At 59.8% G+C, this 56,610-nt stretch carries 55 protein-coding genes (2 of these 55 only partly in view); 15 read left to right on the top strand and 40 right to left on the bottom strand.

The window, feature by feature from the left end:
- The 3 genes from araH to Q666_RS45885 form a co-directional block, all read right to left on the bottom strand.
- On the bottom strand, positions 1–320 hold the 5' portion of the coding sequence (gene araH, locus Q666_RS45895) for an L-arabinose ABC transporter permease AraH (protein ID WP_022999782.1). 622 nt of this gene lie to the left of the window's left edge; only the first 320 of its 942 coding nucleotides appear in the window; the start codon lies at positions 318–320; its stop codon lies beyond the left edge, outside the window.
- Positions 321–335: 15 nt separating this feature from the next.
- Positions 336–1,841 (bottom strand): L-arabinose ABC transporter ATP-binding protein AraG, encoded by a 1,506-nt coding sequence (gene araG, locus Q666_RS45890; protein ID WP_022999781.1) that lies wholly within the window; start codon positions 1,839–1,841, stop codon positions 336–338.
- A gap of 68 nt (positions 1,842–1,909) precedes the next feature.
- Complete coding sequence (locus Q666_RS45885) at positions 1,910–2,893, bottom strand: arabinose ABC transporter substrate-binding protein (protein WP_022999780.1); 984 nt, start codon at positions 2,891–2,893, stop codon at positions 1,910–1,912.
- A 224-nt stretch (positions 2,894–3,117) separates the two neighbouring features.
- On the opposite strand from Q666_RS45885, the gene Q666_RS45880 reads away from it, so the two are divergent.
- Both Q666_RS45880 and dgoD read left to right on the top strand, forming a co-directional pair.
- The gene (locus Q666_RS45880; RefSeq protein WP_152533327.1) at positions 3,118–3,867 is read left to right on the top strand and encodes a FadR/GntR family transcriptional regulator; all 750 of its coding nucleotides are present in this window, start codon (positions 3,118–3,120) and stop codon (positions 3,865–3,867) included.
- Between the two features lie 52 nt (positions 3,868–3,919).
- Entirely contained in the window at positions 3,920–5,068 is a 1,149-nt protein-coding gene (dgoD, locus tag Q666_RS45875; protein ID WP_022999778.1) for a galactonate dehydratase, read from the top strand.
- Positions 5,069–5,102: 34 nt separating this feature from the next.
- On the opposite strand, the gene Q666_RS45870 is transcribed toward dgoD, so the two are convergent.
- Positions 5,103–7,778, bottom strand: a complete 2,676-nt coding sequence (locus Q666_RS45870; protein WP_022999777.1) for an EAL domain-containing protein — start codon at positions 7,776–7,778, stop codon at positions 5,103–5,105.
- 163 nt (positions 7,779–7,941) lie between these two features.
- On the bottom strand, positions 7,942–8,847 hold the full coding sequence (locus Q666_RS45865; RefSeq protein WP_022999776.1) for an EamA family transporter: 906 nt from the start codon (positions 8,845–8,847) through the stop codon (positions 7,942–7,944).
- Positions 8,848–9,109: 262 nt separating this feature from the next.
- Between Q666_RS45865 and dapD the strand changes: the two genes are divergently transcribed.
- A complete protein-coding gene (gene dapD, locus Q666_RS45860; RefSeq protein WP_088665171.1) occupies positions 9,110–9,964 on the top strand; it encodes a 2,3,4,5-tetrahydropyridine-2,6-dicarboxylate N-succinyltransferase in 855 nt (284 codons plus the stop codon).
- Between the two features lie 75 nt (positions 9,965–10,039).
- On the opposite strand, the gene Q666_RS45855 is transcribed toward dapD, so the two are convergent.
- Genes Q666_RS45855 through Q666_RS45845 form a run of 3 tightly spaced genes read right to left on the bottom strand, consistent with a single transcriptional unit; the run spans position 10,040 to position 12,271 of the window.
- Complete coding sequence (locus Q666_RS45855) at positions 10,040–10,633, bottom strand: hypothetical protein (protein WP_022999774.1); 594 nt, start codon at positions 10,631–10,633, stop codon at positions 10,040–10,042.
- Positions 10,630–11,802, bottom strand: a complete 1,173-nt coding sequence (gene dapE / locus Q666_RS45850) for a succinyl-diaminopimelate desuccinylase (RefSeq protein ID WP_022999773.1) — start codon at positions 11,800–11,802, stop codon at positions 10,630–10,632. The genes Q666_RS45855 and dapE overlap by 4 nt, the downstream gene beginning before the upstream one ends.
- A gap of 43 nt (positions 11,803–11,845) precedes the next feature.
- A complete protein-coding gene (locus tag Q666_RS45845) occupies positions 11,846–12,271 on the bottom strand; it encodes a DUF805 domain-containing protein (protein ID WP_031268909.1) in 426 nt (141 codons plus the stop codon).
- A 295-nt stretch (positions 12,272–12,566) separates the two neighbouring features.
- Between Q666_RS45845 and Q666_RS45840 the strand changes: the two genes are divergently transcribed.
- Both Q666_RS45840 and Q666_RS45835 read left to right on the top strand, forming a co-directional pair.
- Positions 12,567–14,750, top strand: a complete 2,184-nt coding sequence (locus tag Q666_RS45840; RefSeq protein ID WP_022999771.1) for a mechanosensitive ion channel family protein — start codon at positions 12,567–12,569, stop codon at positions 14,748–14,750.
- A gap of 376 nt (positions 14,751–15,126) precedes the next feature.
- Positions 15,127–15,954, top strand: coding sequence for a DUF2189 domain-containing protein (locus Q666_RS45835; protein ID WP_031268907.1), 828 nt, complete (start codon positions 15,127–15,129; stop codon positions 15,952–15,954).
- A gap of 19 nt (positions 15,955–15,973) precedes the next feature.
- On the opposite strand, the gene truA is transcribed toward Q666_RS45835, so the two are convergent.
- The 5 genes from truA to def all read right to left on the bottom strand — a co-directional run bounded on the left by truA (position 15,974) and on the right by def (position 19,650).
- The gene (gene truA / locus Q666_RS45830) at positions 15,974–16,804 is read right to left on the bottom strand and encodes a tRNA pseudouridine(38-40) synthase TruA (RefSeq protein ID WP_022999769.1); all 831 of its coding nucleotides are present in this window, start codon (positions 16,802–16,804) and stop codon (positions 15,974–15,976) included.
- Complete coding sequence (locus tag Q666_RS45825) at positions 16,804–17,343, bottom strand: N-acetyltransferase (RefSeq protein ID WP_022999768.1); 540 nt, start codon at positions 17,341–17,343, stop codon at positions 16,804–16,806. The genes truA and Q666_RS45825 overlap by 1 nt, the downstream gene beginning before the upstream one ends.
- A gap of 22 nt (positions 17,344–17,365) precedes the next feature.
- Complete coding sequence (fmt, locus tag Q666_RS45820; protein WP_022999767.1) at positions 17,366–18,304, bottom strand: methionyl-tRNA formyltransferase; 939 nt, start codon at positions 18,302–18,304, stop codon at positions 17,366–17,368.
- Between the two features lie 157 nt (positions 18,305–18,461).
- Positions 18,462–19,094, bottom strand: coding sequence for an NAAT family transporter (locus tag Q666_RS45815; RefSeq protein WP_022999766.1), 633 nt, complete (start codon positions 19,092–19,094; stop codon positions 18,462–18,464).
- A gap of 37 nt (positions 19,095–19,131) precedes the next feature.
- The gene (gene def / locus Q666_RS45810; protein WP_031268905.1) at positions 19,132–19,650 is read right to left on the bottom strand and encodes a peptide deformylase; all 519 of its coding nucleotides are present in this window, start codon (positions 19,648–19,650) and stop codon (positions 19,132–19,134) included.
- Positions 19,651–19,811: 161 nt separating this feature from the next.
- Between def and rmuC the strand changes: the two genes are divergently transcribed.
- Positions 19,812–20,999, top strand: coding sequence for a DNA recombination protein RmuC (rmuC, locus tag Q666_RS45805; protein ID WP_035908085.1), 1,188 nt, complete (start codon positions 19,812–19,814; stop codon positions 20,997–20,999).
- Between the two features lie 78 nt (positions 21,000–21,077).
- Positions 21,078–21,644 (top strand): hypothetical protein, encoded by a 567-nt coding sequence (locus tag Q666_RS45800; protein ID WP_022999763.1) that lies wholly within the window; start codon positions 21,078–21,080, stop codon positions 21,642–21,644.
- Between the two features lie 93 nt (positions 21,645–21,737).
- On the opposite strand, the gene Q666_RS45795 is transcribed toward Q666_RS45800, so the two are convergent.
- From Q666_RS45795 to Q666_RS45785, 3 genes are all read right to left on the bottom strand, one after another.
- Positions 21,738–22,610, bottom strand: a complete 873-nt coding sequence (locus Q666_RS45795; protein ID WP_022999762.1) for an NlpC/P60 family protein — start codon at positions 22,608–22,610, stop codon at positions 21,738–21,740.
- A gap of 33 nt (positions 22,611–22,643) precedes the next feature.
- Positions 22,644–22,994, bottom strand: coding sequence for a MarR family transcriptional regulator (locus tag Q666_RS45790; RefSeq protein ID WP_006934185.1), 351 nt, complete (start codon positions 22,992–22,994; stop codon positions 22,644–22,646).
- A 72-nt stretch (positions 22,995–23,066) separates the two neighbouring features.
- Positions 23,067–24,455 (bottom strand): leucyl aminopeptidase family protein, encoded by a 1,389-nt coding sequence (locus Q666_RS45785; protein ID WP_022999761.1) that lies wholly within the window; start codon positions 24,453–24,455, stop codon positions 23,067–23,069.
- A gap of 188 nt (positions 24,456–24,643) precedes the next feature.
- Between Q666_RS45785 and Q666_RS45780 the strand changes: the two genes are divergently transcribed.
- Positions 24,644–25,420 carry a tetratricopeptide repeat protein gene (locus Q666_RS45780; protein WP_051990112.1) on the top strand — a complete coding sequence of 259 codons (777 nt, stop codon included), beginning with the start codon at positions 24,644–24,646 and terminating at the stop codon, positions 25,418–25,420.
- Between the two features lie 221 nt (positions 25,421–25,641).
- On the opposite strand, the gene Q666_RS45775 is transcribed toward Q666_RS45780, so the two are convergent.
- From Q666_RS45775 to Q666_RS45735, 9 genes are all read right to left on the bottom strand, one after another.
- A complete protein-coding gene (locus tag Q666_RS45775) occupies positions 25,642–26,619 on the bottom strand; it encodes a type II secretion system F family protein (RefSeq protein WP_022999759.1) in 978 nt (325 codons plus the stop codon).
- An 8-nt stretch (positions 26,620–26,627) separates the two neighbouring features.
- A complete protein-coding gene (locus tag Q666_RS45770) occupies positions 26,628–27,647 on the bottom strand; it encodes a type II secretion system F family protein (RefSeq protein ID WP_022999758.1) in 1,020 nt (339 codons plus the stop codon).
- A gap of 7 nt (positions 27,648–27,654) precedes the next feature.
- Positions 27,655–29,175 (bottom strand): CpaF family protein, encoded by a 1,521-nt coding sequence (locus Q666_RS45765; protein ID WP_031268904.1) that lies wholly within the window; start codon positions 29,173–29,175, stop codon positions 27,655–27,657.
- Between the two features lie 31 nt (positions 29,176–29,206).
- On the bottom strand, positions 29,207–30,514 hold the full coding sequence (locus Q666_RS45760; RefSeq protein WP_022999756.1) for a CpaE family protein: 1,308 nt from the start codon (positions 30,512–30,514) through the stop codon (positions 29,207–29,209).
- Positions 30,515–30,523: 9 nt separating this feature from the next.
- Positions 30,524–31,228, bottom strand: coding sequence for a CpaD family pilus assembly protein (locus tag Q666_RS45755; protein ID WP_208984400.1), 705 nt, complete (start codon positions 31,226–31,228; stop codon positions 30,524–30,526).
- Positions 31,229–31,244: 16 nt separating this feature from the next.
- The gene (locus tag Q666_RS45750) at positions 31,245–32,654 is read right to left on the bottom strand and encodes a type II and III secretion system protein family protein (RefSeq protein ID WP_035908084.1); all 1,410 of its coding nucleotides are present in this window, start codon (positions 32,652–32,654) and stop codon (positions 31,245–31,247) included.
- Between the two features lie 38 nt (positions 32,655–32,692).
- Positions 32,693–33,463: a Flp pilus assembly protein CpaB gene (cpaB, locus tag Q666_RS45745; RefSeq protein WP_031268903.1), complete on the bottom strand. Its 771-nt coding sequence runs from the start codon at positions 33,461–33,463 to the stop codon at positions 32,693–32,695.
- Between the two features lie 393 nt (positions 33,464–33,856).
- The gene (locus Q666_RS45740) at positions 33,857–34,363 is read right to left on the bottom strand and encodes a prepilin peptidase (protein WP_022999752.1); all 507 of its coding nucleotides are present in this window, start codon (positions 34,361–34,363) and stop codon (positions 33,857–33,859) included.
- A gap of 152 nt (positions 34,364–34,515) precedes the next feature.
- Positions 34,516–34,704, bottom strand: a complete 189-nt coding sequence (locus Q666_RS45735; RefSeq protein ID WP_022999751.1) for a Flp family type IVb pilin — start codon at positions 34,702–34,704, stop codon at positions 34,516–34,518.
- A gap of 527 nt (positions 34,705–35,231) precedes the next feature.
- Between Q666_RS45735 and Q666_RS45730 the strand changes: the two genes are divergently transcribed.
- From Q666_RS45730 to Q666_RS45710, 5 genes are all read left to right on the top strand, one after another.
- Positions 35,232–35,696 carry a pilus assembly protein N-terminal domain-containing protein gene (locus Q666_RS45730; protein WP_022999750.1) on the top strand — a complete coding sequence of 155 codons (465 nt, stop codon included), beginning with the start codon at positions 35,232–35,234 and terminating at the stop codon, positions 35,694–35,696.
- A 26-nt stretch (positions 35,697–35,722) separates the two neighbouring features.
- On the top strand, positions 35,723–36,277 hold the full coding sequence (locus Q666_RS45725) for a TadE/TadG family type IV pilus assembly protein (RefSeq protein WP_031268901.1): 555 nt from the start codon (positions 35,723–35,725) through the stop codon (positions 36,275–36,277).
- 1 nt (position 36,278) lies between these two features.
- Positions 36,279–36,869, top strand: a complete 591-nt coding sequence (locus tag Q666_RS45720) for a hypothetical protein (protein WP_022999748.1) — start codon at positions 36,279–36,281, stop codon at positions 36,867–36,869.
- A 195-nt stretch (positions 36,870–37,064) separates the two neighbouring features.
- Positions 37,065–38,477 carry a bifunctional enoyl-CoA hydratase/phosphate acetyltransferase gene (locus tag Q666_RS45715; protein WP_022999747.1) on the top strand — a complete coding sequence of 471 codons (1,413 nt, stop codon included), beginning with the start codon at positions 37,065–37,067 and terminating at the stop codon, positions 38,475–38,477.
- Between the two features lie 2 nt (positions 38,478–38,479).
- On the top strand, positions 38,480–39,664 hold the full coding sequence (locus tag Q666_RS45710; RefSeq protein ID WP_022999746.1) for an acetate/propionate family kinase: 1,185 nt from the start codon (positions 38,480–38,482) through the stop codon (positions 39,662–39,664).
- A 27-nt stretch (positions 39,665–39,691) separates the two neighbouring features.
- On the opposite strand, the gene phnD is transcribed toward Q666_RS45710, so the two are convergent.
- Positions 39,692–40,636 carry a phosphate/phosphite/phosphonate ABC transporter substrate-binding protein gene (gene phnD, locus Q666_RS45705; protein ID WP_022999745.1) on the bottom strand — a complete coding sequence of 315 codons (945 nt, stop codon included), beginning with the start codon at positions 40,634–40,636 and terminating at the stop codon, positions 39,692–39,694.
- Between the two features lie 84 nt (positions 40,637–40,720).
- On the opposite strand from phnD, the gene Q666_RS45700 reads away from it, so the two are divergent.
- Positions 40,721–41,341, top strand: a complete 621-nt coding sequence (locus Q666_RS45700; protein WP_022999744.1) for an HAD family phosphatase — start codon at positions 40,721–40,723, stop codon at positions 41,339–41,341.
- 84 nt (positions 41,342–41,425) lie between these two features.
- On the opposite strand, the gene Q666_RS45695 is transcribed toward Q666_RS45700, so the two are convergent.
- The 7 genes from Q666_RS45695 to Q666_RS45665 all read right to left on the bottom strand — a co-directional run bounded on the left by Q666_RS45695 (position 41,426) and on the right by Q666_RS45665 (position 48,668).
- Positions 41,426–42,454: a histone deacetylase family protein gene (locus Q666_RS45695; protein ID WP_022999743.1), complete on the bottom strand. Its 1,029-nt coding sequence runs from the start codon at positions 42,452–42,454 to the stop codon at positions 41,426–41,428.
- Positions 42,455–42,508: 54 nt separating this feature from the next.
- Positions 42,509–43,507: an aldose epimerase family protein gene (locus Q666_RS45690; RefSeq protein WP_022999742.1), complete on the bottom strand. Its 999-nt coding sequence runs from the start codon at positions 43,505–43,507 to the stop codon at positions 42,509–42,511.
- Between the two features lie 80 nt (positions 43,508–43,587).
- Positions 43,588–45,087 (bottom strand): phosphomannomutase/phosphoglucomutase, encoded by a 1,500-nt coding sequence (locus Q666_RS45685; RefSeq protein WP_031268898.1) that lies wholly within the window; start codon positions 45,085–45,087, stop codon positions 43,588–43,590.
- A gap of 64 nt (positions 45,088–45,151) precedes the next feature.
- The gene (locus Q666_RS45680) at positions 45,152–45,658 is read right to left on the bottom strand and encodes a TIGR02281 family clan AA aspartic protease (RefSeq protein WP_022999739.1); all 507 of its coding nucleotides are present in this window, start codon (positions 45,656–45,658) and stop codon (positions 45,152–45,154) included.
- Between the two features lie 66 nt (positions 45,659–45,724).
- Positions 45,725–46,624 carry a ribokinase gene (locus tag Q666_RS45675; protein ID WP_022999738.1) on the bottom strand — a complete coding sequence of 300 codons (900 nt, stop codon included), beginning with the start codon at positions 46,622–46,624 and terminating at the stop codon, positions 45,725–45,727.
- A gap of 107 nt (positions 46,625–46,731) precedes the next feature.
- The gene (upp, locus tag Q666_RS45670) at positions 46,732–47,361 is read right to left on the bottom strand and encodes a uracil phosphoribosyltransferase (protein WP_022999737.1); all 630 of its coding nucleotides are present in this window, start codon (positions 47,359–47,361) and stop codon (positions 46,732–46,734) included.
- Positions 47,362–47,426: 65 nt separating this feature from the next.
- The gene (locus tag Q666_RS45665; RefSeq protein ID WP_022999736.1) at positions 47,427–48,668 is read right to left on the bottom strand and encodes a DUF1688 family protein; all 1,242 of its coding nucleotides are present in this window, start codon (positions 48,666–48,668) and stop codon (positions 47,427–47,429) included.
- Positions 48,669–48,815: 147 nt separating this feature from the next.
- Here Q666_RS45665 and Q666_RS45660 point away from each other — a divergent pair, with 147 nt between their 5' ends.
- Positions 48,816–50,072 carry an MFS transporter gene (locus Q666_RS45660; protein ID WP_022999735.1) on the top strand — a complete coding sequence of 419 codons (1,257 nt, stop codon included), beginning with the start codon at positions 48,816–48,818 and terminating at the stop codon, positions 50,070–50,072.
- 311 nt (positions 50,073–50,383) lie between these two features.
- Here Q666_RS45660 and Q666_RS45655 read toward each other — a convergent pair whose 3' ends face one another.
- The 7 genes from Q666_RS45655 to Q666_RS45625 form a co-directional block, all read right to left on the bottom strand.
- Positions 50,384–51,388, bottom strand: a complete 1,005-nt coding sequence (locus Q666_RS45655; RefSeq protein WP_022999734.1) for an adenosine deaminase — start codon at positions 51,386–51,388, stop codon at positions 50,384–50,386.
- Between the two features lie 121 nt (positions 51,389–51,509).
- Positions 51,510–52,730: a phosphopentomutase gene (locus tag Q666_RS45650; RefSeq protein ID WP_031268897.1), complete on the bottom strand. Its 1,221-nt coding sequence runs from the start codon at positions 52,728–52,730 to the stop codon at positions 51,510–51,512.
- A gap of 84 nt (positions 52,731–52,814) precedes the next feature.
- A complete protein-coding gene (gene deoA / locus Q666_RS45645; protein ID WP_022999732.1) occupies positions 52,815–54,131 on the bottom strand; it encodes a thymidine phosphorylase in 1,317 nt (438 codons plus the stop codon).
- 23 nt (positions 54,132–54,154) lie between these two features.
- The gene (deoC, locus tag Q666_RS45640; RefSeq protein WP_022999731.1) at positions 54,155–54,937 is read right to left on the bottom strand and encodes a deoxyribose-phosphate aldolase; all 783 of its coding nucleotides are present in this window, start codon (positions 54,935–54,937) and stop codon (positions 54,155–54,157) included.
- Positions 54,934–55,743, bottom strand: a complete 810-nt coding sequence (locus Q666_RS45635) for a purine-nucleoside phosphorylase (protein ID WP_022999730.1) — start codon at positions 55,741–55,743, stop codon at positions 54,934–54,936. Before Q666_RS45635 ends, deoC begins: the two co-directional genes overlap by 4 nt.
- A 16-nt stretch (positions 55,744–55,759) precedes the next feature.
- Positions 55,760–56,158 (bottom strand): cytidine deaminase, encoded by a 399-nt coding sequence (gene cdd, locus Q666_RS45630; protein WP_022999729.1) that lies wholly within the window; start codon positions 56,156–56,158, stop codon positions 55,760–55,762.
- Positions 56,155–56,610, bottom strand: partial view of an ABC transporter permease gene (locus Q666_RS45625; protein ID WP_031268896.1) — the final stretch only. The gene runs 513 nt beyond the window's last position; the window shows 456 of its 969 coding nt (coding positions 514–969); its start codon lies beyond the right edge, outside the window; the stop codon is at positions 56,155–56,157. Before Q666_RS45625 ends, cdd begins: the two co-directional genes overlap by 4 nt.

Genomic DNA, 56,610 nt, shown 5'->3' with positions numbered 1-56,610 from the left:
TTGACCGCACCCACCAATGCGCCGCTAAGCAAAGCTATGATGAGCCCCATAACGATGGAGCCGGTCATGTTGGAAGCAATGACGGCGATCATGCCGGTGAATGCGACCGTCGATCCGACCGAAAGGTCGAAATCGCGCGAAGCGAGGCAGAACATCATCGTGCAGGCGACAATGCCGATTGTCACCACCGACTGCAGCAGGCCGAGGATGTTGCGCTCGGTGAGAAAGTTGGGAACGGTCAGGGAAACGATTGCGAAGGCCACCGCGAAGATGACGACCAGGCCCTGGTCTCCGAGCAAAATTTTCTTGAGAGAATTCATCTGAAACGGCCCCGTTCACACCGTGTGGGCAGCATTTCTGTCCGGCAAGGCCAGGGTCAGAATGTTGCGCTCTTCAAAGGTTTCCCGCGCGAATTGGCCGACCATGCGGCCTTCGCACATGACGATGATGCGGTCGGAAATACCCATCACTTCGGGCAGCTCGCTGGAAACGACCACGATGGCCATACCGCCTTCCGCAAGCTCGTAGAGGATGTCGTAGATCTCCGACTTGGCACCGACGTCGATGCCGCGTGTCGGCTCGTCGACAATCAGCACCTTCACACCCTGTTCCGACAGCCAGCGACCCAGAATGACCTTCTGCTGATTGCCGCCCGAGAGATTGACGATGTCCTGCTTCCGCGATGGCGTGCGCACCTTGAGCCGGGCGATGAAGCGATCCGCAAGAGCTGCTTCCTTGCCAAGCTGGAGAATGCCGAAGGAGGACATGTGCCTGCGTGAGGAAATGGCTATGTTTTCCTCGATGGACCGCCCCTGGATGATGCCGTCGTGTTTCCGGTCTTCCGGACACAAAACGAGCCCTGCATTGATGGCACCGCGTGGATTGTCCGCAGGCACTTCCTTGCCGTCGATGGAGACCGTGCCACCGCGCCGCGTGTCCGCACCATAAACAAGGCGCATCAACTCGCTGCGTCCGGCGCCAATCAGGCCGAAAAAGCCCAGGATTTCGCCCTGCCGAACCGAGAATTCGGCCGGTCCGGGAAGCTTTTCGCCGCACATTCCGGACACTTCCAGCCGCACCGGCCCGAACGACCGCTCACGCCAGCCCCAGATGTTGCCGATTTCACGCCCGACCATCTCGGCGATGATCTGGTCGCGGGTCACATTGGCAATGTCGGGGTGATGGGCTGCAAGACGGCCATCCCGCAAAACCGTCAGGCTGTCGCAGAGGTGGAAGATTTCCTCCAGCCGGTGAGACACATAGAGGATCACCGTGCCCTTGGCCTTCAACCGGGCGATCAGCTTGAACAGGATCTCGCTTTCCCTGGAGGACAGGGATGACGTCGGCTCGTCCAGTGCGATGACCCGGGCCTCCATCATCACGGCCTTGGCGATTTCCACCATCTGGCGCGCACCGATGGACAGCGAAGCGACCTTGGCATTGGGATCGACATCGACGCCGATCTCCTCAAGCCGGTCGCGCACGGTCTCGACCAATCGCCGGCCTTCGAGGACGCCACCCCGGTTGGGAAACCGGCCCAGCCAGAGATTTTCTGCCACCGTCAGCTCCGGCACCAGCTGGAGTTCCTGGTGGATCACGATCACTCCGGCCTCGAAGGCATCGCGCACAGACCCGTAGTTCTGCTCGATCCCGTCGATGGAAATGGATCCGCTGTCCGCGGACTGGTCGCCGGAAAGCACCCGGATCAGGGTGGACTTGCCGGCACCGTTCTCGCCCATCAACCCATGTACGGCTCCCTTCTGCACCGAGAAGGAGATGTCCGACAGGGCCTGAACGCCCGGGTAACTCTTGGATATGTTTTGTACTGACAGATAAGACATGACGCTCGCGCAACAGTTCCCCGGCGACCGCAAGACCGGTCGCCGGATCGGGTGTCAGTCGGGACGGATCACTCGATGCCCAGGTCCTTGCGCACGTCCACATAAGTGTCGCGCAGGGCCAGCGAGCCGGACGTCAGGATGAGCGGCTCCGGTGCCTTGTTGTTGGCAATCCACTCGTACATGTTGAGTGCGGTTTCATAACCGTGGCGCTTCGGCGAGATAATGACCGTACCGTAGAAACCGGTCGCGCTCGGTTTCTTGAACTCGTTGATGGCCGATTCAGCACCGCCGATGCCAACGCCAATGACGTTCTCAGCCGGAATGCCGACCGATTCCGTGGCCCGGACTGCGCCGAGAACGGCTTCGTCGTTCAGGCCGAAGGCAATCCACTTCTTCACGTCCGCGTGCTGGTTGAGCACGGTGGTGGCAGCGTTCAGGGCCGCTTCGGTATCGGTCTTGGCCTGGGGCGCGTCATAGATGTTTTCGGCGGGGAAGCCGGCAGCCGTCAGAGCTGCGATAGCACCTTCGACCCGATCGACGGCCGTCGGAAGCTGGTCGTAGGAAACGCGGATCGCGCCCACTTCGGACATGTCCCAGCCGCGCGCCTCGATCTCGGCCGCAATGGACTGGCCGACGGTCTCGCCGATCTTTATCGCGGAAATGCCCATGTGCGGCACGCTTTCGATGGGTTCGCCATCAGCGCCGACAAGTCGGTCATCCACGGTCATCAGCTTCAGGTCGTTGGCGGCTGCCTTGGCCACGATCCCCGGTCCGAGCTTCACATCCGGCACGCAGATGATGAAGCCCTGCGCGCCCTGCGCACCCAGGTTATCGATCGCTGCCTGAACCTTCTCTCCATCCGGTGCGCCGATTTCAACAAGGGTGAACCCTTTTTCCTCGGCAGCCTTCTGGGCAAACTTCCACTCGTCCTGGAACCAGGGCTCCTCCGGCTGCTTGACGACGAAACCGATTTTCACGTCAGCGGCATGGGCAGAACCGACGAGGGCAAGGGCCATCACTCCGGTCAGAACGGCTTTCTTCAACACACGCATTGCAGAACCTCCCAATTCATTTCGAGGCGCCCAGCCTCCCGGGGCGCTTCAACAGACCTACTGTGAATCATCATACCAGTCAATTGCCTTTGTATGATGTATCAGATAAGGTTGCCCGACATTCGAAGACGGACGGTGAAACGCGCAGTTCGCGCAGAGCAAAAAATCCGCTAAAAATGCGGGATCTCATTCCGCCACAAACAGGGAGCAGGCCATTGGAAACGTTGAGGGAGGAGACAGCGACCGCTGATCAGAACAGTGGCAAGCGCCCTCGCGTGCGAAAGAATGTGACGGCTGCTCTGGCGGAAGACATCTGCTCTGAAAAATATCCGGTCGGCGCTCAGCTCCCGCGAGAAAACGACCTGTGCGAAATCTATGGCGTCAGCCGCACGGTCATTCGCGAATCCATCAAGGTTCTGGAATCCAAAGGCATGCTGCGGGTGAAGCCTCGCGTGGGAACCGTGGTGACCGACCGGGAGGACTGGAACATACTGGATGGGGAAGTGCTCGATTGGATCGGCCCCTTCATCCATGAGTTCGACCTGCTTGGATGCATCCTGGAAGCCCGGCGCACGATTGAGCCGGCAGCAGCGGAATTTGCGGCCAAACGTGCCACCTTGCAGGAAATTGCGGCGCTGGAAGCGGCCTGGTTGCGGATGCGCGACTCAAATTCCGACCCTGAGGCCTTCACCGAGGCCGACGTCGATTTCCATAGCGTGCTTATGGCCGCCAGCCACAATCAGGTGTTTCGGCGTCTTTCCAGTGCCATTCATACGGCCCTGCATTATACGCTGCATGCGTCCAACACCGCGGTGGAGAGCCGGGACCTTGCCATCGAACTGCATGGCGAACTTGTGGATGCCCTGCGTCTGCGCGATGCGCCGCGAGCCCGGGAAGCCTCGAACCGGATGCTTGACCTGGCCGAGCATGACCTGACTGCGGCCCAGGCTGCTGCAGGGCGTGTCGATCTCTGACCACCCCTTCGCCTGCCGCCCGATGACGTCGCTTTTGCCGGAAACTTAAAGAATGAAGATCACCAAACTCACGACCTATATCGTGCCGCCGCGCTGGCTTTTCCTGAAGATCGAAACCGATGAAGGCGTCACCGGCTGGGGCGAACCCGTGGTGGAAGGCCGTGCCCTGACTACGGAAGCGGCTGTCCATGAACTTTCCGACTATCTCATCGGCAAGGATCCCTTCTTGATCGAGGACCATTGGACGGTGCTTTATCGAGGCGGATTTTACCGAGGCGGCGCAATACACATGAGCGCCCTTGCGGGCATCGACCAGGCCTTGTGGGACATCAAGGGGAAGGCTCTCGGCCAGCCGGTTCACTCGCTGCTTGGCGGCCAGGTGCGGGACAGGATCAAGGTCTATTCCTGGATCGGTGGCGACAGGCCTTCGGAGCTGGCGGACAACGCCAGGCAGGTGGTCGAGCGCGGCTTCAAGGCGCTGAAAATGAACGGCTGCGCCGAGCTCCAGATCGTCGACAGCAACTCACGGCTGGACAAGGCTGTGGAGGCGATCGCGAGTGTGCGCGAGGCCGTTGGTCCGGACATCGGCATTGCTGTGGACTTCCACGGGCGGGTGCACAAGCCCATGGCCAAGGTCCTGGCGCGGGAACTTGATCCCTACAAGCTGATGTTCATTGAAGAACCGGTGCTTTCCGAAAACAAGGAAGCCCTGCGCGATATCGTCAATCACACCTCGACGCCGATTGCCCTTGGCGAAAGACTTTATTCCCGCTGGGACTTCAAGTCTGTTTTGTCCGACGGCTATGTGGACATCATACAGCCGGATCTGTCACACGCGGGCGGGATCACGGAATGCCGGAAGATCGCTGCGATGGCCGAGGCTTACGATGTTGCGCTCGCGCCTCATTGCCCGCTTGGCCCCATCGCCCTTGCCGCCTGCCTCCAGGTCGATGCGGTGTCCTACAATGCTTTCATTCAGGAACAGAGCCTCGGCATCCATTACAACAAGTCCAACGACCTGCTGGACTACATCACCAATGCCGATGTCTTCGCCTATGCGGACGGCTTTGCTGCCATCCCGCAGGGACCAGGCCTCGGCATCGAGGTGAACGAGGATTATGTCGTCGAGCGCGCCAAGGAAGGTCACCGCTGGCGCAATCCCATTTGGCGTCATGAAGACGGAAGTCTCGCCGAGTGGTGACTTGAACGGATGTGAATAAACCTGACGGGGCGTCTCAGGACGCCTCGCGCCAGCGCTCCTCGCGAACGAACTCGATCAGCCTGTCCGAGGGCATCGCCGGTGCAAAGGCATAGCCCTGCAGGGCATCGCAGCCGAGATCACGCAGGATCCTGGCATGCTCCATGGTTTCCACGCCTTCGGCGACAACCTTGATGCCGAGCGACTGCCCGATTTCGATGATCGATGCCACCAGGCGGCGCTGGCCTTCCGAATGGGTGATCGGGATGACCAGCTGACGATCGATCTTCAGCCGTTTCGGACGCAGGTGAATCAGGCTGACGATGGAGGCATAGCCCGTGCCGAAATCATCGATCTCGATGTCGATGCCCATGTCCCGCAGGTGTTCGAAATTGGCGGCGATAAGATCGTTCTTGTCGTCCAGGAAGATGGATTCCAGAAGTTCGAACGACAGTGAACCGGGTTCGAAGGCAAGACCGTCGAGGCTCTGCATCAGGTTGGCGTCGTTGAGCCTGCCAGCCGACACGTTGACCGACATTTTCGGAATGTGGATCCCGGCTGCTTTCCAGCGCGCGGACTGCCACAGGGTCTGTTCCAGAATAATCCGGTCGATCAGGGGCACCACATTAAGCTCGTCGGCCGTTTTCAGGAACACGTCCGGTGTCAGGATGCCTTCGGTGGGATGGTTCCAGCGCGCCAGTGCCTCGACACCGGTGATCGCCAGCGTTCTCGCATCGAACTGCGGCTGGAAGTACGGCAGGAATTCCTGACGCTCCAATGCACACAGGATGTCGTCGGCAACCTGCTTGTTGCGGACGATTTCCGACTTCAGCGTATCGGAGAAGAATTCGAACCGGTTGCGGCCGTTGCTCTTGGCCCGGTAGAGGGCGATGTCGGCATCGACCAGCAGGTGCCGGCCGTAGTCGCTCAAGGTCGTGTCGGCCATGGCAATGCCGATGGACACGCCGAAGCGGCACTGATGATTTTCGAAAGTCACCGGCTGACGCATCTGCTCGATGATCTTTTCAGCAAGGGCGGCCAGGCTTTTCTCGTCGGTCGGCTCGGTGATGGCAATGACGAACTCGTCACCGCCGATGCGGGCGACGAACTCGCTGGAACTGACGTTTTCCATCAGCACCGACGCGGCATGGGTAAGCATCGAGTCGCCGGCAGCGTGGCCAAGTGTGTCGTTGATATGCTTGAAGCGATCGAGATCGATATGCAGCAGCGCCGTCGGCTTGTGCGGGGCCTGCTCGTCCAATAGCTGCCGGTCCAGGAAACGGCGGTTCGGGAGACCGGTCAGACTGTCATGCAGCGAATGGTGCTCCATCAGCGCACGGGCATCCTCCAGTTCGCGGTTCCGGTCTTCGGCGTTCTGCTTGGCGTTGAGCAAACGGGTCTTGAGCTGGAAGTCCCGGGAAACGTCCCAGTTGACGCCCAGAATGTAACGTTGGCCGCGAGTGTTGGTGTGAACAGCACCGATGGCCCGGATCCAGCGGGTGGAGCCGTCCTGAAGGATCACACGGAAGTCGGAATGATAAGTTCCGCCGGTGTCGATCGCATCCCAATATTCCTTTTCGGCACGCTTCAGATCCTCCGGGTGCAGGCACTCGGACCAGACATCGTATTGCGACGTGTCGCGCCACTCCGGGATATCGTAAAGTTCCCGCATCCGGCTATCCCAGGTCAGCACGCCGGTATCCAGGTTCAGTTCCCAGATGCCTATCTTGGAGGTATCGAGGGCCAGCTTCAGGCGCTGAGACAGACCTTCCATCTGCACCTGGCGGCGCCTCAGTTCGCGGATATGCCCGCGCCGCTGATCGTACAGCTGTCCGGCGATGAAGATCGGCAACAGGACCAGCAGTCCCCCGGCCAGCATCAGCAAGCGGACTTTCCAGGCGTTGTCCGGCATTGCCGACCAACCGCCACGCGGGATCGCCGCAATCCGCCAACGCCCGGTCGGCAGAACCACCTCGGACAACACCGGGTTCTGGGCTAGAATGTTCTCGTCCCCGAAGAAAACCGACTTGTCCGCCATGGTCGCATCTCGGCCCATGATCGCGATTTCCACCGGAAGCGCGGCGTCCAGCAAGCCGCTGTCGGCATAAAGCCTGTCGGCGTCAACGACAGCAGCAACCAGCCCCCAAAGGCGCCTTGTGCCATCATCATTTTCGGTAAAGACAGGGAAGCGTCCGACGAACCCCTTGCCCCCCTGCAAGAGATCGACGGGCCCGGCGAGCACCATCTCGCCTGAATTCACCGCCCGAAGGGCCGCATCACGCTGCTGCTCGTTTTTCCGGTAATCGAGCCCGATGGCCTTTTCGTTGCCGGTCATGGGATACATCAGCCTGACGACAAGGTCCGGTGCGCCGGCGACATTGCGAAGCTGCGAGTGATTGCCGATGAGACCGCTGGAAATCCGGCCGAACTGTTCCTGATCAATATCCGGCTGTGTCGCAATCAGCGCAACAAGCCCCCGGACAAGCTGCAGGTTGCTGTTGATGTTGCCTTCCAGCCGGGCACGGACAATGCCGAGTTGCTCGGCGACATTCGCGCGCGCACTTTGCAGATGCACGGACCGGTTCTGAACTTCCGCGAATATTCCGGCAGCAATTGTCACGGCAAGGGCAATGCCGATCGCCGCAACGCTGGCCAGGCTGGGCCGTGTCAGAATATGACTGGCTCCAATTCGGGAAAAAAATGTCTTCGGCATCTCATCTCGTTAGGTCGAGAAATCTCCAATGGCCAACGATCAGGACACCGCAGTCTTGGAGCTTATCTCAGAATAACCTTAAAAACGAAACAAATGCCTAAAGGTCACTTTACAGTTTGACTGAAGGGATTGAGCGATATTGCTTCAGAGCTTATGTGCTGTTCTAACGCAGCAGGATAACCCCCACGACTGCCGCAACGATGAGCATGCAGCCGAAAATCTCGGACCGGGCGATCGCTTCCTTGAACACCAGCCATGACACCAGAAAGGTGAATACCAGTTCGACCTGGGCAAGTGCGCGCACATAGGCAACGTTTTGCAGTGTCATTGCCGTGAACCAGCCCACAGACCCGGCCACGCCGGAAGCGCCAACCCAGACGGCTGCTCGCCAGGCGCGAAGGCTGGCACGCAACTGGTCGGGTTCACGCAGCACCATCCAGCTTGCCATGACGATTGTCTGGAAAGCCGTTGCATAAACCAGCGCGTAGGCGGCCTGCATCGGTACCCCGGTGCCTTCCAGCGACAGTGAAGCCGTGCGATAGGCGACGGCGGACGCACCGAAAAAGGCAGCCGAGGCAAGGCCGATCAATGCAGGACGTCCGACTAGCGACGTGCGGATGGCAGCCAGTGTCAACGGAACCCGTGCCAAGGAGATGACGACCACACCGATGACGCCGACCAGAATGCACAGTCCAGCCGCCAGGGAAATGTGTTCGCCGAGAACGACGAAGCCGAAGAGCGCCGCCTGGATCGGTTCTGTCTTGGAATAGGCGGTCCCGACGGCAAAGTTGCGGAAGGAGAACAGGTGGATCAGCAGAAACGTGCCGAGGATCTGCGCCAGACCGCCCAGCGCCCCGGCAATCAAAAGCGTTGGTGTCGGTTCCGGCAGCGGGAACTTGAACACGACGTGCAGCACGGCGGCATAGGCGATCGCGAAAGGCACGCCGTAGCCAAACCGCACAAATGTCGCCCCGGTGGTGCCAAGCTGACCTTTCAGGTGTTTCTGGAGGGCCGTGCGCAGGTTCTGGCAGAACGCTGCTGCAATGGTGATCGGGATCCATAATTCCACGGAACGTACTCTTGCCGATTTTGTTGAATTGATTTCACCCTAGCGATTTGGTCACCGCTTTAAACTGCCGTGATCGCAATCAACATTTTATTTTTTCTCAACTCATCGACCTGGACGACAGGTGTAATCCAGCCAGCATTCCCCCGAGAATGGCGGCTTGTTTGACGGCTACAGGACATCTGCCGACCCTCCCGTGCTTGACAGCACCTTGCCGGGCGGCTTAGGTCCGCGCCAGAAATGTTAACGCCCGGAGACCATCTGCCTGATGACCCACGATCTCGCTTCCCTGTCCAAGATCATCGACGCCGCCTTCGAAGACCGTGCCGCCATCGACACCACGACCACCGGTGAAGTCCGGGACGCGGTCGAGGAAACTTTGAACCTGCTCGACCGTGGCAAGCTGCGCGTTGCGGAGAAGAAGGATGGCGACTGGGCGGTCAACCAGTGGGCCAAGAAGGCTGTTCTGCTGTCGTTCCGCCTGAACCCGATGGACATCATCAAGGGCGGCCCCGGCGACGCCACCTGGTGGGACAAGGTGCCGTCCAAGTTCGACGGCTGGCGCGGCATGGATTTTGAAAACGCCGGTTTCCGCGCCGTGCCGAACTGCATCGTTCGCCGCTCCGCCTTTATCGGCAAGGGCGTGGTCCTGATGCCGTCCTTCGTCAATCTCGGTGCTTTTGTTGACGAAGGCACAATGGTCGACACATGGGCGACCGTCGGCTCCTGCGCCCAGATCGGCAAGAACGTCCACCTGTCCGGCGGCGTCGGCATCGGCGGCGTTCTGGAACCGCTCCAGGCCGGTCCGGTGATCATCGAAGACAATTGCTTTATCGGCGCACGCTCCGAAGTGGTCGAAGGCTGCATCGTGCGTGAAGGTTCCGTGCTCGGCATGGGTGTCTTCATTGGCCAGTCCACCCGCATCGTCAACCGCATGACCGGCGAGATCACCTACGGCGAAGTACCGCCCTACTCCGTGGTTGTCGCAGGTTCCATGCCGACGTCCAGCGTGATGGGCAACGGCGAAGCCGCTCCGAACCTTTACTGCGCCGTAATCGTGAAGACGGTTGACGAAAAGACCCGCTCCAAGACCGGCATCAACGAACTTCTGCGCGACTGACGCAGACCAGGGAGCGCAACGAGCGCCTTGATATCTGGAAATCCGGAAAGCCCCGCCCTAACCCGGCGGGGTTTTTCATGCGCCCCACAAAAGCCCGACCACCTGGGAAATCACGAGCGTGAGCAACACATCCAGGACGACGACGCCGATGGTCAGGCTCACGGTTGTCTGAAGCGCGATGCGGGCGACCTGGTAGCGATACCAGATCACGACAAAGAGGCAGGTCAGCGACAACAAGACAACGATGCCAGGCGAGATAACGTCCAGAAGAAACAGGATGTAGGTAAAGAGATACGGCACCGACGCGAGCAGGCTTGTCCAGTTGCGTACGACAATGAAAGACACGTAGCGGTTTGAAATGCCTATCGGCGCTGCCAGCAACGCCAGCAACAACGGTAGTGCCAGCCAGTCGACGCCCATTCCCAGGAACTGGGCAAACCAGTAGCTACCGTTCGGAAAGGCATCGGGATGGTAGAGGTTCTCGGCGAAAAAGAGCCGCTTTTCCGCAAGGCAACTGACCACGTAAACCGGCACCAGCAGAAAGATGACGGAGAACGAACGCCAGAACCCCTGAATGGACTGGTCGAAAAACGCCATTCCTTCCGGACGGTTGCGCAGAAGCAACCAGGACCCGTCCAATGCCGCGCGAATTTCGACCTTGCTGATCAATTCCCGTCTGCTCCGGAAAAATAGCTGAAGAGGAATTTTTTGTAGATTGCTGCCAACCGGTCAAGGTCCTCAACCGCGACACATTCGTCCACCTTGTGCATCGTCTGGCCGACAAGGCCAAATTCCACGACAGGGCAGTAGTTCTTTATGAAGCGGGCGTCTGATGTTCCTCCGCCCGTTGAAAGCTCCGGAACCCGGCCGGTTTCCGCTTCCACAGCCTTGCTCAGGGCTTCGATCAGGACTTCGTCCCGCGTCAGGAAGGATTCGCTGGCATCGCGCTTGAACTCCAGCCCAAGCTCTAGATTTCCAAGGTCTACCGCTTCAAGCGTCTCGGTGATGTGGGCCTTGAGGCTCTCCAGCGTCCATTCGTCATTGTAGCGAATGTTGAAACGGGCTTCTGCCCGCGCCGGAATGACGTTGAAGGCCGGATTACCGACATCGGCGGAGACAATCTCCAGATTGGACGGCTGAAAGCGTTCGTTGCCCTTGTCCAGTTCCAGCGCATCAAGTGCGGCCAGAAGGCGAACCAGGCCCGGGATCGGGTTGTCAGCCAGATGCGGATAGGCGGCATGGCCCTGGACACCCCGGACCGTGATGGTGCCGGACAGCGATCCGCGCCGCCCGACCTTGATGGCATCGCCGAGCACATCCGGATTGGTCGGCTCGCCGACGATGCAGGCATCGAACACATGCCCTTGTTCCCTGGCCCACTGAAGCAGCTTGACGGTGCCGTTGACTGCCGGGCCTTCCTCGTCGCCGGTGATGAGAAAGGAAATCGTGCCGCCAAAATCCGGGCCTTTTTCGGCAACGTAATCAAGCGCTGCTGCTGCAAAGGCCGCGATGCCGCCTTTCATGTCGACTGCGCCCCGGCCAAACAGCATGCCGTTGTCAATGGTCCCCTCAAACGGGCCGTGCCGCCAGTCGCTCTCGGCACCGGCCGGAACCACATCCGTGTGGCCTGCAAAGACGAAATGCGGTGCACCGCTGCCGATGGAGGCAAACAGGTTCTCCACGTCCGGCGTGTCCTCGTCCTGGAACGTGACACGCGACACGACAAACCCGGCCTTGCCGAGCAACGCTTCCAGCGATGCCAGCGCGCCGCCTTCGGCAGGGGTCACGGACGGGCAACGGATCAGGTCCTGTGCGATTGCGACGGCGGAAGTGGGCATGAAACAGTCTCTTTGGTTAGTCGTATGCAAGGCTCACGCGCGTTCAGCGCTTGCGCCAGTAGCTATTTGGCATCGGGCCATGGCGGTTCGGCTGGCCCTGGCTCGGCACAACGCCAAGAAAGATCAGCATGATCACATTCAGAATCGGAACGAAGATCAAAAGTGCGAGGAACCCGCTCTGGCCGATGTCCTGCAGCCGCTTGACGACCAGTGCCAGTTCCACCCACTGCAGAACGAAGAACAGAACCGGAAACAGCGGATTCGTGCCGATGTAGTCGCCGGAAATCATGGATTCAGGCGTCGGCGTTTCAGCGGAGGAAAGCCACCATATCCGCAGCGCAATGCCGAATATGATCCAGCTGACAAGGAAACACAGCCAATAGGGTTCCCGGCCCATACGACCGATAGGGCTCAAAAGGGCCCAGATCGGCCCCGGGGCAGTATTCGCGCTCTGTGGGGGCGTTGTCATTCCATCCAGCTCAGGTTCGATTGATCTGGCAAGGAGGTAGACGCATACGCGGGCCGGATCAAGGTCTGTTACACAGTCGCACCGGCCTTAGCCAGTGCGTAATCATGCGAATTGTGCCAGTCGTATAGTTTGCACCCCTATTACCTTGGGTAATTTTAATGGATTTTGCACGTTCGGCGTGCCAATCCTAATTTTGAAGGTTCACTGCCGACGAGGGGGCTCGCTGATGACCGGTGCCTGGAAGACTAGACTAACTGCCTGTGCATTCTCAGTATTTCTGGCGTTCTTGTCCACTATGGCACTGCCGGCCAACGCACAGGACACCGGAAAAAACCTTCCGTCGCAACTTCAGCCCGAAGCCATGGAAAAGCTTGTCTCCGATCTCGATCCGGAACAGGTGAAGGCGCTGACCGACCTGATGACCCTGCTGCAGCAAGGTGCCGCAGCCAAGGGCGCGCAGACCCCGCCTCCGTCAGAAGAAGTCGAACTGATCGAGAAGGTACAGACCGCTGCCGATCAGTTCGGCGCGCTGATTGCGAACAATTTCAGAACCTTGCCGGAGCTCTTCAGCAGCCTTTTCTCCAGTATCGGCGCACTGTTTGCGGGAACGGTCGCAGGACCGGTGCATATCTTCATTGGTGCGATCGCCCTCATTCTGGCAGCCGGGTTTGCCGCCGAATTCCTGGTCAACCGGCTTTTCGCTTCCCGCCGGGAAAAGATCCAGAGCCATGCGCCCCACAGCCTCTTTGAAACTGTCAAACTGGTCTCCACACGTGCCGCGCTTGATCTTGGCGGGCTGATTGTTTTTGCAATCGTCGCCTTCGCTGTCGGCAAGATCGCGATTTTCGATCCTGTCGCCAGAGCCTTTGCCTTTCAGGCGGTATACTGGATCGTTTTCCTGCCACGCATCGTCGCAGCCCTGCTGCGTTTTGCCCTGGCGCCGCATCGTAGCGAGCTGCGCCTCGTCACCGCGGACGACACCACCGCCAAGTCGCTTTACCGCAGCTTCACGAGCCTCTTCGCCTTTGTTGGCGTCACGTTCTTCCTGCGTAACATCATGATCGAGGCCGGCGACGGGGATGTTGCCGAAACCTTCCGCTTCTTCATCGGCTTTGGCGTCAATCTCTGGATCGCCATGGTCATCTGGAACGCCCGTCATGGCCTGACGAGCATCATTCTGGGTGATGAGCACCAGCCAACCAGCGGCCTGGAACGCATGGCCCGGTTCTGGCCCTATTTCTCGATTGCCTTCATCGCCTTCAACTGGCTGCTGGTTCAGATAACAACCAGCATGGGCATCGAAGCGCTGACCGCGGGACGCTCTCTCGCCGTGATTGCGTTGGTCGTGTTCGCGCCGTTTCTCGACACGATGGTACGCGGCATCGTCTCCCACATCGTTCCGCCCATGCGCGGGGAAGGTCCGGTTGCGGAAGCTGCCCATATGCAGACCCGGCACAGCTACGTGCGCATTGCCCGCGTGGCCCTGCTTGCCTTCCTGGTGCTGATGGTCGGCAGGATCTATGGCCTCAATCTGCTCGCACTCGGCGCGGAAGACGGGTCTTCGGTCGCCCGGCATACGGTTATCTTCCTGCTTATTCTGGCCGCCGGTTACCTTGCCTGGGAAATCACCAATCTCTGGGTTGCCCACCAGCTCGCCAAGGATTCGCCGCCGCCTTCCAACGAAGATGAAGACGCGGAGATGGGCGGGGCCGGCAAGTCGCGCCTGGCAACGATCCTGCCGTTGATCCGCGTCGTCGTGCAGATCACGATCCTGACCCTGACCACACTGCTCGCCCTCAGCCAGCTGGGCATCAACATCACGCCGCTTCTGGCCGGTGCCGGTGTCGTTGGCCTGGCAGTCGGCTTCGGGGCGCAGACCCTGGTGCGCGACGTGGTCTCAGGCATCTTCTTCCTGATGGACGATGCCTTCCGTCTGGGTGAATTCATCGATGCGGGCGGTACACAGGGCACTATCGAGAAAATCTCGATCCGGTCCCTGCAGCTGCGCGGCACGCGTGGTGCCGTTCATATCGTCCCCTATGGCGAAATTCCGAAGCTCACCAACCTGTCCCGTGACTGGGTGATCATGAAGCTGAAGTTCACCGTTCCTTTCGACACGGATGTCGAGAAGGTTCGCAAGCTCTTCAAGCGGATCGGCCAGGAAATCATGGAGATGGAAGAGTTCAAGGACGACATTCTGGCCCCGTTCAAGGGACAGGGCGTTGCCGATGTCGACGACGTCGGCATCGTGGTGCGCGGCAAGTACACCACCAAACCCGGCAAGCAGTTCGGCATCCGCAAGGAAATCTACAAGCGCGTTCAACAAGCGTTCGAGGAGAACGGCATCCAGTTCGCGCGCAAGGAGGTGCGGGTCAACATTCCCGACACCGCGAAGCTGGACGACAAGCAAAAGGAAGCCGTCACAGCAGCTGCGGCTGCCGCAGCCGCCGACATGGACAAGAAGCCGGCGACCGAGTGAGGCCCTGCCTTGCATCGCCTGCAACAGACCGGCCTGCCGCTTTGCCTGTGAGAGCGGTGGGCACAGCGTTTTTTGCCCATCCTTCGAGACGCCGCTACCGCGGCTCCTCAAGATGAGGCGATACGGGGAAGAAAGGCTTCAGCAAACCGCAGCAGCATCCTGAAGAGGCCGCCAGGCCGTCTCGAAGGATGGGCCCAAAGCCCTGCTCCCCATTTTCACGACTGGATAACATGGCACGCAGGTCTGCCCGCGCTTCACGTCGGATTTAACCGGCGCATAAGCCCTTCTCCCGATTGAGCCGGACACCGTTCCGTGCCTAAGATTGCCTGTCCGCGGGAGGCGGGCGGGCAATATGCTTTTGGGAGGAAGCCGCCTGATGAGTGACAACACGTCAACCCCGCACGGTAGCGGGGCATCCGCAACAACTGGATTGCGGCCCATGCCAAAGGTCAACAAGATTACCGTCAACGACGTGATCGACGCGTTCGCTGCGGGTCTGGCCGATTTCCGCAGGGCACCGGTCTACGGCCTGGCGATCGGCGCGTTTTTCGCTCTTGGGGGCCTGTTTGTCGTCTTGAGTGCGGCCGCCCTCAACATGAGTTACCTGTCCTATCCGGCAGCGGCCGGTTTCGTCTTGATCGGGCCATTCGCTGCGGTTGGTCTCTACGAGGTCAGCCGGCGTCTTCAAAATGGTGAGGAGCTTTCCTGGTCACGCATCTTCGGCACCATGTGGGCCCAAAAGGGGCGGGAACTTTCCTGGATGGCCTTCGTGGTTCTGTTCATCCAGATCATGTGGATGTATCAGGTGCGCCTGCTGCTCGCGCTGTTCCTCGGCTTCCGGTCGTTTGCCTCGTTCGACGAGTTTCTGACCCAGGTCATCTCCACCCCGGAAGGTCTGATGTTCCTGGCTGTCGGTCACGTGGTGGGTGCAATCCTGTCACTGATCCTGTTCTCGCTGACCGTGGTGTCCTTCCCGTTGCTGATGGAGGAGGACCGGGACTTCATCACAGCCATGATCACCAGCGTGCGGGCCGTGTTCACATCGCCCGTCCCGATGATCGGCTGGGCCTTTGTCGTGACCGCGGTTCTGATCGTCTCGATGGCACCGGCGTTCCTGGGTCTGGTCGTGTCCCTGCCGATACTCGGTCATACGACCTGGCATCTCTACAAGAAATGCGTGGAGATACCTGAGGAGACGTTGTGACGGGCTAAAGAGTATCCTCTCACGCGTCGCCGTCTTCTTCGCCTTCTCCGGCAGCCAACACGGCTTTGCGGGACTGCCAGTCCTTCTTGAGTTCGATGTCCATTTCCGCCGAGCGGTAGTCGACACGGGTCAGGTAAAGCCCGTCTGCCGGCGCCACCGGGCCGCAGGCGTTCCGGTCGCGGGCTTGCAGGGCCCTGGTGACATCACCCGGCCCCCATTTGCCCTCACCGACCAGGCGCAGGGAGCCGACCATCGAGCGCACCTGATTGTGGAGGAAGGACCGTGACGCGCATTCGGCAATGAGAAACTCGCCCTCGCGGTAGACCCGGAATTCCTCCAGCGTCTTTTCCGGGCTTTTTGCCTGGCAGCGCGTGTGACGGAAGGTGGTGAAGTCATGATGACCGACGAATTCCTGCGCAGCCGCGTGCATGGCGTCCGCGTCGAGATGCACCTTCACATGCCAGGCAAGCCCAAGCTGGTGGGTGAGCGGCGGCAGGCGATTTTGAATGCGATAGCGGTAGGAGCGGCGGATCGCGGAAAAGCGCGCGTCGAAGCCTTCATGCATTTCCGCAGCATCCAGGATCACCACCGGATGGGGCTGGCAATGGAAATTCAGCGCCCCCATGACCGTTCTTGCGTCCCAGTCCTTCGAAAGATCCACATGGCAGACCTGCCCGGTGGCGTGGACACCGGTGTCTGTGCGACCGGCGCCGCCGATGGTCACCTCCTCACCGGAGAATGCCTTTACTGCACGTTCGATCACCGCCTGGACGGACGGCGCGTTCGCCTGGCGCTGCCAGCCGCTGAACGGCCTGCCGTCATATTCCACCGTCAGTTTGTAGCGGGGCATTACTCGAATTCTTCAAAGGGTGTGGCGAAGGCCACCTCGATTGGCAGGTCTCGCGATCCGGCTTCCGTCAGCGCAAGCGCCATGAAGGCATCGCCCGCATAAGGTCCCTGCACCTTGCGTGCCAGCACGGGATCGAAACCGAAGCGCGGATAATAGGACGGCGGGCCGAGTACCAGAACAAGGTCCTCTCCCAGATCCTTCAGGCTTTCCAGAGAGGCCTTGATCAGCGCCGAACCGATGCCCGTCTTCTGCAGGTCCGGCCAGACGGAAACAGGCGCAAGGCAGACAACCTGCATGCCCTGCCCCGGACCAATGGCAGCCGGGGTGACACGGCTGTAGGCGATATGTCCGACGATCCGGCCGCCGGCATCGACCGCGACCTGTTCCAGCACCAGAGCGCCGCAATGACGCAGCGTGTGCACGAGGCGGGCTTCCATGTCGGACGGAAAGGCAGCGGTGACCAGCTCCCTGACGGAAGCTTCATCGTCAGGTGTCACGTTTCTGATGGCAAGGCCGGCAGCTTCGGCAGCTTGGGTCATGTCGGTCTCCTCGAACCTCAGATTAGTCCAGAACCGTGCCGTCAGAAAGCGATGCTCCGCGCAGGAATTCCGCGCCGCTCATCGGCTTCTTGCCGGCCCGCTGAACCTGTTCCAGACGTACGGCACCCGCACCGCAGGAAATCACCGGCACATCCCCACCGGTCTGGACGGATCCCGGCGTGCCGGAGCCTTCGCCAAGCGTGCTGCGCAGAACCTTGACCCGTTCCATCTTGCCGCCGAGCGGCATTTCGCACCAGGCACCGGGAAAGGGTGACAGGCCGCGAATGTGATTGTGAACCTCCGCAGCCGGTTTCGACCAGTCGATCCGGGTTTCCTGCTTGGAGAGCTTGGCCGCGTAGGTGACACCGTCCTCGGCCTGGGTCTGGTCGCCAAGCGCCCCGCGCGACAAGGCCGCCAGCGCCCGAACCATCAGATCCCCGCCGAGCGAAGACAGCTTGTCGTGAAGGTCACCGGCCGTCATGTTCTCGCCGATGGCAACGGTTTCCGACATGCAGACGGGGCCGGTATCGAGCCCCTCTTCCATGCGCATCACCTGAACGGCTGTTTCTTTGTCACCGGCCATGATCGCCCTGTTGATGGGCGCCGCGCCGCGCCAGCGCGGCAACATGGAAGCATGAAGGTTGAGACAACCGTATTCCGGCGCTTCCAGGATCGGTTTCGGCAGGAGAAGGCCGTAGGCAACCACCACCGCGACATCTGCATTCAGGGCCGCAAAGGCCTCCTGCTCTTCTGCCCCTTTAAGGCTCTGCGGCGTGAACACCGGAATACCGAAAGATTCAGCGGCCTCGTGAACCGGCGATTTCTTCAGGTCCATGCCCCGTCCCGCAGGACGCGGCGGCTGCGAATAGCAGGCGACCACGTCGTGGCCCTGGCCGACGATTTCCATGAGGGTCGGCACCGAGAAATCCGGGGTGCCCATGAAGATGACGCGTAAGGACATAAGGCTCCTGAGGGGTTTTGAAGATCTGCGCCCTTATTGCGTCTCACGGCGGGTGTTGCAAGGGGGCAGCGTGCGTTGTTTGGCGCCCCTGCACCCAGTGCCACTCCTTCCCGGAAGTGCGAAATCGATCAGGCCAGCCGCGTGGTGTCAGCTCGCTTCAAGCCAGGCCCGGCAGCAGGACCTTTAGGCTTCCGACCATCATTTCCATCGCAATGGCTGCCAGGATCATCCCCATCAGGCGGCTCATGACGCTGGTTGCGGTCTGGCCGAGGAACTTCGACAGGAACGGGGCGGCGAAGAACGTGCCTACGAGAACGGCGATAGAGGCGGCGATGGCAGCGATATACGCAATTTCGTGGGAAAGATCCGTGACCTGGCCACGGTAGATAATCATGGTCGAGATCGTTCCCGGTCCGAGCAGGATCGGTACGGTCAGCGGATAGATTGCAGGATTGTCCTGTTCGGAATGATGTTCCTGTTCCTCGTCCGTCCCATGATGCGCCTTGCTCTTCTCACCTGAGATGAGGTTGAGCGCGATCAGGAGAATGAGGAAACCACCAGCAAGCCGAAACGCATCCAGGCTGATGCCGAATACCTTGAGAATGGTGTCGCCCGTGAGGCCGATGAATGCGGAGCCAAGGGCAAGGCCGACCAGCACCGTCAGGGCAACCTTGCGCTCAAACCCCGGCCCTTTGTCGGCGGTGAGCGACAAGAACACCGGCAGGTTTGCAATCGGGTTCATGATTGCAAAGAGCGCAGCGAAGAGTTTCAGGAACAGGACCTGATCCATTTATGCCGCCCCCCGGTTTCAGCCAGGCAGCAGCGGATCAGAGTTTTCCGGCCAGCTTTGCCTGCTTGGTGAATTTCTTGACAACGCGTTCGCGCTTCAGCTTCGACAGGTAGTCAATGAACAGCTTCCCGTTGAGATGGTCAAGCTCGTGCTGAATACAGGTTGCCAGAAGCCCGTCGGCCTTGATCTCCTGCTCGGCGCCTTCCCGGTTGAGAAACTGGACCGTTACTTCGGCAGGCCGCTCGACCTCCTCGTAGTAATCGGGGATCGACAGGCAACCTTCCTGATAGACGGACAGGTCCTCGCTCGACCAGACGATCTTCGGATTGATGAACACCATCGGCTCTTTCGGCGCGTCTTCCTTGGCGACGTCCAGCACGAAGATGCGTTGCAGCAGCCCGATCTGGCTGGCGGCAAGTCCGATACCGGGGGCATCGTACATGGTTTCCAGCATATCGTCGGCCAGTTTGCGGACGTCGTCGTCGACGGTCACGATAGGTGCACACACCTCGCGCAGGACCGGATCGGGAATGGTGATGATCGGGCGTATTGTCATGCGCCTGACATAAGAAATCGGAGCGCTCCGGTCAACGCGGAAATAGCGCGGCAGCCTCCCGTTTTCAACGCCTTCGACCGGACCGGCTACCTGGTAGAAGACCACAGCTCTCTCCTGCCGCGCGGATGGGCCTTCGCCCCGAATCGTTCTATGTTTGTTTCATGAATGAGATCCTGTTCGATTTGAGTGGCCGTCCGGTGACGGTTCTGGAAGCTGCCATCGCCGGCGGCCTGTTTCTTCTGGCGCTGATTGTCTGGCTGGTCCTGAAGACCATGCGGGAGATCCGTTTGCGTGCCGAATCGGACGCGGTGGCCGGCGAGCGTATTCACGAGCTGGAAAGCCATCTCTCGCAACTTCTGAAATCTCAGGGGGAAATGACCGGCCGCATGCAGACGATGGCGGAAGTGTTCGGCTCGCGGCAGTCCGACATGATGCGCGCCGTCAACGAGCGCCTGGACGGCATGGGCCACAAACTGAACCTTTCGATGGCCGATACCAGCAAGCGCACGCAGGACGGCCTCAGGCACCTGCACGAGCGGCTGGCGGTGATCGACCGGGCACAGCGCACGATTACCGATCTCTCCGGCCAGGTTGGCCAGTTGCAGGCTATCCTGTCCAACAAGCAGACCCGCGGCGCCTTCGGTCAGGGCCGGATGGAAGCGATTGTCCAGGACCAGATGGCGCCCAGCACCTATTCCTTCCAGGCAACGCTGTCGAACAACAGCCGCCCGGACTGCCTGATCCACATGCCGAACGGTGCGCCGCCACTGGCCATCGACGCCAAGTTTCCGCTGGAAGCCTTCAACCTGCTGCGCAATGCGGAAACCGACGACCAGCTGAAATATGCCCAGGCCCAGTTTCGCCGCGACTTCACCAAACACATTCAGGACATCGGCGAGAAATACCTTCTGCCCGGCGAGACGCAGGATACCGCGTTCCTGTTCGTCCCATCGGAAAGCGTGTTTGCAGAACTCAACGAGAGCTTCGAGGATCTGATCCAGAAGGCGCACCGCACCCGGGTGGTGATCGTCTCACCGTCGCTGCTGATGTTGTCGATCCAGGTAATCCAGTCTGTACTGCGCGATGCCAAGATGCGCGAGCAGGCCCATCTGATCCAGGCGGAAGTCGGCCACCTGGTTGCCGATGTCAGCCGGTTGAACGACCGCGTCGGCAAACTTCAGGCCCATTTCGCCCAGGCGAACAAGGATATCGACCAGATCCTGATTTCCTCCGACAAGATCTCCAAGCGCAGCCGCCGGATCGAGGATCTCGAGCTGGGAGAACTCGAAAGCGTGGCAAAGGACACTTCCAGTGCCGAACCCCAGCTGGCGATGACACCCAAGGGGTAACGCAGCAAATCTGTTGCTGCTGTTCTACCTCGGGTCTACAGTCCGGCCGGCTCGATCCGAGTCGATTTGGAGGCAGGTATGTCGTTCCGGAATTTCCTTTTTTCCAAGACACTTAACATCGCGATCACCGGCGTGGTGGTTGGGTGGCTCGCGTTCCCGCTGAGCCAGAATGCAGCGGCGGAAGAGTGCTCACAGTCCGTCGAAGCGGTCTGGCTGGACACCTATTCGGTTGAAGCCGATGCACAGGGCGAATGCGGGTCTGCGGAAGTCTCGCTCGCGGTCTTCAATCAGTCCGGTGGCATTGAATATCAGGCTACCTTTGATCAGAACGACCTGTTCGGTTTTTACGGCATCGAAACCCTCACCGACATGCAGGCAGCCCTGCTGGACTGGATCAGCGGCTATACCGATGTCGCGACATCCGCCAAGCTGCCGGTCTGGCCTGAAGGCGCCGAAGGCCCGCAGGCTGGCGAATTTCCGTTTTATGCAGAAGAAGGCGTGACACGGGAGATCTATGAGCGGGCCCGCCAGGAAGAGCGTCCCATGGTCTGCTTCATTCAGGGAACTGAAAGCCAGCTTTGCCTAGTCAAGAACCCGAAGTCCGGCGCACTCGAATCCATTGGCGTCCAGACGTTCCCCGGCTGAGAAATTCGCGTAGATTAGACAAACACAAGACCACAGCCGACAAGACCCCGGGCGAGCACTTGAATGCCCGGGGCACTGCTACCTCTTGTCCACTTACAACTCCGGCAGGCGCCGCGCCTTCGTGATCGCGCCCCATTCCGTTGCCGCGATGCGATCAATTGCCTTGTCCAGTGGCTCATAGGCGACGGTCATCGTGAAGCCGTTGGCGTGCAAAAGTCGGTTCTCCCCCGCGACGATGCCGACATGACCCTTCCAGAACAGCAGATCACCACGTTTCAATGCGGCCGGATCATCATGCGGAACGGCTTCGCCGGCTTCCGCTTCCTGCATGTCGCTGTCGCGCGGCAGGTCGTGTCCGCCTGTCTGCGCCGCAAGTTGCACCAACGCTGAGCAATCGAGACCCAGGCTCGAGCGTCCACCCCAGCGGTAGGGCGTGCCGATCAACTCTTCGGCGACAGCCACCCAGTCATCCTCAACGGCGTCCAGCGGCACAAGATGTTTGGCAACAACCGCCGAACCATCGCTGAGGAGCGCATAGGCCAGCCCACGCGTTTCAGTTTCACCGATGACCGTGACCAGCGAGCCAATGGACAGAAGCCCGAGTGGCGGAAACTTGAGGTCGGCAACCGGGTAACGGTAGGTCCGAAGGGCACGCACCCGGTGGGTTGCCGGCTTCACCGGCCCAAGGTCGTCGGAGGAGAACCAGCCGACGTAACCGTCCGTGTCGAGCTGTCCCCAGGCCCAGCCTTCCGGTGTCTGTTCGTAAACGGTCACCCACTCGCCGCTGAGGGCTTCGGTGTCGATCGGCCGGTCCGGGCGCGGTTCAGGCCGGATCGGCAGCTGGTCGGCAATGACCTGAAACACCTCGCCCTCGGCGAAACGGCTAGCGGCTGCCCGGCCTTCATAGTCGATGGCGGCAAGGTCGGCACGGACCGGATGGCGGCGGCGGTCGAAGGTCTCGGTCATGGTCGATAGTCGATCCCGAAATGGATTGGACTGTCAGCGCGGCAGTTCCCGGGCCTTTTCCACCACGAGATCGCCAAGCTGCTCCAGATAAAGCGCGCCTTCCACCGTGCGAGTGATGATCACATTGCGTTTGTCGGCTTCGTCGCGCTTGCGCGACAAAAGCCGCATACCGCCCAGAGTGTCAAGCGCCCGGGTGATGGCAGGTTTGGTGACATTCAACTTGGCAGCCAACCCGCGCACCGTATGCGGCGGTGGCTCCAGATAGACTGTCATCAGGATCGTCAACTGGCGCGCGGAAAGATCCTGTTCGCTATCGCGAACAAGCGCCAGATTGACCTCGTGCATCAGTTTCAGCGCCTGCGAGGCGCGCAATTCGACGGCCATGAGTTACAGGGTCCCATCCTTTTCCCCCATCCATCTCCATGACCATCGAAGCACGAAAACGTTTCGGAGCCGTTATTGTGCGCCCGCAAAACGCTCCGAGAGGACATCGAAAAGACCACGAATGCCCTGGGCTTCCCCACCCATCGGTTTTCCGGGCTTTTCCATCGGGGTCCAGCCGAAAATATCGAAGTGAACCCAGCTGCCGGTGTTCTCGACAAAGCGGGACAGGAACAGCGCCGCCGTGATCGACCCAGCGAATCCGGCACCGGATGTATTGATGTGATTGATATCGGCAACCTTGCTGTCGAGATATTTCAGATAGGGCTGCCACAGCGGCATGCGCCACAGCGGGTCGGCGGCAGCCTCGGCCATGACCGCGATGTCCTCGGCAAGTTCCTCGTCGTCCGTGTAGTAAGGCGGCAGATCCGGTCCCAGAGCAACGCGGGCAGCACCGGTGAGCGTTGCCATATCGATCAGGATTTCCGGGCTCTCCTCGTCTGCAAGCGCCAGGGCATCGGCTAGGATCAACCGGCCTTCGGCATCTGTGTTGCCGATTTCGACGGTCAGCCCCTTGCGGCTCGGCAGGATGTCTCCCGGCCGGAAGGCGTTTCCGGCAACAGCGTTTTCGACACAGGGAACGATGACCCGCAGGCGAACAGGAAGCTTTGACGCCATGATCATGGATGCAAGGCCCAGCACATTGGCCGCCCCACCCATGTCCTTTTTCATCAGCGCCATGGAGGAGCCCGGTTTCAGGTTGAGACCGCCGGTATCGAAGATGACGCCCTTGCCCACCAAAGTGACCTTGGGCGCGGCTTCGTCACCCCAGGTGAAGTCTGCCAGGCGCGGCGCCCGGCTGCTGGCCTTGCCGACTGCGTGCACCATCGGGAAGTTTTCTTCCAGAAGGTCTTCCCCGATGACGATACGCCCGGTGCCGCCATGCTGCTTGAACAGGGCGACAACGGCCTGGGACAGTTCCCCCGGTCCAAGATCGTTTGCGGGCGTATTGATGAGATCACGCGCCAGCTGAACCCCGTCGAGAATCGTTCCGAGTCGATCCAGGTCGACGGTCTCGTCAACGGCAAGACGGCGGGTCTTGCCTGCGTTTTTCAGGTAGCGGGTAAAGGAATAGGTGGAGAGGGCAAAGCCGAGCGCTGCCTGTTCGGGATCCGGAAACCCCTCGGCAAGATGGTAATCGCCTTCCGGCAGTCCCGCGACCAGGCCGCCTAGTGCCAGCGGATGCGACAGACCGCCATCCTCTACGCCGAACAGCACCGCGGCACCGTCTGCTCCCGGGACAAGCAGGGATGTTGCGGGCTTGCCTGCAAAATCGTTGACCTTGCACCAGTTCAACGCTGCTGATCCGATCCCGTCCAGAACTTTGGGCAGGCTTGCCTCGGTGACGGCGTGGATGGGCGTGGAGCTGGAAACATCGCTCTTGCGGACTAGGCTTTCGCGCACGGGAGGACCTCCGTTGGAGATTGGATTCGATCTTCAAGACCTAGGATGCCCGGCGTTCGGACGCAATATGGTGCGCGTCGATGCGCACCGCTTCTCGCATTTCGCAACGGTGCTTAACCAAGCATTAGGGTTAATTATCTATTTCTCATAAGGAAACCTGAAAGCCGCCGACAACAAGGATGTTGGAAATGCAATCGCCCAGAACCGGTTCCGTTCGCCGTCGCACTCGTCTCGCTACGACGCTGCTGGCCATGTCGGCGCTTGTCGTTGTCACTGGCTGTGCTTCCAACCGCGCCAACACCGGCACCCACTCCCCTGCCTCCGGCTACACTTCGCCAGGTTCTTCTCAGGCGCTGGCACAGGTGTCCAAATGGTCCAAGGCCTATGAGCGTGATCGCAAGGACCGCAGTGCCATTCTTGGCTATTCCAGCGCTCTCAGCCAGAACGGACAAATACCGCAGGCCATGGCCGTTCTTCGGTCCGGTGTGATCGCACATCCCAAGGACCGGGAAATCTCTTCCGCCTATGGCAAGGTTCTGGCGATGAACGGTCGTTTCGACGAAGCGCTGAACGTCATTCGTGGTGCCCAGAGGCCGGACACGCCGGACTGGAGGCTGATGTCCGCTGAAGCGGCGATTTACGATCAGACCGGCAACCACGACAAGGCCCGCAGCCTCTACAAGCAGGCGCTTATCATCGCGCCAAACGATCCCAGTCTCCTGAACAACCTGGGCCTGTCGTATCTGCTGTCCAATGATCTGCCCGACGCGGAATATACCCTGCGCAAGGCAGCCACCCTGCCCGGCGCAGACAGCCGCGTTCGCCAGAACCTGGCCCTGGTGCTTGGCATCCAGGGCAAGTTTGACGAAGCCATCCAGGTGGCCCAGTCCGAGATCGATCCGCAGCAGGCCCAGGCCAACATCGCCTATCTGCGCACCATGATGCAGAAGCGCCAGCAGGGCTGAGGCAACAACGCGGTTTCGATAGTCCCGCTTTTCTAAATGACTGTACGGCCTTCAGCTGCCCGCGTCGGGCCAGAACTAAATCCAGAAAAATCGGAAACCGACGAAAGGAGTGCTGCTCAACATCGGCACTCCTTTTGCGCGTTTGACGCATCCGGTTTTCGGTTGTCGCTGAGAGACTCCTGGGCCGCCGGCATAAGCCCGCCGGAGAGCAAACCTGCTGCCTATTGGAAGGTGTTGATCACCTGAATCACTGCCGGCCCCATGATGATGAAGAACAGCACAGGCAGGAAGAACATGATCATCGGCACTGTCAGCTTCGGCGGCAGGGATGCAGCCTTCTGTTCGGCCATTTGCATGCGCTGCTCGCGGGTGTCGTCCGCCATCGTGCGCAAGGCCGTGCCGACAGGCGTACCGTAACGCTCGGCCTGGATAAGCGCCATCATCACGTTCTTCACACCTTCGACACCAGTGCGTTTCGCCAGGTTTTCATACGCGATACGGCGGTCGCTCAGGTAAGACAGTTCGGCCGTCGTGAGCGATAATTCTTCTGCCAGCTCAACCGACTGCACACCGACTTCTTCCGCAACGCGCTTGAAGCCTTCTTCGATGGACATGCCCGATTCCACGCAGATCAGCATGAGATCCAGTGCATCCGGCCAGGCCCGCTGGATGGTCAGCTTGCGCTTGTCGATCTTGTTCTTCAGATAGATGTTCGGCATGAAAGCGCCGAGGCCGGCAAGACCCAGACAGAAGCAGAGCTTCGACAATGCCGGGAAGTCGTCGGGCAGCACGAGAAATGCGTAGGCCACCGTGAAGGCGAAGATACCGACAGGTAACGCTATGCGCGCAACCAGGAAGTAGTAAAGCGGTGCGGAGCCGCGGTAGCCGGCCATTCTGAGATTTTCGACCGTGCTCTCATCGGAAAGCGCTTCCTTGAGATTCAGCCGGTCGACAAGGCTTTTCATCTGCGCCTTGGGCTGGTTTCGCAGGGAAGCCTTGGCGTCTGCCTGGGCTGCCTGAAGACGGGCCCTCTCCTTGGCGCGCAGCTTGTTGCGCTCGATCGCGACCGATTTCATCCGCGATTTCAACGTGTCGCGGGACAGAAGTGGCATCACCAGGGAAAAGATGGTTCCCGTGACCGCCACCATGGCCAGAACAGCTGCCAGAAACTGACTGGATGCGATGGTATCGATATCCATGTCGTCTCCTAGAAGTCGAAGTTGATCATCGCGCGCATCACCATGATGCCGCAGAACATCCAGAACAGGCAGCCAGCGATGATGATGTTTCCGGCCGTGGTCTCGAAAAGAACCAGAATGTAGTTCGGCGAAATGAGGTACATGATCCCGCCGACGAAAAACGGCAATGAACCGATGATCCCGGCGGAGGATTTCGCTTCGGCGCTGAGTGCCTTGATTTTGCGCTTCATGGCCTTGCGGCCGCGCAGCACCTTGGACAGGTTGTTCAATGCTTCGGCCAGGCCACCACCAGCCTTCTGCTGAATGGCAACCACGATGGCAAAGAAGTTGGCTTCTGCCAGCGGAACTCGTTCGGGCAACTTGCCAACCGCTTCGGCAAGCGAAATCCCCATGATCTGGGTTTCGGTGATCTTGCGGAACTCGGTCGCGACAGGTTCGCGGGCTTCGCGGGCAACCACCTTGATGCAGTCGCTGAGCGGCAGACCGGCCTTGACGCCGCGCACGATGATGTCGACGCCGTTCGGCAACTCGTCGAGAAACGCGTTGAAGCGGCGCTTGCGCTTGCTGGAAACGTACCAGCGGGGGAAACCCAGCGTGCCGGCAAAGCCGAAGGCTGCCGCAATGAGCAGATTTCCGCTGAAAATCAATCCCAGGATCAGGAAGACCAGACCGGCAACGATACTGAAGATCACGAAATGATGGGTCTCCCAGGCCAGGCCGGCCTGCTCGATCTTGACCTTCAGTGAGACCTTCTGCTGCTTGTCCTGCTTGGCCTTTTGCCGTACCTCGAATTCCTTCAGCTGATCCTGGATCGACCGTTTGCGCCGGTCGACATCACGAAGGGCCTTGCGCTGATTTTCGCTCTGGGGCCGCGCTGCGACCGCGTTCACGCGCTGATCGCGCCGCTTGGAGCCGGACAGAGCAGGCTGAAACAGGCTGTAGATGATGCCGCCAACGGCAAGCATCACCAGGGCGGCGACGGCCAGGCCGGTGATTTCAGGCGTGAGAAACTCTTCAAGTCCGGACATGGGGTCCTCAATCAGCTACATATTCAGGCATCTCGGCAGCATCCAGAGCCTGTGCCAGACGGGCTTCTTCGCCGAAGTATCTTGCCCGCTCCCAGAATTTCGGACGACCGATTCCGGTGGAGCGGTGGCGGCCGATGATCTTGCCGTTCGGGTCTTCGCCGACAATGTCGTAGAGGAAGACATCCTGTGTGGTGATGATGTCGCCTTCCATGCCCATTACTTCCGTCACATGGGTGATGCGGCGGGAACCGTCGCGAAGACGCGCCGCCTGGACCACCACATCGATGGACGAGACGATCATCTCGCGCAGGGTTCTGGACGGAAGCGAGAAACCGCCCATGGTGATCATGGATTCCAGACGGGACAGGGCTTCACGCGGGGAGTTGGCGTGCAGGGTTCCCATGGAGCCGTCGTGACCGGTGTTCATGGCCTGCAGGAGATCGAATGCCTCCGGGCCACGCACTTCGCCCACGATGATCCGCTCAGGACGCATACGCAGGCAGTTCTTGACGAGATCGCGCATGGTGATCTCGCCTTCCCCTTCCAGGTTGGGCGGACGCGTCTCCAGGCGCACCACATGCGGCTGCTGCAGCTGCAGTTCGGCCGAATCTTCGCAGGTAATGATGCGCTCGGTGCTCTCGATATAGGCAGTCAGACAGTTGAGCAGCGTCGTCTTGCCCGAACCGGTACCGCCGGAAATCAGCACGTTACAGCGTGAACGGCCGATGATCTGCAGGATCGTCGCCCCTTCCGGCGTGATCGAGCCGAACTTGGTCAACTGGTCAAGCGTCAGCTTGTCACGTTTGAACTTACGAATGGTGAGGGCCGGCCCGTCGATGGCGAGCGGTGGCGCGATAACGTTGACACGGGAGCCGTCGGGAAGACGGGCGTCACAGATCGGGCTGCTGTCATCAACGCGGCGGCCGACCTGGCTCACGATGCGCTGGCAGATGTTCATCAACTGCGCGTTGTCGCGGAACGTCACACCGGTCTGCTCAACCTTGCCGGAGGTTTCGATATAGACCGTGTGCGCGCCATTGACCATGATGTCGGCGATGTCGTCGCGAGCCAGCAGAGGCTCAAGCGGACCATAACCAAGTACGTCGTTGCAGATGTCTTCCAGCAGGTCTTCCTGCTCTGAAATGGACATCACCACGTTTTTAAGCGCGATGATGTCATTCACGACATCGCGGATCTCGTCGCGGGCATCTTCGGCATCGAGACGAGCCAGCTGTGACAGGTCGATCGCCTCGACCAGCGCATTGAAGATCTGGGCCTTGGTTTCGTAATATTCGCTGTTCTTCTTCCGTGCTGCCGGGGCAGCCGGCTGAGGCTCGGGCGGCGGAGGCGGTGGCGGAGGTGTCGGCGCGACCGCCGGCTGGGAAGGCTCGGTCTGGATCTTCTGCGGCGCCGGTTGTTCCGGCTGTTTAGCCTGTTCCGCCGGCGCAGGCGTGTCCTGCAACCCGGGTATGCCACTTGGCCGAAGGGTCTGGGGTCCAGACGATGAGCTGCCACGTCTACCAAACATAACGAACTATCTGCTCCGCTCTCAGGCCGGCCTAGCCGGCCTTCCGCTTCAGTTTCGAAAGCAAACCACCGAGGCTCGACCTGGACGCCCTTACGGGCTGGGCCTTGCCGGAGATGGTGTGTGCCAGGTCATCGAACACGCGCGCAATCGCGTGTTTGCCGTCAATCTCACCAATCATCTGACCGTTGTTGGCGGCGGTTCCAAACAGCTGCGGTTCGAACGGGATTATCGCGTGAACCGACAGGCCGAGTGCTCCGGCAAATTCTTCCGGCTTGATCTCTGGGCGTTTGGGAACGTTGACCTTGTTCATGATGAGATGCGGCGGTCGGTCGTTCGGCCGCAGCTGCTTCAACATGTCGACAACGTTCTTGGCATTGCGAAGGTTGGCAAGGTCCGGCTCCGCGACAAGCACGATCTCGTCGACGCCAAGCAGTGTGTTCTTGACCCAGGCATTCCAGGAATGCGGCACGTCCAGCACGACGCTCGGCACCCCGGCGCGCATTGTCTCGACCAGCAGGTCGAAGGACTTCTCGCTGTAGTCGTAGGTGCGTTCGAGCGTTGCCGGTGCGGCCAGCAGGCTCAGGTGCTCATTGCATTTGGACAGGATGCGATCGAGATACGTTTCGTCCAGGCGCTCCGGAGAAGACACGGCCTCGAAAACGCCCTGGAGTGGATCCTGATTGTAATCCAGCCCGGCAGTGCCGAAAGGCAGATCCAGATCTGCCACCACGACCTCGCTTTGGAACACGCGGCCAAGTGCCCAGGCCCCGTTGTGAGCGATTGTCGAAGCACCGCAGCCTCCCTTTACGCCGAAGAACGCGATGGTGCGGCCAAGCGGCTCAGCCTCGGGATCGGCATAAAGGTTGGCAATTGAGCCGATCAGCTGGAACACGCTGACAGGCGTTATCAAATACTCGCTGACGCCGCGGGAAATCAGATCGCGATACAGCATGACATCGTTGACATCGCCGATGACGATCACCTTTGTACCGGCGTCGCAGTATTCCGCCAGATGATCGAGGCTCGACAGAAGGTCTTCCCGCCTGCCGGACGTCTCAACAATGATCAGGTTCGGTGTTGGAGCCTGTTCGAAGGTTTCGATCGCCGCCGGAATACCGCCCATATCCAGCTTCAGGTGCGCCTTTGCCATGCGCCGGTCTTCCATGGCTGCTTCCGCCACCCGCATGGTGGCGTCGGTCAGGCAGAAGCCGTGCACCGTGATGCGCGGGATGGAGCCGATATGGAGACCATCGTCGCTGCCCGCATAGTTGTTATCCGCAGGCTCGGAAATGGGATCCATGTAGCCGGACATATCTTTCAAGTCTGGGTTGGCACTCATAGCTATCCCCTAGTCCTCGGCAACTTCGGCGCCGACACCTTCGTTGAAGTCACCCGCGGTGACTTCGCCCTTCCGGTATTTTTCTATGACCACAGCACGCCGGCCCTGATCGGAAGGATCGGATGCTCTCGGCGTGATCAGGTCGGACGGATTGTCGACCATTGCCGCCAGGTTCGCCTGGCTGGCACATCCGAAGTTCTCGTAGTTGATGTTTTCGCCGAAGCCGCCACCGATGTTTTTCGGCCAGGCCCCACACTCGCCCGCAGTTGCCTGCATGCGCGCATAGGACAAGCGGATCGGTGCATCCGCGCCGGGATCACCTACCGAGTAGGTTCGGGTGCTGATCCTGTTCCTTGAAACGCCCCCGCGCTGCAATGCCTGACGGATCTTCGGCGTGATGGAATGAACCGCTGCCTCGTTGGCCCCACCAGACGGCACCAGGATCTCGACGGATCCATCGCCCTTTTGCCGGGACTGCTGGCCAAAGGCGGCAATGGTGCTTTCGATCGGCCCGTTGATGTTACGCGTGTTGCGTCCAACAGGGAGATCCAGCGTTTCCGGCTCTTCGGTGATCACGATCGGGTGCATCAGCCTGTAGTCGTGAGACGCCAGAAGCTGGCTCTGCGACTGGTTCTGGCAGCCGGCTGCGATCAGGCACCCAAAGACCACAAGTGCGGTTTGCGAGAGCGTCTTGCTGCGGACCGTGTTTGACATGTTCATCCGTCCGTTCTCACTTGTAGATAAAGCCAACCTGACCGTGATAGATGCCTTCGGCGGCGGCTCCGGTCGGGTTGTAGATCTTGTTAAGCCGGTTCAGGAAAATCGTCTCGGCATCCGACGGCGCCATCAGGTTCTTGTCCGGGCGCTGCAGCTTGCTCACTGCAACCGGCTGAACCACGTAGGGCGTCACGAAGACCGCCAGTTCCGTCTGCTCACGCAGGAAGTCGCGGCTCTTGAACAGCGCGCCCAGGATCGGGATCTGCATCAGCCCCGGAACACCTTCGATCGCCTGCTGATAGGATTCCTGCAGAAGGCCGGCCATCACCAGCGTGCCGCCGGACGGCAGTTCCATGGTTGATTCCGCACGGCGTACTTTCAGGGCGGAAATGGTGATCCCACCTGCGGAGACCGCGCCATCGTTGCTCAGTTCGCTGACTTCGGTCTTCACGCGCAGACTGATCCGACCTTCGGATAGAACCACGGGCGTAAAGTCGAGACCGACACCGAACTTCTTGAATTCGACGCTGATCTCGCCGTCCTGCTGGGAAATCGGGATCGGGAATTCGCCACCTGCGAGGAAACTTGCGTTTTCGCCGGAAATCGCGGTCAGGGTCGGCTCAGCCAGTGTGCGGATGACGCCCTCACGCTGCAGGGCTTCCACCTGTGCGGTGATGCTCGTCGCTCCCGCAGACAGCTGCGTACCGCCAACTGCCTGGTTCACGATGGAAGGGTTCACGGTGAAGTTCGGCAGGCTGGACATGAAGGGCGTGAAATTGCCAACGCCGATGGTGCCCTGGAACTGGACGCCGAGCTGCTTGATGATCGAGCGCTCGACTTCCGCGACCGTGACCTTCAGGTGAACCTGATCCTTGCCGGCGACGGAAATCAGGTTGATGACTTCGCTTGCGCCCTTGGCACCTTGAAACTTCGCCGCGATATCCGCTGCCTGCTGGGCTTCCAGCGTGCTTTTGGTCGTCCCGCTGAGCACAACACTGCCGTTGATCGATTCTGCGGAAATGTTGGAACCGGGAATAAGCTTCCGGATGATCCGGGTAATATCGGATGTATCCTTTTCGACACGGACGTCGAAGCTGGCCAGCTCCCGGCCGCTGCGACTGAACAGAACCAGTCGAGACTGACCCGCGGTGTTGCCGATCACGAAGATGCGGCGCGGTGTTCTGAGGACGGCATCCGCGATTTCCGGGTTGGACACCAGCACATCGGCTGCGTCTTCCGCGAGATTGACCACCACCGACCGGCCGACACCGACGTTCAGGATGCGGCCCGTTGCCCTTTCGCCGGCGGCGATATGGACCTGGCTCGGGAAGTTGCCTTCCGCCAGCGCTGCCGGAGCCGACACGCCCATCAGCCCTCCGAGCAAAACAGTCGTGGCAGCCAGCTTGTGAAGATAGTTTTTCATCGCGCCCCTCTTGCTGGACGTTCTGTTTTCAACCGGGCTCATTGCGCACCTGCCTGGCTTGTCACGCCATATTTCACGTAGCTGACACCTCGGCGGCGACCGCCCTCATCGTCCGCGTCATCGGCGGAATCCTGGGCACTGCGCAAGGCAAGCGCGATCGTGCCGATCTGCTGCGACTGAGCGACCACCTCGGACTGAGGCAGGGTCAGTTCCAGCGTGGCCGTGCGCTTTGGTGACAGGTTCTTCTGGTCCTGCTCGCCTGCGGTCGTGCTGTCGATTGCCAGGACGCGGATGTTTTCCAGGATCGTTTCGCTGAGAGCGCCCGTATCCGACTTGCGGGTCAGGATCAGGTCGACCTTGTCGCCCGGCAGAATGAAACCGCCTGCCGTTGTTTCCGCTTCCACGCTGACGGCGATGGCGCGTTTGCCTTTGGGCAGGATCGCCGCCATGAAGCCCTTGTCGGTATTAATAAGACGCTCGGGGCGAACGGGCTCACCTGCAAAAATCGGTGCCCGGGCGATTCGGCCTTCATATTCCTCGTTGGCCAGAGGCGAGGCCTCTTTCGTTACGGCTCCGAAGGGAACGGCATCTTCAGGCCATTTCGCCCAGCTCATGTCGTCCGCCGTGAGTTTGGCACCGAGCGGAATATCCCTTTGGGCAACCAAAACCTGCGTTTTGGTCTGCTCGGCGGCAGGTGCCTGTACGATCTGAGGCTCTGCTGGCTTGTTGCCCGACATCATGACCATGCGGAAAGCGATGATGCCTGCCGCTACAGCAATTGCCAGGACGAAAATTCGCGCGATTTTCATGACCAAAACCCAATATTCCAATGCGCACATGCGCTGTTCCCGACTAGGATGAGGGGTAATTGGTCAAAACATGGTTAATCAGATATGGATGTTTTCGGTTAATATTCGTTAACTTTACTGAACACTTTCTTAAATTGATGCATTCTGCAACGAATACTGGGCCACAACACCGCCTCACAGCTTCAAAGACCGTGTTTTTGCTTGTCTGAAACACCTGCAGACAAATTGGATTGCTTCGGCCTGAAGCGGAAAAATCCGTTCGCCGGCTAGCATTTGCCAACCAGGGGCAAATGGCTCACTTCAAAGTGATGACCCATAACGGTAGTCGAACACCAACAGGTCTTCGGCCAGGCGCGATTCGACCCGGCAGCCAAAGCCCATCAGGACCAGACCTCAACGAATGAGGTCGAACCAATAAGTAGAGGAATAGACCTGAAGACCGGCAATCGCGATTGCGATGCCATAGGGAATGCCGCTTTTGCTGTCGTGCAGACGAGCGAACCATTCCTGCCGATAAAGCACGGACGGCACCACCGCATTCTGCCGTAAGGCCAAAAGCCCCAGCGTCAGGAACATGCCATAGACAGCAACAAAGAGAACGAACATCAGCAGTTCGTGCGAAAAGCCAATCCAGAGCGCAATGGCACTGATGAACTTGACGTCGCCTCCGCCCATCCATCCGAAGGCGAAGAACAGGAAACACGGGGCAAAGACGACAGCAAATGCGAGAGCATGCATCCCCCAGGCTTGCAACGGCAAGCCTGTCGCGACCGCCAGAATGGCAAACCCAGCGATCAGCAGCAGGGAAACCCGGTTCTGGATAGTCATTGTCAGCAGATCGGATGCGCCGCCAAAGGCGACCAGCATCGGAAAAATGACGAGAATTGCGGCCTGAACCATGGAACATTCGTCTCGTTGAAAACCTGATGCCTCAAGGCTAGGGGGCAGAGGTTAACATTTCGCGGAAATACGGCACGGCAGAACAAAAAACGGGCGGAAAAACCGCCCGTTCTTGTTCAACCTGTTTGGCAGCTTGAGCCGCCAGACGACGCTTAGGAAGCGATGTCGGTAGCTGCAACGCCGAGCTGCGTCTGAATGCGGGTGAAGATCGCGCTCAGGGACGTACCGGTTGCTGCCAGTGCGCCGATGATGACGATGGACAGCAGGCCAGCGATGAGGCCGTATTCGATTGCAGTTGCGCCAGATTCGTCTTTTACGAAACGGTTGATAAGAGATTTCATGTGTTTTGCTCCAAGTACCACTGAATTGACAGCTTCAAGTCCGTCGGATCTTTTGTGTCCGATTGGACATAGGCTCACCCTAGGACAGAGAGCTTTCCAAGCAGTTAAATTTACCATCCCGACCAAAAAGAATGCTGGCAATTATTACTATAGTTAACAAGACGTATAAATAAAGTTTCGTTAATACGATCAAAAAACTTTAATATAAACACGTATAATTTAATCTCATACAGAATTATCTACACACTCACGCGATTTGTCCAGTTTGTTTCTTAGATTTTATTTTGGGCTTGATCGGCCTTATACGCTAATTCCCCGAACTTCTATTTTTCTTCCCGCCTCTGAAATTTTACCGAGGGAGAAGAATATCCACGCATCCACGAATAAAGGCAAAACAAACGTAGAATTGTCCCTGAAAAAGCAAAAGAACATCCATTTACACTTCCTTCGCCGGGTCGTTAGCAGATCGTTCACCACGTTTGACGCATGATCTTCTATGGAAATGCACAATTGGAGTATCCATAGGCATGTTTGCGCAGCTAATCAGATGGACAAGCGTTTTCGCCGTTGCCTTTGGCGCGACCGTTGCGGTCGCACAGGACGGCCCTGTGCTTGTTACGGTCGATCGCGCCAAGGTCTTTCGGATCGAGGACGGCGCCGCGGCGGTTATTGTCGGCAACCCCTTTATCGCGGACGTCGCGATGTTCGATCAGAACACCGTCGTCATTACCGGCAAGAGCTACGGCACAACAAACCTCGTGATCCTTGACGGTGACAACAAGCCGATCGTCGACGAAGTCATTACGGTGAAGGCGTCGGATGATGACGTCGTCTCCGTATACAGGAAGGCCTCGCGGGAATCGCTGTCCTGCAATCCGGCATGCGAACCGGTCCTGCGCCTCGGGGACTCAATTGAAGCCTTCAAGGAAACCGCAGATCAGGCAAGCGCACGCAATGATTTGGCGACCAAGGCAGCCGGCGGGCAGCAGTAACGGTCCCCTAACGGAGTAGTCACCGAATGCGCTTGTTGAAACGGCTCCTCGTCTCGAGACGGAAAAGAGGGCGTGCGTCCTTCGGCAAGAACGACAGTGGCGCTACAGCCGTCGAATTCGCACTGATCGCCCTGCCCTTCTTTACAGTCGTTTTCGGGATCATCGAGGTGGGCCTGTCCCATTTCGTCAACCGGATGGTCGACAATGCCGTGATCAATGCGTCCCGCGAAATCCGCACTGGCCAGGCACATGATGGCGGTTATGACGCTGCCACCTTCAAGACCCGGATTTGCGGTAACCTGCCGGACTTTCTCTGTTCACTGGATCGCCTAGTGGTCGACGTCGACAAGGTCGATGCTTTTGCCTTGGCCAAATCCGCCGGCGAAAGTCTTTACGATGAAGACGGCAACCTGAAGGAAGAGTCCAACTACGAAGACGCCGGTGCGGGCGAGATCGTCGTGGTCAACGTCATCTACAGGTGGCCCATGATCACGTCGCTCCTGTCGCTCAACCTCGCCGATCATGGCAGCGAACGCTATCTCACCTCTACATTGGTGTTTCGAAATGAACCCTGGAACTAAGATGCCTCGTCATTTCGGCCACTTCCGGCGCCGGCTTGCCGGACTGAGGAGCTTCCACGCCGACAAGCGCGCCGTGTCCGCAATCGAGTTTTCGATGATCCTGCCTTTTCTGCTGATCCTGCTGATCGGCATGGAAGAGGTCACCGGCACCTTGAACTATGACCGCAAGGTCAGCCGCATAGCCAACTCGGTCGCCGACCTTGTGGCCCAGGCACAAACCATTACCCCTGCCGACCTGAGCGCCATGATGGCTCTGGGTGGCAAGATCCTGGATCCTTATCCGGATACCAATCTGGAAACGATTGTCGCCAGTGTAACCTTCGACGAGGACGGTGATCCCGCTGTCGACTGGAGCTATTCGTCCAAAGGCGGCAGCCCGTGGGCGGAAGGGTCGACACCGCCAATCGAACTGCCCGCCACAGTGGCCGCAGCGAACACTTCCATCGTCGTGACGCAGACCAACCTGAACTATGTGCCGACGTTCTCCGGGCTTTTTACCGAGTATTTTTCCCGGGCATCCTCGATCGACCTGAGCGATACCTATTATCTGCGCCCGCGATTGACCGATACCGTCAAGTGTCCGGCCTGCTGAAGATATACGCCCAAGGTCTTGGAAACGGGAACTGCAGCGCCAGAACCTGTCTGTTTCGCGTGACGTGATCCCGTTTCAATCGGCCGGACACGCGCCTACGCTAACTCCCGTATTTGTAACGTCGCACATTCCGGCTAATCTGCTCCGGAATGCTGCGTCGCAATATGCGCTTTTAAGTATGGGATTTTTGAACCGATGGCGACAAACAAGACTTACGATCAGATCAAGGTCGGCGATACCGCAGAAATCGTCCGCGAATGCTCCTCCAACGACCTTCTGGTTTTCGCGCACGCTTCCGGCAATCACAATCCGATACATCTTCCCGACACGGACTGGACCGGCGATGGCCTGGTCGACAAACCGGTAGCACCGGCCATGTGGGTCGGGGGGCTTGCCTCCGCGGTGCTCGGCAACATCCTTCCCGGCCCCGGCACGATCTACAAGGCGCAGTCGTTCCGCTTTCTGAGCGGAGCTGCGGTCGGCGACAAACTGCATGTCAGGGTTACGGCAACCGAAAAACGTCCGGACAACATTGTCCTGTTCGACATGTCGGTAACACGGGGAGACGGTACCCGCCTTGTTGAAGGCGTTGCCGAAGTCGCCGCGCCGACAGAGCTTATCGAATTCGATTCCAGCGACATTCCGGCGATCCTGGTGCAGCGCCACCGGCACTTCAATCGGATGATCGAACTGGCAAAGACCCTGCCTGCCTTGCCGACCGCGGTGGCTGCACCGGACGATCCCAACTCGCTGGAAGGTGCCTTGATGGCCGCCCGCGAGGGGTTGATCATGCCGATTCTGATTGGCGCGAAGAGCCGGATTGAAGCTGCAGCCAAAGAACTTGATGAAGATCTCGGTCCGTATGAGCTGATCGATATCGAAGATGAAATGGAAGCAGCCGGCCGTGCCGTTGCGCTGGTCCATGAAGGCCGGGTTAAGGCCGTGATGAAGGGCCACCTTCACACCGACCATCTTCTGCACCACGTGGTCAAACGCGATGGCGGGCTCAGAACCAAGCGGCGTATCAGCCATGTCTTCGTGATGGACATCCCGGGCCGCAAGACCCCGGTCCTGATTTCGGATGCTGCAATCAACATCACGCCCGACCTCAACACCAAGGTCGACATCACCCAGAACGCCATTGATGCCGCCCTGTCTCTCGGACTGGAAATGCCGCGCGTCGGGGTCCTGTCCGCCATCGAAACCGTAAACCCGGCGATCCCGTCCAGTCTCGATGCGGCGGTTCTTTCCAAGATGGCCGAACGTGGACAGATCACCGGTGCGATCGTCGACGGTCCCCTGGCAATGGACAATGCGGTCGATGTGCAGGCAGCCCGGACCAAGGGCATCACCTCGCTTGTTGCCGGACACGCAGAGGTCCTGATCGTACCGAACCTGGAATCGGGCAACATGCTCGCGAAGGAATTGACCTTTATCGCCCATGCGGAAGCGGCCGGGCTGGTGATCGGAGCGAAGGTCCCCATCATGCTGACGAGCAGAGCCGACGACAGCCGGGCCCGCCTCGCCTCCTGTGCCCTCGCCCTGCTCTACATGCACTGGCAGGCAACCGGCAATCCGGCAGGTATCCTCGACCGGGACGGCGAGTAACCATGGACCCGGTCATTCTTGTCCTTAATTCGGGCTCATCCTCGATCAAGTTCACCCTCTATTCGGGTAACACCGTTCAACTCAAGGGGCAGATTTCCGGACTGGGTGCCCAGCCGCATATCTCCCTTGCCTCACGAGTTTCCGACACAAGGGTGGACCGGCAACTGTCCGCGGACGAAGGCAGAAGCCACGGGGCTTCGCTCGCAGCGCTCCTGCCGGTTCTGGAACAGGAACTTGGAGGACGCAGTGTCGATGCAGTAGGTCATCGGGTCGTGCACGGCGGTGTCACCCACACCGAACCGGTTCGCCTGACGGCTGAGATCCTTGAGGACCTAAAGGCGCTCGAACCGCTTGCGCCCCTGCATCAGCCGCATAACCTGGCAGGGATCACTGCAGCCAGGGAAGCGTTTCCAGAGGCCATGCAGGTCGCCTGTTTCGATACCGCCTTCCATCGCAGCCACCCATGGGTCAACGATACCTTCGCCCTGCCTCGGCCTCTCTATGACGAAGGTGTACGCCGCTACGGCTTTCACGGCCTGTCCTACGAGTACATATGCTCCTATCTGAAGCAGGCTCATCCTGAAATCTATGAAGGCCGGTTAGTCGTCGCCCACCTCGGCAACGGCGCCTCCATGTGCGCTATTCGAGAAGGCCAGAGCATCGGCTCGACCATGGGCTTTACAGCGCTCGACGGCTTGCCGATGGGCACGCGCTGCGGGCAGCTTGATCCCGGTGTGGTGCTGTACCTGCTGACGACAAAGGGCATGAACCCCGATGCGGTCTCCGATCTGCTGTACAAGCAGTCCGGGCTCAAGGGGCTTTCCGGCATCAGCCAGGACATGCGTACCTTGACGCAGAGCGACGATCCGAAAGCCGCCGAAGCCATCGATTATTTCGTCTTCCGCATCCGGCGGGAACTCGGAGGCATGGCCGCCGTTCTGAGCGGCCTCGACACCGTGGTCTTTACCGGTGGGATCGGCGAGAACGCTGCCCTGGTCCGTGAGAAGGTCTGTGCCGGTCAGGAATGGCTCGGTCTTGAAATCGACCCGGTTAGGAACGACGCAGGAGCAGAGATAATCTCCACCGATAACTCCAGCATCAATGTACTGGTCATTCCAACCGACGAAGAAGCAATGATCCGGCGCCACACCGAACGGCTTCTGGGCAGCGCCGCCGCTGGTGCCTGACGATCGTTCAACCGGTGCAGGGTTTCTTCAGCGGCCTGCTGGATCCAGCAGCGTGGCGTAATCGTCCTCGTAAGTGCGCAGCACCGGACGGTAGTCGGCATGCACCACAGGCTCGAAACCGCCCGGCAGGTCCGGTTCTATGGCCAGATAGGCGTCGGGTGCTTCCCGGCGCATGTCCATCAATCCGGCCCTGAGACGCCGTTTCAACGCGTCAGGCAAATCCTTGCGCACGCTGTGAGCGGAATAGGGGATCGGCGGCGAACGCCAGACGATTTCCAGATCCTTGAAACCGCGTTCTCCCGAAACATAAAAATCATTGAGTGTTCCGGCCGTATAGCCATTCTTTGCCTCCCCCGCCAATGACGACCAGCCAAGGGTCGCATCGACCCGGCCGTCCAGAACGGCGCGGAGGCCCTCAACAGGGTCCTTCACCTCAACAAGAGTGCTGAAATGCGCGCGCGCGTCGACACCGTCAGCCGCCAGATTGGCGAGCGGAACACGATAACCGGTCACGGAGTGGGTACCACCGACAGCAAGGCGCTTCCCCTTGAGGTCTGCCAGGGTTCCCTGCTCTGCGCCGCGCTTCGCGATCAGAATGGCGTAAAAGCGCGCCGGAAAATCATCCGGAGCGGCGGTGACCAACGGCTCAACGCAACTGCAGAGCTGATGCACGGCAGCATAAGCAGATGGTGAAAGGCGAGCATAGTCGATCTTTCCGGAAGCAAGCGCCTCAACAGCATCGGCCATGGTATCCATCAGAAAGAGGTCAACCGGCAGGTCGGCAATTTCCTCAAGCGCAAGGCGGAAAGGCTCCACCCGGTCGCGGGCCCCTTCATCTGCCGCCACGACAACACCGAGGCGCAGCCGATCGGGCAGGGGTTCCGGATCCTGTGCACTGGCAGTGGCAGCGGTGAGAAAGACTGTCGCGAGAATGGGGGCCAGCCAGCGGAACAGGTGATTTACAAGTGCCATATTGCCAACATAACCTTCTGATGAAACTTGCAAAATTTTATCTCGCCTTTTGAACAACTTCCGCCAGAAAACCGGATCGACCACATGAACGATGCTATCACGACCGTCGTCTTCGATATAGGGAATGTCCTGATCGAATGGAATCCCGAATATCTCTATCGCGAGCTCATTCCCGATGACGATGCACGCGAAGACTTCCTGACGACGGTCTGCACAATGGAGTGGAACCTGCAGCAGGATCTTGGCCGCCCCTGGGCGGAAGCCGTTGATGTTCTGTGCCGCCAGCATCCGGACAAGGCCGAGCTTATTGCCGCCTACAGCGAACGTTGGCACGACATGGTGCCCGGCGAAATTCCCGGTACGCCTGACATGCTTGCTGAGCTCAAGGCTCAGGGGACGCCCCTTTATGCCATTACCAATTTTTCAGAAGACAAGTTTGTCCAGGCCCAGGAACGGTTTCCGTTTCTGAAGACCAGCTTCCGCGACATCGTCGTCTCCGGCGCTGAAAAGGAGATCAAGCCCGGCCTTCGCATCTACGAAATCCTGCTGGAGCGAAACGGACTGACCGCCGCGCAATGCCTCTTCATCGATGACAGCGAGCGCAATGTCGAGGCTGCCAGAGAAGTCGGCATGTCAGCCCATCACTTCAAGGGGGCTGAGGGTCTGCGCGCGGAACTGAAACAGCTTGGTCTGCTGAACGGGTAATTGCCACGAGGAGGCGACCAATATTTGGGAGGCGGCAAGGCCGCCTCTCAGGATCCGTCGCACTCAAGTCCCGGCGACGAGGTCTTATCCCTCGAAGCCTTCAAGCACATTGACGCAATTGGTCCCCAGTGCGTCGACCGCATAGCCGCCCTCCATCAGGAAGATGGTCGGAACGCCGACCTTGGCGAGCCTCTGGCCAAGCCGGATGTAGTCTTCACTCTTGAACTTGAAGCCGGAGATCGGATCGTTCTCGTAGCAATCCATGCCAAGCGAGACGATCAACGCTTCTGGCTTGTAAACCAGCAGCCAACGGCAGGCTTCCTCGAGTGCCGGTGTGTAGCTGTCCCAATCGGTGCCGAGCGGCAAAGGCCAGTTACGGGTGAACCCGGTACCGGCATGTTCGCCGGTCTCGTCGGCAAACCCGAGAAAATAGGGATATTCGTGTTTAGGGTCGGCATGGATCGACAGGAACAGGATGTCCGGCCGGTCATAAAACAGCGCCTGGGTGCCATTGCCATGGTGGTAGTCGACATCCAGGATTGCGATGCGATGCAGTCCGTAGTCCCGAAGATACTGCGCCGCGACAGCAGCGTTGTTGAAAAAGCAGTATCCACCGAAGAAGTCATAGCCCGCGTGGTGTCCCGGTGGCCGGCAAAGCGCGAAAGCCGATTTCTCGCCATCGAGAAGCAGGCGGGCCGCAGTCAGGGCCGTGTCGGCTGACGCCCGCGCCGCCTTGTAGGTGTTTTCGCCGAGCGGCGTACCGGCATCCATCGAGTACCGTCCGAGCAGGCCGTCGATATGTTCGACCTGAACATCCTGACGCAGGCTGCGGATAGGCCAGACGAAGGGAAAGGCTTCCCGCGACCGCCCTGCGGCTGTCCATTTTTCCCAGAAGCTTTCCAGAAACGAAACGTATTCGGGGGCGTGCACCCGGTGCAGCGGACGGACGGGGAATTCCTCCGGAGCAACGATTTCACCGACATTGCGCTCCCGCACGGTCTTGAGCACGATTTCGGCGCGGCTCGGGATCTCGACAGCAGGCTTCAGTTCGCCGTCTGATATTTCCTGCGCCGGTGCATGCGCGAGCTGGGTGTTTGAAAAAACCGTCTTCACGAGTTGCCCCCAAGTCCCCTGTTGTCTCACACAGCAGCGCTAATGTAACCCATTTCAGGAAAAACGGAATTCCGTAACATGAGTATAAGTCTCTGAGGGCTGTAACAAAACCGGTGTGAACCCGGCGTGATTGACGCTGTCCGGCCATCGCTGCGCTTCAAGGCACAGCCCGGCATGGGCCCCATAGTGCCTGCCGTCCAGCCCGGGAACCGTCACCGAGATCCGCTGCGCATCATAAAGCTGCAGGCCGGGTTCGCTCGTCCAGACTTCCATGCGGCGATTGCCGGAACCGTCTTCGAGGGCAGCAGCGAATTCCACGCCCTCGCGTGGTGCATCGGCAAGGCAGAAGTTGTGATCGAAGACCACGTTCTCCTCACCCGCCTTGCGCCGCAGTTTGCGCCCGTCGCGGAAGTCGTATGGCGTCCAGGCCACGTTGCGGATCTCACCGGTCGGGATCAGCGCCTCGTCCACGGGCAGATAGGTCTCGGCAGCGATTTCCAGCGTATGGTCCAGAATATTGCTGCTGCCATCCAGATTGAAATAGGCGTGCTGAGTGAGATTGACCGGCGTCGTCTTGTCGGTGGTTGCGGTGATTTTCAGACGCAGCGCACCGGTGCCGGTCAACGTATAGCGGGCAAGCACCTCCACCCGGCCCGGATACCCCATGTCGCCATCTTCGGAGACAAGCTTCAGCAGGACACTGGCCTTGTCGTGCTGCTCTATCTGCCAGACCCTGCTGGAGAAGCCGAGCGAGCCGCCATGAAGGTGGTTGATACCGCGTTCGTTCTGGTCGAGTTGATAGGTGACCCCGTCTATCGTCATCCGGCCACCGCCGATCCGGTTGGCGCAGCGCCCGGCAATCACGCCGAAATAGGGCGAATGATCCAGATAGCTCTGGAGATCGTCAAAGCCCAGCACCACCGTCTCACCATCGACCTTGAGGTCGCGGATAATCGCTCCAAGGGTGAGAATGGAGGCAGCCAGAGACCCTTTTGCCAGCGTAATTTCCTGGACAACGGTCCCGTCTGGCAGAACCCCAAATTCCTTGATCATGAAAGTCTCCGGCGAGAAGGCGGCAGGATGCGCAAAAGGCGGCGGAACTATCCGCCGCCTTTCGTCAATCGGTCAAGTGGTCAGAGCGTCTGGTTGTAGTCGCCCACTTCCGAGTTCTCGCGCAGAACGCCGTCAACAGCCTTGAACATGGCGTGGAGCCGGTCCTCCGAAACCGGGCTCTCGACCACGACCACCAGCTCCGGCTTGTTGGAGGAGGCACGCACAAGGCCCCAGGTTCCGTCTTCACTGACGACGCGAACGCCGTTGACGGTGATCAGGTCGGTGATCGACTGTCCGGCAACCGTTTCGCCCTTGGCTTTCATATCCTGGAAACGGGCGACAACCCGGTCGACGACGTCGTACTTGATTTCGTCGTCGCACTTGGGAGCCATGGTTGGCGACCCCCAGGTCTTGGGAAGATCCCGGCGCAGGTCTGCCATCGTCTTGTCCGGGTTACGGTCAAGCATGTCGAGGATGGCAATGGCCGAAACGAGCCCGTCATCATAACCGCGGCCAATCGGTTTGTTGAAGAAATAGTGGCCGGATTTCTCGAACCCGACCATTGCATTCAGTTCGGTGACACGGCGCTTGATATAGGAGTGACCGGTCTTGAAATAGTCGGTCTTGGCGCCGTTGGCTTTCAGCACCGGATCCGTGTGGAACAGGCCGGTAGATTTTACATCGACCACGAACTGAGCACCGGGATGAAGCGCGGAGATATCGCGCGCAAGCATCACGCCGACCTTGTCGGCGAAGATTTCCTCGCCTTCATTGTCGACGACACCGCAGCGATCGCCGTCGCCATCGAAACCAAGTCCGACGTCCGCACCGACTTCCAGAACCTTGTCACGAAGCGCGTGGAGCATCTTCATGTCTTCCGGGTTCGGGTTGTAGCGCGGGAAGGTGTGATCCAGCTCGGCATCAAGCGGGATGACTTCGGCGCCGATCGCCTCCAGGATCTTCGGTGCGAAGGCACCGGCAGTGCCGTTGCCGCATGCCGCGACCACCTTGATCGGGCGCTTCAGCTTGGCCCGGTCGGTGAGATCCTTGAAATAGACATCCGGGAAACCGTCGACGAAGCGGTAGCTGCCGCCGCCCTTCAGGTCGAAGGCCGCTTCCAGAACGATGTCCTTCAGCCGACCCATTTCATCGGGACCAAAGGTCAGCGGACGGTCGATGCCCATCTTGACGCCGGTCCAGCCGTTGTCGTTGTGCGACGCCGTAATCATGGCGACCGCCGGAACATCGAGCGCGAACTGCGCAAAATAGGCCATCGGCGACAAGGCCAGGCCAATGTCGTGCACGTTGATGCCGGCTGCCAGAAGGCCGTTGATCACCGCCATCTTGATGGAGGAGGAATAACCCCGGAAATCATGACCCACCACGATGTCCGGGCGCACGCCACGTTCGTGAATGAGCGTGCCGATGCCCATACCGAGCGCCTGCATGCCCATCAGATTGATTTCCTTTTCGAAAAGCCAACGCGCATCGTATTCTCGGAAACCCGTGGGCTTCACCATTGGAAAGGATTCATATTCAAAAGTGTTCGGAACCAATTTCGGACGCGGTTTCGGAAACATCAATGCCTCTCAAAGCAAGGAAGAAGAACGGAACTGGGTAATTACCTAAACACGGTATGACAATTCACTGCACCAGTACAAGCGTGCCATCGGAGATGTCAAACCGCTTCATTTGGTTGAGAACGGACATGCCGAGCAGGGGTTCCCCGAGGCTTTGATCTTTCAACACAAGTGTGTCGACATTGCGTAGCCGGATCTTTCCAATGCGCAAATTGTCAATGGTCGCCCTGGCGCCACGAACTGTGCCGTTTGCCGTCTGGATCGCGTATTTGTAGTCGGCCGAATTCAGGAAGATGCCAATGCTCTCGGCAAGCGATTCCGGCAAAACGGTGACGGTTGCACCGGTGTCGACCAGCATATCCACCGCACGGCCGTTCAGATAGGCATCCGCCACGAAATGCCCCTGCCTGTTGGCTGATATTCGGTGGCTTCGCTCGCCGGCCTCGTCCACGTCCTGATCTTCGGTCACCGGGTCGCTGCTCACCAGCACCTCAAGCCTGCTTTCCAGCAGATACGCCGCAAGCGGAACGATTGCCATGCAGGCCAGAAAGATGATGACAAAGCGCGACATGCAGGGTCTCGACGTTGCGTGAGCCCCCTGATTATCACGGTTTCCTTAGCGGCCTGTAAAACAGCATCAGGCAATCGTGTCGGCCAGCCGGGCAATATCCTCCAGATGCGGTGCACTGGACTGGGCCCCTGTCACGGTGCAGGCAAGCGCACCGGCGGCGGCACCTTCCTTCAAGGCACGTTCGAAGGACGTCTTGCGATCGAGAGCGGCAGCCAGGGCGCCGCAAAAGGCATCGCCCGCACCGGTCGTATCCACCGCGTTGACGGCGGGAGAAGCGAAGCGATAGCGCGCGGTTGGCGTACGGGCGAGAACACCGTCCGCACCAAGGGTGACGATGACGTTCCGGCCACCTTCCGCCAACTTCAGCGCGAATGTTTCCGTGTCACCGGCAATGCCGAGACGACCTCCGATCTCTGCTGCCTCGCTCACATTGACCACAATCGTACCGGCAACATCCAGACAAGCACTCAGGTCGCCCTCAGGCACAGGAGCCGGGTTCCAGATGACCGTGCCTGCCGCATCCCGGGCAAGCCTGGCACCTTCGATCACCTCAACCAGAGGCACCTCTCCCTGAACGAGCAGTGTCTGACCAGGCCCAAAACCGCCTTCCAGCCAGGAGGCTTCGACACGCGCATTGGTGCCGCTGGCAACGATGATCTGGTTTTCCCCTGCCGGATCGATGCCGATCAGGGCAAGGCCGGTCGACCCGGCCATGGTGCGAACGCCTGAAAGATCGACGCCGGCTTCGCGCAGATTAAGCAGCGCGAGTTCGGCAAAGCTGTCCTGTCCAACCGCGCCGATGAAACGAACGTCGGCCCCTGCCCGCCTGGCAGCCAACGCCTGGTTGGCGCCTTTCCCACCTGGAAATGTCTGGTGATCGCGACCGCTCACCGTTTCGCCGGCAGTCGGCAAGCGGGGCACGGCAACGACCAGATCCAGATTGATGGAACCAAAGACCGTAATCATGTCGCCTCCCCCTTTTTTTACAAAAGGTTAGACACCGCACGCCCAAGCGCAACAAAAAAGCGCGGAAGTTTCCCTCCGCGCTTTCAGCCGTCTGTTCTGTTGGCCTGTTACTTCGTGCCGTACATACGGTCGCCGGCGTCGCCAAGGCCCGGAACGATATAGCCCTTCTCGTTCAGCTTCTCGTCGATGGAGGCGGTGTAGACCGGCACGTCCGGGTGGTTCTCGGTGAAATTCTTGACGCCCTCAGGTGCTGCGAGCAGGCAGAGGAAGCGGATGTTGTTGGCTCCGCGCTCCTTGAGCTTCTGTACTGCTGCAATCGCCGAGTTGGCGGTGGCCAGCATCGGATCGACCACGATCACCAGACGCTCGTTCAGGTCTTCCGGAGCCTTGAAGTAATACTCCACCGGCTGAAGGGTCTGCGGATCGCGGTAAAGCCCGATGTGCGCCACGCGCGCCGACGGAACCAGATCCAGCATGCCTTCCAGAAGTCCGTTGCCCGCGCGCAGAACGGAAGCGAATACCAGCTTCTTGCCGGCCAGGGTCGGCGCCTGCATTTCGGCAAGCGGCGTCTCGATGGTCTGGTAGACGAGCGGCAGGTCGCGGGTGACCTCATAGCAGAGCAGCGTGGAGATTTCCCGCAGCAGGCGCCGGAACCCCTGGGTGGACGTTCCCTTGTCGCGCATGATGCTCAGTTTGTGCTGAACCAGCGGGTGGCTGATGACAGTGGCTCCGGACATATCTGCCTCTCTTCTCAATGGGGCCATAACACCGGCCCGGTCTCATGATTTTTTATGTTCGGGACCTATGCCCCGAACGGCAACCAAAAAACAGACCCCGGGTTCATGAAGTGCCCGAGTTTTTTCGCTTCCTGCGGGTGTCCTTGCAAATAAATGCCGCCAGCCCGGCTGGTTCCACCTTCCAGGATGCAGGTGAGCGGCAATTGATCCTGATGAACCTTGAGCTCGTGCCGCAGCAGTTCGGCCAGCCTGTCGGTCAGGGCAAGCGCCACAGCGCGGATTTCGACCATCCGGTCGCGTTCGGCCTCTGCTGACAGTGCCGTGTCCGGTTCAACAATTTTCAGGACACCGGCGTCGAGGAACAGGGCCGCGTGGGCAGGATCGGCCGGTGGCGTCAGTGCCTCCAGTCCGGAGACTTCAAACCCGGCCCAGGCAAGAGGTTCGATCAGTGAATAGACCATCTCCTGGGCAGCCTGATGGAACGGCACAACAGTTCTCTCGGAAACCGCACCCCGCTGGTAATGTTCGAAGCTGTCGCCATAGACCATGTTGCCGTCGCCAGCGCCGCCGTCCCAGAGCGGACAAAGCGATTCCAGCACGCGGTCGAGCAGATCCCTTGCCGAAACCACGCCATCGCTTTCCTTTGCCATCCGGACTGCAAGACGGCCGGGACGGGTCTCGTCCCCTTCCCCGAAAAGATCCGGCCGCAGGGCAAGCGCTTCACCGAAGCGTTTCAGATGGCGCTGCATCGCCTCGAGCAGGTCGTCATCTTCCCTTGCGTCCCACTGCAGGCCTTCGGAGAGTTCCATCCGGTCCATCTGCACGAGCGTCTGCGCATCGACGCGATAGGGATCGGTCATTTCACCGGAAAAGGAACCTGCCGCGAACATGTGAAAGGCGGCCAGTGCCGAAGCCTCCTGACCGGTCGCCTTGGTGTCCGTCATCCGGTCTTCAAAGACCCAGCCCTCGGGGTGACGGGTTTTCATGTAGGTACCCAGGATGGCAAGGTCGGCTGCAGCGGCAAGCATTTCTTCGGCGGTTTCAAATTCGCGCGCATTTGCCAGCGCACCCCAGCGGTCGATGCCGCCGGCCTCGTAATTCCGCCAGATGCCATAGGGTGGAATGTGAAAATCCGGATAGTTTTCCCGAGTTGTTTCAAGCACCTTGGCCAGGGCTGTCTCAAGCAGGTCCGGAACCGCTTCGACATGGGCGAGTTTGCCATCTGTGGCGAGCTTCAAAAGCTCATAGGCCTTTTCCCGAACATGTTGCGGCCGGAACAGGGACAAGGCTGGTTGGGTATCGGTCATGGAGATCGCCGGATCTGGAAAGGATTGTGTGAAAAGACGCTGCCCTCGCCTATCTGCCCACCATAACCTTGTCAAACCGGTTCGTCATTGGTCATCATCTGTGTGATTTGAACCCAAGCCTTTCAACCACTCCACACCGGAAGTTTCATGTCTGCCGTTGTCTCAATCGCCGCCCTTCTCGTCGGATCCGGACTGCTTTTGCTCGCCGGCGGCCTTCACGGCCTCCTGTTGCCGCTCGCCGGTCTCGCCAACGGCTTTTCCGATGCCTCGCTCGGTCTGCTCGGCACCGGCTGGGCAGTCGGATATGTCAGCGGCTGTCTGGCCGTGCCGGTCATCGTGAAGCGTGTGGGCCATGTGCGGGCCTTCGGGGCGCTTGCCTCGCTGGCGGGCATCTCGGTTCTCCTGAACCTCCTGTTCATGGATGCCGCTGTCTGGATCGTGCTGCGGGCGATCACCGGCTTCTGCTTTTCCGGCGCTGCCATGATCGTGGAAAGCTGGCTGAACGAACGTTCGACCAGCGAAACGCGCGGGCGGATCTTCGGCATCTACACGATGATCAACCTGGGGGCGACGACCGCCGGACAGATGTTGCTGACGCTTGGCGATCCGACCGGCTTCTTCTTCTTCGTTCTCGGTTCGATCATCTACTCGCTGTCGCTGCTGCCGACAGCGTTGTCCACCGCCGCATCGCCCCAGCCCCTGACACAGGCGCGGCTGGATCCGAAAAAACTCTGGCGCAATTCACCGATCGCAGTGGTCGCGGTTTTCATGGTCGGCATTTCAAACGGGTCCTTCGGCACCTTGGGTGCGGTATATGGACTTCGCATCGGGTTGGACGTACCGGAGATTGCCATCATGATGAGTTTGGCGCTTTTGGCCGGCGCAGTGGTGCAGATCCCGGTCGGCATGCTGTCCGACAGGCTTGACCGGCGCCTCGTGCTGGTCGGTCTCGCCGTAACCGCCATGAGTTTCGGGTCCAGCCTGTCGTTCTTCGGCGGCACCGATCCGACCCTCACGGTTCTTCTGATCGCAGGTTTCGGCGGCGTGGTCTATTCCATGTATCCGGTGATCGTCGCCCACGCGAGCGACCACGCAGAGCCGGGTGACTTTCTCAGGATCAGCGGCGGTCTTCTGCTTATCTTCGGGGCGGGTACAATGCTTGGACCGTTGCTCGCTTCGGGCTTGATGACCTTCACTTATCCGGGCGCACTCTTCCAGGTGACGGCGGCAGCGCATCTTTCCATGATGCTCTTTGCCCTCTGGCGCATGCGTCAGCGTGCTTCGCTTCCGCAGGAAGACAAGTCCGATTTCGTGATGGCGGTCTCGACCGCGCAGATTACGACCCCGGAAACGGTAAGCCTCGATCCGCGCACGGAAGTGGACGAGACCGGTGGGGAAATCTGAGGGGGCTTGAAGCCATTACCTTCGGCATTCATCGCCCTTCTCCCCTCATTCTGAGGAGCCGCTTCAGCGGCGTCTTAGGATGAGGTTTTGGGGATGAGAGGGCGAAAGGCGAGAAAGCTCACTAGAGTTCTCGCTGAACCAAGCCAATGCAAAGCAGCCGCGCCTATGGCCGACGTCATTCCGGACAAGTGCAGCAAAGCTGTACGCCGGTCCGGAAACCAGACATCAGCGTGAGCGAAGCGACCTCGCCTGAAACAAATCTGGCGTGCACTCAGCGTGCGGCGCATCCGGCATGTTGCAGAAGACCTGCCTCAACCCGTCGGCGCCTGCTTTGCGCTTTCCAGTCGTACAAGGAGCCTTTTGCGTGTGGGCTCATCACAGAAGGCGGCTTCGATGGCCGTGCGGGTGACTTCCATCTGATCATCGAAACTCCATCCGAAGGTTTCGGTGACCGATGAATATTCCTTGCCGAGCGTGGTGCCGAAAAAAGGCGGGTCGTCGGAGTTGAGCGTGATCTTCACGCCCTCCTTGCGCAGCATGTTGACCGGGTGGAAGCGCAGGTGAGTGTAGACGCCCAGAGCGATGTTCGACCCGGGGCAGACCTCCAGCACGATCTCCTCGTCGACAAGGCGCTTGACCAGATCCTTGTCCTCGATTGCCCGCACACCATGGCCGAGACGTTTCACACGCAGGAATTCGAGTGCCGCGGTCACACTGTCCGGACCGCCGAACTCGCCCGCATGTGCCGTCGTGCCCAGTCCGGCATCCGCTGCCATGCGGAAGGCCTTCGCGAAATTGGCCGGGTGGCCGGAGCGTTCATCCCCGGCCAGGCCGAAGCCCGTGACCAGAGGATGCGGATTGCCGATCACTTCCTTGATGACCCGTTCGACGGAGGCCGAACCGAAATGGCGGACGCCGATCGCGATCATTCGGCCTTCGATGGCAGTGTCTGTCTTGGCGCGCTCGATCCCGGCGGCCAGTCCCTCGACATAGGAGCGGTAGGACAGGCCGGCGGCCTGAGCATGGTCTGGCGAGATGAAGATCTCGCCGTAAATTGCCCCTTCCGCCGCCAGCATGCGGAAATAGGTTTCTGCAAGCAGGGCGTAGTCCGCCGGTGTCCTGAACACCGAACTTGCAACGTCATAGGCTTTCAGGAAGGTGGTGAAGTCGGACCAGATGTATTTGCCGTTACCGTCGAGGACGGCCGAAACATCCTCGCCGCGCTTGTCGGCAAGGCGCTTGACCAGGGTCGGTGGCGCGGCGCCTTCGATATGACAATGCAATTCCGCCTTCGGTACCGTGATGGCGTCGCTCATGTCCCGCGGGTCCTCATTCGAGTGTGTGGCGGGCCGGTTTTCCGTCTTTCCGCAGAAAGGACGGACGAGTGGCCCGCGGTTATTGTGCCCGATTCACCGGATTGCCGGAATGCGGATGCGGTTACAGAAAACTCGTGCCGTTCGGACCGACCGCGATGCCCAGATGATCGGCGATACTTTCACCGATATCGGCATAGGTCTTGCGACCACCGACGCTTCTGCCTTCGAGACCCGGACCGGTTGCGATCACCGGGACATGTTCGCGGGTGTGGTCCGTGCCACGCCAGGTCGGATCGCAGCCGTGATCTGCCGTGAGGATCAGGAGATCACCGTCCTTCATCCTGGCAATCATTTCCGGCAAGCGGCGGTCGAAATGCTCCAGTGCGGCTGCATATCCCGGAACATCCCGGCGGTGACCATAGAGGGAGTCGAAATCGATGAAATTGGCGAAGATCAGGTCGCCATCGGCAGCCTCATCCATGGCTTCCAGCGTCTTGTCAAACAGCTGGTCATTGCCTGCGCCCTTCAGCACTCTGGCAACGCCCTGATGCGCGAAGATGTCGGATATCTTGCCGACGCCATAGACCGTGCGCCCTGCCTCTGTCAGACGGTCGAGCAAGGTCGGTTCCGGCGGCAGCACCGAATAGTCACGCCGGTTGGCGGTGCGCTGGAAAGTGTCCGAAGTTTCGCCGACGAAGGGTCGCGCGATCACCCGGCCGATGTTGTAGGGATCGGCAGATTCACGCGCGATCTCGCAAAGTTCGTACAGCTTCTCCAAACCATAGTGTTCTTCGTGGGCGGCGATCTGGATGACGGAATCTGCCGACGTATAGAAAATCGGCTTGCCCGTGCGAATGTGCTCTTCGCCAAGTTCGGCAATGATCACCGTGCCGGAGGCGTGTTTGTCACCCAGGATGCCGTTGAGGCCTGCCTTCTCGCTGATCTTTGCAATCAGCTCTTCCGGGAAGGTCGGGATCGTTTCCGGAAAATAGCCCCAGTCGAAGCGCACAGGTACACCGGCGATTTCCCAATGGCCGGACGGCGTGTCCTTGCCGTTGGAAACTTCAGCAGCATAGCCCCACAGGCCTTCCGGCTCGCCATCGAAATCCAGGCCCGGCACGTCCTTGCCGGTGGACAGACGCCCTGCCGCGCCCAGGCCGAGCCGGTCCATGTTGGGAACGTTCAAGGGGCCGGAGCGCAGACCGTCCTTGTCGCCCTCACCGGCTGCACAACGCGCCGCGATGTGGCCCAAAGTGTCGGCCCCGGCATCACCAAAGGCTTCCGCATCCGCGGCACCGCCGATACCGAAACTGTCCAGAACGCACAGAATTGCACGAGGCATGGACATCTCCTCAAATTTATCATTGCCGGCCGGTTCGGCCGGAGAGGTTCCGGGCGACCATTCGCCCGGCACGCATTTTCCCGGTCAGGGCGCGATGCGCTCGACGACGCTTGGCCTGTCGATGACATCGGCTGCGGAGCCGATGGTGTAGGCTTTGCGCACCGCGACGGCTGCTTCTTCGGCCTCTGCCTCGGTTCTGGCATGGACAATCGCCAAGGGCGCATCCGCGTCGACCGTGTTGCCGACACCGGCAAGGCTGGTCAGGCCGACGGACGGATCGATCACGTCTGCCGCCGCCCGGCGTCCACCGCCAAGCGCGACGACCGCAACGCCCACTGCCCGGGCATCCACACCCGTAACGACGCCGTCATGTTCGGCATAGACCGGCGCTTCCACCGGCGCCTTGGCGAGATAAAGTTCCGCCTTTTCCATGAAGTCGGCAGGTCCGCCAAGCGCATGAACCATCTGGGCGAACTTCTCAGCCGCCTTGCCGCTCTGAAACGCTTCACGCATCATGCCGGCACCGGCCTCTGCATCAGCGGCAATGCCACCCGAGGCAAGCAGTTCGCCGCCTTGTGCCACGGTGACATCCCAAAGGCGGTTGTCGATTGCCGTGCCTTTCAGGAAGTCGACAGCGTTCTGCATTTCAACCGCGTTGCCGGCGGCAGACGCAAGCGGCTCGTTCATGTCGGTCAGGAGAGCCGTCGTTTTCAAACCCGCCCCGTTCGCGACCAGCACCAGGCTTTCGGCAAGCGCACGAGCATCTTCAAGTGTTGCCATGAAAGCGCCCGTGCCCCACTTCACGTCCAGCACCAGTCCCTGCAGACCGGCTGCCAGCTTCTTGGACAGGATCGACGCGGTGATCAGGTCGATGCTCTCCACCGTGCCGGTCACATCGCGGATGGCGTAAAAACGCTTGTCGGCCGGAGCAAGGTTGCCGGTCTGGCCGATGACGGCACACCCGATTTCCTTGACCACCTTCTTGAACAGCAGATTGTCCGGTTGCGTCTGATAACCCGGGATGCTGTCGAACTTGTCCAGCGTGCCGCCCGTATGACCCAGGCCACGACCGGAGATCATCGGTACTGCAGCGCCACAGGCGGCAAGCGCCGGCGCCAGCATCAAGGAGACGTTGTCGCCAACGCCGCCGGTGGAATGCTTGTCCAGGATCGGCGCGTCGATGCCCGACCAGTCCATGACATCGCCACTGTCGCGCATGGCGAGCGTCAGAGCCACACGTTCGTCGACGGTCAGCCCCTTGAAGAAGACAGCCATGGCGAGTGCAGCCACCTGGCCTTCCGTGACCGAGCCGTCTGCCAGGCCCTTGACGAAGAACTGGATCTCCGCCGCGTCCAGCGTTCCACCGTCGCGCTTCTTTCTGATGAGTTCTTGCGGCAGCATTTGTTGTCCTTCTTGAAGCCGTCTCAATAGCCGTGGTGGGAGTGGTCCACGATTTCCTGGCCCTCGATCGTCGAGATCAGCGCATCCAGAAGACCGCTGGCACCAAAGCGGAAGGTGTGTGCCGATACCCAGTTCTGGCCCATGATCTTGTCGGCAAGCGCCAGGTAGGCAGCTGCGTCCTCGGCGGTGCGGATACCACCGGCCGGCTTGAAGCCGATCACGCGCTCGGCGTTGTCGCGGCGGGCTTCCTCAATCACGGTGAGCATGATCTCGGCTGCTTCCAGCGTTGCATTGACGGCAACCTTGCCGGTCGAGGTCTTGATGAAATCCGCACCTGCCCCAATGGCAATGTTGGAGGCTGCGTGGATCAGCAACGGATCCTTGATTTCACCCGTTTCCAGGATGACCTTGAGCAGTGCCGGTTCCGGAATGGCCGCCTTCACGCGGATGATCTGCTCTTCCGCAAAGCCCTTGCGGCCAGCGCAGAAAGCCTTGTAGGGCATGACCAGATCGATCTCGTCGGCTCCATCGGCAAGTGCCTGCTTCGTCTCGGCCAGGACGGCTTCCGTATCTTCGCCACCTTCAGGGAAGTTGACCACGGTCGCCACCTTCACGCCCGTGCCGGTCAGTTCCTGCGCGGCCTGCGCCACGAACCGCGGCCAGACACAGACAGCCGCAACCGACCCGTGATCCGTCACGGTCCGTCCGGTCAGCTTGGAAATATCCGCCGCCGTGCAGTCGTCGTTGAGGTTGGTCAGGTCGACGAGCCCGAGGGCCCGTTTGGCGTGTTCGATCATGTCAGTCATTGGCCGATCTCCTTCACGAATGCCCGCACCAGCTGTTTCATGCGTTCCATACCCTGCAAGGCGACGGACTTGGTTTCGTCGTGAGACAGCGCGTGCGTCTGCATGCCTGCGCCGTAATTGGTGATAATCGACATGGCCGCGACGCGCATACCCAGGAACCTGGCCATGATGACTTCCGGCACGGTTGACATGCCAACCGCATCCGCACCCAGTGTCTTGGCCATGCGGATTTCGGCAGGCGTCTCGAAAGACGGGCCGGAGAACCACATGTAAACGCCCTCGGCAACCGGATCGCCGGTTTCCTCGGCAACCTTCTTCATCGCCGCACGCAAGTCCGCATCGTAGGCGGTGCTCATGTCGAGGAAGCGCTTTTCGTCCTCTTCACCGATCAGCGGGTTCATGCCCGACCAGTTGATGTGGTCGGAAATCAGCATGGGCGAGCCGGGAGCAACTTCCTGGCGCAGAGAACCAGCCGCATTGGTTGCCAGCAGGATCTCGCAGCCGAGCTCCTTCAGCGTTTCCACCGGCGTGCGCATGACCGTCGGATCACCACCCTCGTAATAATGGGCCCGGCCCGACAGGATCACCACCGGCACCCCGGACAGCGTGCCGGCAACCAGCTCGCTGGAATGGGACGTAACGGTGGAGACCGGAAATTCGGTCAGGTGCGAATAGGGAATGCGAACAGCGTCCTCGACTTCCTCGGCGAGCGCGCCGAGGCCGGAGCCGAGGATCATGCCAATCTTGTACGAGCCCTCCCGGGCTGCGCGGACGATCTCCGCGCATTCACGGCCGAAACCACTCATTGTGGGTCAGTCCTTCTTATTTTGACGTGTATTCCAGTTCGAAGGCGGCAGGCAGCAGCTCATCCATCGTGAAGCTGCGCCGGATACCGTCGAGATCCGCGACATGGACGACCAGATCGTCCGTGCCGAATTCCTTCAGACGCTGGCGGCACATGCCGCAGGGCGTGCACAGGGCCGCATCGCCAATGACGACGGCTTCCGCAATTTCGCGGTAACCGGCGGCAATCATGGCGCTGACCGCCCCACCTTCTGCACAAACGCTCACCGGGTAGGAAGCGTTCTCCACATTGCAGCCGATGAAAACAGTGCCGTCCGGTGCACGCAAGGCCGCGCCGACCAGGAAGTTTGAATAGGGTGCATATGCGTTTTCACGAACCGCTTTTGCGGCCTCGAACAACGCGTCCAGATCGCTCATGAACGCTCCTTGAGATACGGAATGCCAGCCGCCTTCGGCGGGATTGCCTTGCCGATGAAACCTGCAAGCAGGATCACGGTCAGAATATAGGGCAGTGCCTGGAAGAACTGCACCGGAATTTCGCCGATACCGGGTAATTTCTGACCCTGCATCCGGATGGCGACAGCATCGAGGAAGCCGAACAACAGGCAGGCCAACATCGCGTTGGCCGGTTTCCACTTGGCGAAAATCAGGGCCGCCAGCGCGATGAAGCCCTTGCCCGCCGTCATGTCCTTGATGAAGCCGGAGGACTGGGCGATGGAAAGATATGCTCCGGCTACACCGCACAGGGCACCGCAGGCGATGACCGCCCGGTAACGCAGCCAGGTGACAGAGATGCCGGCCGTATCAACGGCCGCCGGGTTTTCCCCGACCGCACGCAGGCGCAGCCCGAAACGGGTGCGGAACAGCAC

Source organism: Labrenzia sp. C1B70 (assembly GCF_000475395.1).
Lineage (GTDB): Bacteria > Pseudomonadota > Alphaproteobacteria > Rhizobiales > Stappiaceae > Roseibium > Roseibium algicola.
This window is presented reverse-complemented; position numbering and strand designations above follow the sequence as displayed.

Excerpts from the sequence above, each read along its gene's own strand:
- araG (WP_022999781.1), bottom strand. The coding sequence starts at position 1,841 with ATGTCTTATCTGTCAGTACAAAACATATCCAAGAGTTACCCGGGCGTT.
- Q666_RS45885 (WP_022999780.1), bottom strand. The coding sequence starts at position 2,893 with ATGCGTGTGTTGAAGAAAGCCGTTCTGACCGGAGTGATGGCCCTTGCC.
- dgoD (WP_022999778.1), top strand. The coding sequence starts at position 3,920 with ATGAAGATCACCAAACTCACGACCTATATCGTGCCGCCGCGCTGGCTT.
- Q666_RS45870 (WP_022999777.1), bottom strand. The coding sequence starts at position 7,778 with ATGCCGAAGACATTTTTTTCCCGAATTGGAGCCAGTCATATTCTGACA.
- dapE (WP_022999773.1), bottom strand. The coding sequence starts at position 11,802 with ATGCCCACTTCCGCCGTCGCAATCGCACAGGACCTGATCCGTTGCCCG.
- Q666_RS45845 (WP_031268909.1), bottom strand. The coding sequence starts at position 12,271 with ATGACAACGCCCCCACAGAGCGCGAATACTGCCCCGGGGCCGATCTGG.
- Q666_RS45840 (WP_022999771.1), top strand. The coding sequence starts at position 12,567 with ATGGCACTGCCGGCCAACGCACAGGACACCGGAAAAAACCTTCCGTCG.
- Q666_RS45835 (WP_031268907.1), top strand. The coding sequence starts at position 15,127 with ATGAGTGACAACACGTCAACCCCGCACGGTAGCGGGGCATCCGCAACA.
- truA (WP_022999769.1), bottom strand. The coding sequence starts at position 16,804 with ATGCCCCGCTACAAACTGACGGTGGAATATGACGGCAGGCCGTTCAGC.
- Q666_RS45825 (WP_022999768.1), bottom strand. The coding sequence starts at position 17,343 with ATGACCCAAGCTGCCGAAGCTGCCGGCCTTGCCATCAGAAACGTGACA.
- fmt (WP_022999767.1), bottom strand. The coding sequence starts at position 18,304 with ATGTCCTTACGCGTCATCTTCATGGGCACCCCGGATTTCTCGGTGCCG.
- Q666_RS45815 (WP_022999766.1), bottom strand. The coding sequence starts at position 19,094 with ATGGATCAGGTCCTGTTCCTGAAACTCTTCGCTGCGCTCTTTGCAATC.
- def (WP_031268905.1), bottom strand. The coding sequence starts at position 19,650 with ATGACAATACGCCCGATCATCACCATTCCCGATCCGGTCCTGCGCGAG.
- rmuC (WP_035908085.1), top strand. The coding sequence starts at position 19,812 with ATGAATGAGATCCTGTTCGATTTGAGTGGCCGTCCGGTGACGGTTCTG.
- Q666_RS45800 (WP_022999763.1), top strand. The coding sequence starts at position 21,078 with ATGTCGTTCCGGAATTTCCTTTTTTCCAAGACACTTAACATCGCGATC.
- Q666_RS45795 (WP_022999762.1), bottom strand. The coding sequence starts at position 22,610 with ATGACCGAGACCTTCGACCGCCGCCGCCATCCGGTCCGTGCCGACCTT.
- Q666_RS45790 (WP_006934185.1), bottom strand. The coding sequence starts at position 22,994 with ATGGCCGTCGAATTGCGCGCCTCGCAGGCGCTGAAACTGATGCACGAG.
- Q666_RS45780 (WP_051990112.1), top strand. The coding sequence starts at position 24,644 with ATGCAATCGCCCAGAACCGGTTCCGTTCGCCGTCGCACTCGTCTCGCT.
- Q666_RS45775 (WP_022999759.1), bottom strand. The coding sequence starts at position 26,619 with ATGGATATCGATACCATCGCATCCAGTCAGTTTCTGGCAGCTGTTCTG.
- Q666_RS45770 (WP_022999758.1), bottom strand. The coding sequence starts at position 27,647 with ATGTCCGGACTTGAAGAGTTTCTCACGCCTGAAATCACCGGCCTGGCC.
- Q666_RS45765 (WP_031268904.1), bottom strand. The coding sequence starts at position 29,175 with ATGTTTGGTAGACGTGGCAGCTCATCGTCTGGACCCCAGACCCTTCGG.
- Q666_RS45760 (WP_022999756.1), bottom strand. The coding sequence starts at position 30,514 with ATGAGTGCCAACCCAGACTTGAAAGATATGTCCGGCTACATGGATCCC.
- Q666_RS45755 (WP_208984400.1), bottom strand. The coding sequence starts at position 31,228 with ATGTCAAACACGGTCCGCAGCAAGACGCTCTCGCAAACCGCACTTGTG.
- Q666_RS45750 (WP_035908084.1), bottom strand. The coding sequence starts at position 32,654 with ATGAAAAACTATCTTCACAAGCTGGCTGCCACGACTGTTTTGCTCGGA.
- cpaB (WP_031268903.1), bottom strand. The coding sequence starts at position 33,463 with ATGAAAATCGCGCGAATTTTCGTCCTGGCAATTGCTGTAGCGGCAGGC.
- Q666_RS45740 (WP_022999752.1), bottom strand. The coding sequence starts at position 34,363 with ATGGTTCAGGCCGCAATTCTCGTCATTTTTCCGATGCTGGTCGCCTTT.
- Q666_RS45735 (WP_022999751.1), bottom strand. The coding sequence starts at position 34,704 with ATGAAATCTCTTATCAACCGTTTCGTAAAAGACGAATCTGGCGCAACT.
- Q666_RS45730 (WP_022999750.1), top strand. The coding sequence starts at position 35,232 with ATGTTTGCGCAGCTAATCAGATGGACAAGCGTTTTCGCCGTTGCCTTT.
- Q666_RS45725 (WP_031268901.1), top strand. The coding sequence starts at position 35,723 with ATGCGCTTGTTGAAACGGCTCCTCGTCTCGAGACGGAAAAGAGGGCGT.
- Q666_RS45720 (WP_022999748.1), top strand. The coding sequence starts at position 36,279 with ATGCCTCGTCATTTCGGCCACTTCCGGCGCCGGCTTGCCGGACTGAGG.
- Q666_RS45715 (WP_022999747.1), top strand. The coding sequence starts at position 37,065 with ATGGCGACAAACAAGACTTACGATCAGATCAAGGTCGGCGATACCGCA.
- Q666_RS45710 (WP_022999746.1), top strand. The coding sequence starts at position 38,480 with ATGGACCCGGTCATTCTTGTCCTTAATTCGGGCTCATCCTCGATCAAG.
- phnD (WP_022999745.1), bottom strand. The coding sequence starts at position 40,636 with ATGGCACTTGTAAATCACCTGTTCCGCTGGCTGGCCCCCATTCTCGCG.
- Q666_RS45700 (WP_022999744.1), top strand. The coding sequence starts at position 40,721 with ATGAACGATGCTATCACGACCGTCGTCTTCGATATAGGGAATGTCCTG.
- Q666_RS45690 (WP_022999742.1), bottom strand. The coding sequence starts at position 43,507 with ATGATCAAGGAATTTGGGGTTCTGCCAGACGGGACCGTTGTCCAGGAA.
- Q666_RS45685 (WP_031268898.1), bottom strand. The coding sequence starts at position 45,087 with ATGTTTCCGAAACCGCGTCCGAAATTGGTTCCGAACACTTTTGAATAT.
- Q666_RS45680 (WP_022999739.1), bottom strand. The coding sequence starts at position 45,658 with ATGTCGCGCTTTGTCATCATCTTTCTGGCCTGCATGGCAATCGTTCCG.
- Q666_RS45675 (WP_022999738.1), bottom strand. The coding sequence starts at position 46,624 with ATGATTACGGTCTTTGGTTCCATCAATCTGGATCTGGTCGTTGCCGTG.
- upp (WP_022999737.1), bottom strand. The coding sequence starts at position 47,361 with ATGTCCGGAGCCACTGTCATCAGCCACCCGCTGGTTCAGCACAAACTG.
- Q666_RS45665 (WP_022999736.1), bottom strand. The coding sequence starts at position 48,668 with ATGACCGATACCCAACCAGCCTTGTCCCTGTTCCGGCCGCAACATGTT.
- Q666_RS45660 (WP_022999735.1), top strand. The coding sequence starts at position 48,816 with ATGTCTGCCGTTGTCTCAATCGCCGCCCTTCTCGTCGGATCCGGACTG.
- Q666_RS45655 (WP_022999734.1), bottom strand. The coding sequence starts at position 51,388 with ATGAGCGACGCCATCACGGTACCGAAGGCGGAATTGCATTGTCATATC.
- Q666_RS45650 (WP_031268897.1), bottom strand. The coding sequence starts at position 52,730 with ATGCCTCGTGCAATTCTGTGCGTTCTGGACAGTTTCGGTATCGGCGGT.
- deoA (WP_022999732.1), bottom strand. The coding sequence starts at position 54,131 with ATGCTGCCGCAAGAACTCATCAGAAAGAAGCGCGACGGTGGAACGCTG.
- deoC (WP_022999731.1), bottom strand. The coding sequence starts at position 54,937 with ATGACTGACATGATCGAACACGCCAAACGGGCCCTCGGGCTCGTCGAC.
- Q666_RS45635 (WP_022999730.1), bottom strand. The coding sequence starts at position 55,743 with ATGAGTGGTTTCGGCCGTGAATGCGCGGAGATCGTCCGCGCAGCCCGG.
- cdd (WP_022999729.1), bottom strand. The coding sequence starts at position 56,158 with ATGAGCGATCTGGACGCGTTGTTCGAGGCCGCAAAAGCGGTTCGTGAA.